At 71.0% G+C, this 55114-nt stretch carries 57 protein-coding genes and 1 pseudogene (2 of these 58 only partly in view); 27 read left to right on the top strand and 31 right to left on the bottom strand.

The genetic code is table 11. The features are described 5' to 3' along the window. The 3 genes in view from GD748_RS07080 to GD748_RS07070 are tightly spaced (at most 59 nt apart) and all read left to right on the top strand, a layout consistent with a single transcriptional unit that may run on beyond the window. Positions 1 to 287, top strand: the 3' end of a protein-coding gene (locus tag GD748_RS07080) for an acetyl-CoA C-acetyltransferase (RefSeq protein ID WP_193312865.1). It extends 1051 nt beyond the left edge of the window; only the last 287 of its 1338 coding nucleotides appear in the window; its start codon lies beyond the left edge, outside the window; its stop codon occupies positions 285 to 287. Continuing rightward, a complete protein-coding gene (locus GD748_RS07075; RefSeq protein ID WP_152194522.1) occupies positions 284 to 1681 on the top strand; it encodes a 3-oxoacyl-ACP reductase in 1398 nt (465 codons plus the stop codon). Before GD748_RS07080 ends, GD748_RS07075 begins: the two co-directional genes overlap by 4 nt. A 59-nt stretch (positions 1682 to 1740) precedes the next feature. Beyond that, complete coding sequence (locus GD748_RS07070) at positions 1741 to 2754, top strand: MaoC/PaaZ C-terminal domain-containing protein (RefSeq protein ID WP_152195026.1); 1014 nt, start codon at positions 1741 to 1743, stop codon at positions 2752 to 2754. A 186-nt stretch (positions 2755 to 2940) separates the two neighbouring features. Here GD748_RS07070 and GD748_RS07065 read toward each other — a convergent pair whose 3' ends face one another. Further along, on the bottom strand, positions 2941 to 3777 hold the full coding sequence (locus GD748_RS07065; protein ID WP_152194521.1) for an SDR family oxidoreductase: 837 nt from the start codon (positions 3775 to 3777) through the stop codon (positions 2941 to 2943). Between the two features lie 327 nt (positions 3778 to 4104). Here GD748_RS07065 and GD748_RS07060 point away from each other — a divergent pair, with 327 nt between their 5' ends. From GD748_RS07060 to ald, 3 genes are all read left to right on the top strand, one after another. Continuing rightward, positions 4105 to 4863, top strand: a complete 759-nt coding sequence (locus GD748_RS07060; protein WP_152194520.1) for a MerR family transcriptional regulator — start codon at positions 4105 to 4107, stop codon at positions 4861 to 4863. Positions 4864 to 5154: 291 nt separating this feature from the next. Then, positions 5155 to 6813: an ABC-F family ATP-binding cassette domain-containing protein gene (locus GD748_RS07055; RefSeq protein WP_152194519.1), complete on the top strand. Its 1659-nt coding sequence runs from the start codon at positions 5155 to 5157 to the stop codon at positions 6811 to 6813. A gap of 334 nt (positions 6814 to 7147) precedes the next feature. Beyond that, positions 7148 to 8263 carry an alanine dehydrogenase gene (gene ald, locus GD748_RS07050; protein WP_152194518.1) on the top strand — a complete coding sequence of 372 codons (1116 nt, stop codon included), beginning with the start codon at positions 7148 to 7150 and terminating at the stop codon, positions 8261 to 8263. A gap of 53 nt (positions 8264 to 8316) precedes the next feature. On the opposite strand, the gene purQ is transcribed toward ald, so the two are convergent. The 6 genes from purQ to GD748_RS07020 all read right to left on the bottom strand — a co-directional run bounded on the left by purQ (position 8317) and on the right by GD748_RS07020 (position 13214). Then, on the bottom strand, positions 8317 to 9027 hold the full coding sequence (purQ, locus tag GD748_RS07045; RefSeq protein WP_152194517.1) for a phosphoribosylformylglycinamidine synthase subunit PurQ: 711 nt from the start codon (positions 9025 to 9027) through the stop codon (positions 8317 to 8319). After that, positions 9027 to 9281 carry a phosphoribosylformylglycinamidine synthase subunit PurS gene (locus tag GD748_RS07040; protein ID WP_152194516.1) on the bottom strand — a complete coding sequence of 85 codons (255 nt, stop codon included), beginning with the start codon at positions 9279 to 9281 and terminating at the stop codon, positions 9027 to 9029. Before GD748_RS07040 ends, purQ begins: the two co-directional genes overlap by 1 nt. A 99-nt stretch (positions 9282 to 9380) precedes the next feature. Next, positions 9381 to 10385, bottom strand: coding sequence for a nucleoside hydrolase (locus GD748_RS07035; RefSeq protein WP_152194515.1), 1005 nt, complete (start codon positions 10383 to 10385; stop codon positions 9381 to 9383). Then, complete coding sequence (locus GD748_RS07030) at positions 10382 to 10945, bottom strand: cysteine hydrolase family protein (RefSeq protein ID WP_152194514.1); 564 nt, start codon at positions 10943 to 10945, stop codon at positions 10382 to 10384. Before GD748_RS07030 ends, GD748_RS07035 begins: the two co-directional genes overlap by 4 nt. Before the next feature lie 82 nt (positions 10946 to 11027). Further along, on the bottom strand, positions 11028 to 12143 hold the full coding sequence (locus GD748_RS07025) for a fatty acid desaturase family protein (RefSeq protein WP_152194513.1): 1116 nt from the start codon (positions 12141 to 12143) through the stop codon (positions 11028 to 11030). Between the two features lie 147 nt (positions 12144 to 12290). After that, positions 12291 to 13214, bottom strand: coding sequence for a phosphoribosylaminoimidazolesuccinocarboxamide synthase (locus GD748_RS07020; protein ID WP_152194512.1), 924 nt, complete (start codon positions 13212 to 13214; stop codon positions 12291 to 12293). 249 nt (positions 13215 to 13463) lie between these two features. On the opposite strand from GD748_RS07020, the gene gndA reads away from it, so the two are divergent. Further along, positions 13464 to 14918: an NADP-dependent phosphogluconate dehydrogenase gene (gene gndA / locus GD748_RS07015; RefSeq protein WP_152194511.1), complete on the top strand. Its 1455-nt coding sequence runs from the start codon at positions 13464 to 13466 to the stop codon at positions 14916 to 14918. A 187-nt stretch (positions 14919 to 15105) separates the two neighbouring features. On the opposite strand, the gene purD is transcribed toward gndA, so the two are convergent. Beyond that, complete coding sequence (gene purD / locus GD748_RS07010) at positions 15106 to 16383, bottom strand: phosphoribosylamine--glycine ligase (RefSeq protein WP_152194510.1); 1278 nt, start codon at positions 16381 to 16383, stop codon at positions 15106 to 15108. Between the two features lie 251 nt (positions 16384 to 16634). Here purD and GD748_RS07005 point away from each other — a divergent pair, with 251 nt between their 5' ends. Further along, on the top strand, positions 16635 to 17753 hold the full coding sequence (locus GD748_RS07005; RefSeq protein WP_152194509.1) for an LppM family (lipo)protein: 1119 nt from the start codon (positions 16635 to 16637) through the stop codon (positions 17751 to 17753). Between the two features lie 168 nt (positions 17754 to 17921). Next, positions 17922 to 18227, top strand: a complete 306-nt coding sequence (locus GD748_RS07000) for a DUF2249 domain-containing protein (protein ID WP_152194508.1) — start codon at positions 17922 to 17924, stop codon at positions 18225 to 18227. Between the two features lie 122 nt (positions 18228 to 18349). On the opposite strand, the gene GD748_RS06995 is transcribed toward GD748_RS07000, so the two are convergent. Then, positions 18350 to 20185, bottom strand: coding sequence for a phosphoenolpyruvate carboxykinase (GTP) (locus GD748_RS06995; RefSeq protein WP_152195025.1), 1836 nt, complete (start codon positions 20183 to 20185; stop codon positions 18350 to 18352). A gap of 129 nt (positions 20186 to 20314) precedes the next feature. Between GD748_RS06995 and GD748_RS06990 the strand changes: the two genes are divergently transcribed. Beyond that, positions 20315 to 21790 carry a helix-turn-helix domain-containing protein gene (locus GD748_RS06990; protein WP_152194507.1) on the top strand — a complete coding sequence of 492 codons (1476 nt, stop codon included), beginning with the start codon at positions 20315 to 20317 and terminating at the stop codon, positions 21788 to 21790. 82 nt (positions 21791 to 21872) lie between these two features. On the opposite strand, the gene GD748_RS06985 is transcribed toward GD748_RS06990, so the two are convergent. Together GD748_RS06985 and GD748_RS06980 are read right to left on the bottom strand one after the other, a co-directional pair. Next, positions 21873 to 22352, bottom strand: coding sequence for an SRPBCC family protein (locus GD748_RS06985; protein WP_152194506.1), 480 nt, complete (start codon positions 22350 to 22352; stop codon positions 21873 to 21875). 109 nt (positions 22353 to 22461) lie between these two features. Continuing rightward, positions 22462 to 23256, bottom strand: a complete 795-nt coding sequence (locus GD748_RS06980; RefSeq protein WP_226920914.1) for a LamG domain-containing protein — start codon at positions 23254 to 23256, stop codon at positions 22462 to 22464. A 168-nt stretch (positions 23257 to 23424) separates the two neighbouring features. Between GD748_RS06980 and GD748_RS06970 the strand changes: the two genes are divergently transcribed. The 5 genes from GD748_RS06970 to GD748_RS06945 all read left to right on the top strand — a co-directional run bounded on the left by GD748_RS06970 (position 23425) and on the right by GD748_RS06945 (position 26287). Beyond that, positions 23425 to 24195 (top strand): hypothetical protein, encoded by a 771-nt coding sequence (locus GD748_RS06970; protein WP_226920912.1) that lies wholly within the window; start codon positions 23425 to 23427, stop codon positions 24193 to 24195. Positions 24196 to 24340: 145 nt separating this feature from the next. Next, the gene (locus tag GD748_RS06965) at positions 24341 to 24760 is read left to right on the top strand and encodes a GNAT family N-acetyltransferase (protein WP_152194505.1); all 420 of its coding nucleotides are present in this window, start codon (positions 24341 to 24343) and stop codon (positions 24758 to 24760) included. 9 nt (positions 24761 to 24769) lie between these two features. Further along, entirely contained in the window at positions 24770 to 24949 is a 180-nt protein-coding gene (locus GD748_RS06960; protein ID WP_152194504.1) for a hypothetical protein, read from the top strand. Then, positions 24946 to 25203, top strand: a complete 258-nt coding sequence (locus GD748_RS06955; protein WP_226920911.1) for a DUF1801 domain-containing protein — start codon at positions 24946 to 24948, stop codon at positions 25201 to 25203. Before GD748_RS06960 ends, GD748_RS06955 begins: the two co-directional genes overlap by 4 nt. Positions 25204 to 25696: 493 nt before the next feature. Next, positions 25697 to 26287 carry a GNAT family N-acetyltransferase gene (locus tag GD748_RS06945; RefSeq protein WP_152194502.1) on the top strand — a complete coding sequence of 197 codons (591 nt, stop codon included), beginning with the start codon at positions 25697 to 25699 and terminating at the stop codon, positions 26285 to 26287. Positions 26288 to 26477: 190 nt separating this feature from the next. Here GD748_RS06945 and GD748_RS06940 read toward each other — a convergent pair whose 3' ends face one another. Both GD748_RS06940 and GD748_RS06935 read right to left on the bottom strand, forming a co-directional pair. Further along, the gene (locus GD748_RS06940; protein ID WP_152194501.1) at positions 26478 to 26711 is read right to left on the bottom strand and encodes a superinfection immunity protein; all 234 of its coding nucleotides are present in this window, start codon (positions 26709 to 26711) and stop codon (positions 26478 to 26480) included. A 93-nt stretch (positions 26712 to 26804) separates the two neighbouring features. Beyond that, positions 26805 to 27608 (bottom strand): alpha/beta fold hydrolase, encoded by an 804-nt coding sequence (locus GD748_RS06935; protein ID WP_226921085.1) that lies wholly within the window; start codon positions 27606 to 27608, stop codon positions 26805 to 26807. Positions 27609 to 27641: 33 nt separating this feature from the next. Between GD748_RS06935 and GD748_RS06930 the strand changes: the two genes are divergently transcribed. Further along, the gene (locus tag GD748_RS06930) at positions 27642 to 28631 is read left to right on the top strand and encodes a helix-turn-helix transcriptional regulator (protein WP_152194500.1); all 990 of its coding nucleotides are present in this window, start codon (positions 27642 to 27644) and stop codon (positions 28629 to 28631) included. A 405-nt stretch (positions 28632 to 29036) separates the two neighbouring features. On the opposite strand, the gene GD748_RS06925 is transcribed toward GD748_RS06930, so the two are convergent. The 4 genes from GD748_RS06925 to GD748_RS06910 form a co-directional block, all read right to left on the bottom strand. Further along, a complete protein-coding gene (locus GD748_RS06925; protein ID WP_152194499.1) occupies positions 29037 to 29864 on the bottom strand; it encodes a GIY-YIG nuclease family protein in 828 nt (275 codons plus the stop codon). A gap of 175 nt (positions 29865 to 30039) precedes the next feature. Next, complete coding sequence (locus GD748_RS06920) at positions 30040 to 30486, bottom strand: AAA family ATPase (protein WP_193312862.1); 447 nt, start codon at positions 30484 to 30486, stop codon at positions 30040 to 30042. Positions 30487 to 30699: 213 nt separating this feature from the next. Further along, entirely contained in the window at positions 30700 to 31587 is an 888-nt protein-coding gene (locus GD748_RS06915) for a CPBP family intramembrane glutamic endopeptidase (protein ID WP_193312861.1), read from the bottom strand. Between the two features lie 203 nt (positions 31588 to 31790). Continuing rightward, positions 31791 to 32168, bottom strand: coding sequence for a YciI family protein (locus GD748_RS06910; protein ID WP_152194497.1), 378 nt, complete (start codon positions 32166 to 32168; stop codon positions 31791 to 31793). A 327-nt stretch (positions 32169 to 32495) separates the two neighbouring features. Here GD748_RS06910 and GD748_RS06905 point away from each other — a divergent pair, with 327 nt between their 5' ends. Further along, a complete protein-coding gene (locus GD748_RS06905; RefSeq protein ID WP_152194496.1) occupies positions 32496 to 32915 on the top strand; it encodes a hypothetical protein in 420 nt (139 codons plus the stop codon). A 187-nt stretch (positions 32916 to 33102) separates the two neighbouring features. Here GD748_RS06905 and GD748_RS06900 read toward each other — a convergent pair. Then, positions 33103 to 33712, bottom strand: a pseudogene (locus tag GD748_RS06900) (recombinase family protein). A gap of 167 nt (positions 33713 to 33879) precedes the next feature. Between GD748_RS06900 and GD748_RS06895 the strand changes: the two are divergent. Further along, entirely contained in the window at positions 33880 to 34113 is a 234-nt protein-coding gene (locus GD748_RS06895) for a ribbon-helix-helix domain-containing protein (protein ID WP_152194495.1), read from the top strand. Next, positions 34110 to 34352, top strand: a complete 243-nt coding sequence (locus tag GD748_RS06890) for a toxin (protein WP_152194494.1) — start codon at positions 34110 to 34112, stop codon at positions 34350 to 34352. The genes GD748_RS06895 and GD748_RS06890 overlap by 4 nt, the downstream gene beginning before the upstream one ends. A gap of 107 nt (positions 34353 to 34459) precedes the next feature. Here the strand turns inward: GD748_RS06890 and GD748_RS06885 are convergent, their stop codons facing one another. From GD748_RS06885 to GD748_RS06875, 3 genes are all read right to left on the bottom strand, one after another. Continuing rightward, entirely contained in the window at positions 34460 to 34855 is a 396-nt protein-coding gene (locus tag GD748_RS06885) for a hypothetical protein (RefSeq protein WP_152194493.1), read from the bottom strand. A 708-nt stretch (positions 34856 to 35563) separates the two neighbouring features. After that, positions 35564 to 36277 carry a hypothetical protein gene (locus GD748_RS06880; RefSeq protein WP_152194492.1) on the bottom strand — a complete coding sequence of 238 codons (714 nt, stop codon included), beginning with the start codon at positions 36275 to 36277 and terminating at the stop codon, positions 35564 to 35566. Positions 36278 to 36531: 254 nt separating this feature from the next. Further along, on the bottom strand, positions 36532 to 37818 hold the full coding sequence (locus tag GD748_RS06875) for an adenylosuccinate synthase (protein WP_152194491.1): 1287 nt from the start codon (positions 37816 to 37818) through the stop codon (positions 36532 to 36534). Positions 37819 to 38014: 196 nt separating this feature from the next. On the opposite strand from GD748_RS06875, the gene GD748_RS06870 reads away from it, so the two are divergent. Next, the gene (locus GD748_RS06870; RefSeq protein ID WP_152194490.1) at positions 38015 to 38359 is read left to right on the top strand and encodes an STAS domain-containing protein; all 345 of its coding nucleotides are present in this window, start codon (positions 38015 to 38017) and stop codon (positions 38357 to 38359) included. A gap of 82 nt (positions 38360 to 38441) precedes the next feature. Here GD748_RS06870 and GD748_RS06865 read toward each other — a convergent pair whose 3' ends face one another. Continuing rightward, on the bottom strand, positions 38442 to 40664 hold the full coding sequence (locus GD748_RS06865) for an ATP-binding SpoIIE family protein phosphatase (protein ID WP_152194489.1): 2223 nt from the start codon (positions 40662 to 40664) through the stop codon (positions 38442 to 38444). 92 nt (positions 40665 to 40756) lie between these two features. Between GD748_RS06865 and GD748_RS19835 the strand changes: the two genes are divergently transcribed. Further along, positions 40757 to 41326, top strand: coding sequence for an STAS domain-containing protein (locus GD748_RS19835; RefSeq protein ID WP_226920909.1), 570 nt, complete (start codon positions 40757 to 40759; stop codon positions 41324 to 41326). A gap of 100 nt (positions 41327 to 41426) precedes the next feature. On the opposite strand, the gene fbaA is transcribed toward GD748_RS19835, so the two are convergent. The 3 genes from fbaA to GD748_RS06845 form a co-directional block, all read right to left on the bottom strand. After that, positions 41427 to 42449, bottom strand: coding sequence for a class II fructose-bisphosphate aldolase (fbaA, locus tag GD748_RS06855; RefSeq protein WP_152194488.1), 1023 nt, complete (start codon positions 42447 to 42449; stop codon positions 41427 to 41429). A gap of 99 nt (positions 42450 to 42548) precedes the next feature. Next, positions 42549 to 43184, bottom strand: a complete 636-nt coding sequence (locus tag GD748_RS06850) for a TrmH family RNA methyltransferase (protein ID WP_152194487.1) — start codon at positions 43182 to 43184, stop codon at positions 42549 to 42551. Between the two features lie 6 nt (positions 43185 to 43190). Beyond that, entirely contained in the window at positions 43191 to 43985 is a 795-nt protein-coding gene (locus GD748_RS06845; RefSeq protein WP_152194486.1) for a hypothetical protein, read from the bottom strand. Between the two features lie 320 nt (positions 43986 to 44305). Between GD748_RS06845 and GD748_RS06840 the strand changes: the two genes are divergently transcribed. After that, positions 44306 to 45079: an HAD-IIA family hydrolase gene (locus GD748_RS06840; protein WP_152194485.1), complete on the top strand. Its 774-nt coding sequence runs from the start codon at positions 44306 to 44308 to the stop codon at positions 45077 to 45079. A gap of 37 nt (positions 45080 to 45116) precedes the next feature. Here the strand turns inward: GD748_RS06840 and GD748_RS06835 are convergent, their stop codons facing one another. The 3 genes from GD748_RS06835 to GD748_RS06825 form a co-directional block, all read right to left on the bottom strand. Continuing rightward, on the bottom strand, positions 45117 to 45857 hold the full coding sequence (locus GD748_RS06835) for a LemA family protein (RefSeq protein ID WP_152194484.1): 741 nt from the start codon (positions 45855 to 45857) through the stop codon (positions 45117 to 45119). 76 nt (positions 45858 to 45933) lie between these two features. Beyond that, positions 45934 to 46509: an orotate phosphoribosyltransferase gene (gene pyrE, locus GD748_RS06830; RefSeq protein WP_193312860.1), complete on the bottom strand. Its 576-nt coding sequence runs from the start codon at positions 46507 to 46509 to the stop codon at positions 45934 to 45936. 36 nt (positions 46510 to 46545) lie between these two features. Further along, positions 46546 to 47319 (bottom strand): SDR family NAD(P)-dependent oxidoreductase, encoded by a 774-nt coding sequence (locus GD748_RS06825; RefSeq protein WP_152194483.1) that lies wholly within the window; start codon positions 47317 to 47319, stop codon positions 46546 to 46548. A 40-nt stretch (positions 47320 to 47359) separates the two neighbouring features. Here GD748_RS06825 and GD748_RS06820 point away from each other — a divergent pair, with 40 nt between their 5' ends. Further along, positions 47360 to 48139, top strand: coding sequence for an exodeoxyribonuclease III (locus tag GD748_RS06820; RefSeq protein ID WP_152194482.1), 780 nt, complete (start codon positions 47360 to 47362; stop codon positions 48137 to 48139). A 34-nt stretch (positions 48140 to 48173) separates the two neighbouring features. Beyond that, complete coding sequence (locus GD748_RS06815) at positions 48174 to 48953, top strand: septum formation family protein (protein WP_152194481.1); 780 nt, start codon at positions 48174 to 48176, stop codon at positions 48951 to 48953. Between the two features lie 35 nt (positions 48954 to 48988). On the opposite strand, the gene GD748_RS06810 is transcribed toward GD748_RS06815, so the two are convergent. The 3 genes from GD748_RS06810 to GD748_RS06800 form a co-directional block, all read right to left on the bottom strand. Then, complete coding sequence (locus GD748_RS06810) at positions 48989 to 49804, bottom strand: serine hydrolase domain-containing protein (RefSeq protein WP_152194480.1); 816 nt, start codon at positions 49802 to 49804, stop codon at positions 48989 to 48991. A 289-nt stretch (positions 49805 to 50093) separates the two neighbouring features. Then, positions 50094 to 52739, bottom strand: a complete 2646-nt coding sequence (gene clpB, locus GD748_RS06805) for an ATP-dependent chaperone ClpB (protein WP_152194479.1) — start codon at positions 52737 to 52739, stop codon at positions 50094 to 50096. A 114-nt stretch (positions 52740 to 52853) separates the two neighbouring features. Beyond that, positions 52854 to 53519 carry a TetR/AcrR family transcriptional regulator gene (locus GD748_RS06800; RefSeq protein ID WP_152194478.1) on the bottom strand — a complete coding sequence of 222 codons (666 nt, stop codon included), beginning with the start codon at positions 53517 to 53519 and terminating at the stop codon, positions 52854 to 52856. Between the two features lie 152 nt (positions 53520 to 53671). Here GD748_RS06800 and GD748_RS06795 point away from each other — a divergent pair, with 152 nt between their 5' ends. The 3 genes from GD748_RS06795 to GD748_RS06785 all read left to right on the top strand — a co-directional run. Then, positions 53672 to 53971 carry a WhiB family transcriptional regulator gene (locus GD748_RS06795; RefSeq protein ID WP_152195018.1) on the top strand — a complete coding sequence of 100 codons (300 nt, stop codon included), beginning with the start codon at positions 53672 to 53674 and terminating at the stop codon, positions 53969 to 53971. 99 nt (positions 53972 to 54070) lie between these two features. Further along, positions 54071 to 54613 carry a PGPGW domain-containing protein gene (locus GD748_RS06790; protein ID WP_152194477.1) on the top strand — a complete coding sequence of 181 codons (543 nt, stop codon included), beginning with the start codon at positions 54071 to 54073 and terminating at the stop codon, positions 54611 to 54613. A 178-nt stretch (positions 54614 to 54791) separates the two neighbouring features. Beyond that, positions 54792 to 55114, top strand: the beginning of a protein-coding gene (locus GD748_RS06785; RefSeq protein WP_152194476.1) for an N-acetylmuramoyl-L-alanine amidase. 1813 nt of this gene lie beyond the right edge of the window; 323 of the gene's 2136 nt are visible here — the first part of the coding sequence; its start codon is at positions 54792 to 54794; the stop codon falls past the right edge of the window.

Here is a 55114-nt window from a genome sequence, read left to right as displayed (position 1 = left end):
TGCTGGCGACCCTGGCAGCGCTCGAGGACGACGACTTCTGCCGGTCGCGCCTCGGGCTCGACGGTGCGCTCGGCCGCGTGGACCGCGCACGGCTGAACGTCACCGGCTCCTCGCTCGCGGCCGGGCACCCCTTCGCCGCCACCGGCGGCCGGATCGTGGGCACGCTGGCCAAGCTGCTCAGCGAGCGCGGCGAGTCCCAGGTCCGGCCCGGCGAGCGCGCCCGGGGCCTGATCTCGGTCTGCGCGGCCGGCGGGCAGGCCGTCACGATGATCCTGGAGGCGGCGTGAGCGACACCTACCTCGAGCTGGTCAACGGCCCGGCGTCCGCCGTCGCCAAGAAGTTGGGCCTCCCCCGGCCGGCGCGGCTGCGGCGCACCGACCCGACGTCGGTGGACGCCCCGCTGACACCCGGCCCGGTGCTGGTGCTCTCCGACGCGCGCGCGACCGCCGACGCGGACACCGTCGCGCAGGACCTGCTCGCCTGGGACCTGGACGTGCGACGGGACACCCACCTCGGCGAGCACGACAGGTGGGGCGCCGTCGTCGTCGTGCTGACCGGCCTGGACCACCCTGCGGCCCTGTCCGGACCGGCGCTCCAGCTCGGCTCGATGCTGAGGCGCCTGGCCACGGGCGGCCGGGTCGTCACGGTCTCGCGCAGCGCCCCGGCGCCGGTCCCCGCCCCGACCGCCGACGACGCGACGGACCCGGCGGTGGCGGCCGGCCGCCTCGCCGTGGACGCGTTCGTCCGCTCGCTCGCCAAGGAGCTGCGCGCCGGCGCCACCGCCAACGGGCTCGTCCTCGCCGACGGCGTGGCGGTCGGCGCGGCGTCCGTCCGCGGGGGCCTGCGCTTCCTGCTGTCGGCCCGCTCGGCGTTCGTCGACGGTCAGCTGCTGGCCGTGGGGACCGACGGCGGGGCCGTGCCCGCCGACTGGGCGCGGCCGCTCGTGGGGACGGTCGCCGTCGTCACCGGCGCCGCACGAGGGATCGGGGCCGAGGTGGTCCGGGTGCTCGCCCGGGACGGCGCCCAGGTGCTCGGCGTCGACGTGCCGGCAGCGGGCGAGAGCCTCACCGCTGTCATGAACGAGGTGTCGGGCACGGCACTGCAGCTCGACATCACGGCCGACGACGCCGCCGAGCGGATCCTCGCCGCCGCGACCTCGCGCTACGGGCACCTCGACATCGTGGTGCACAACGCGGGCATCACGCGGGACAAGCTGCTCGCCAACATGACGGCCGACAGGTTCGAGGACCTCCTGGCCGTCAACGTCGACGCGCCGCTGCGGATGAACCAGACCTTCGCCGTACCCGGCACGCTGGGCACGACCGGGGCGGCGCCGCGCATCATCTCGCTCGCCTCTTTCTCCGGCCTCGCCGGCAACCGTGGCCAGACCAACTACGCCGCCGCCAAGGCCGGGCTCATCGGGATGACCCGTGCGCTGGCCGCGCCGCTGGCCGAGTCGGGCGGCACGATCAACGCCGTCGCGCCCGGCTTCATCGAGACGGACATGACGGCGAAGATGCCGCCCCTGCCGCGGCAGATGGCGCGCTGGACCAGCTCGCTGCAGCAGGGCGGCCTGCCGGTAGACGTGGCGGAGGCCATCGCGTTCCTCGCGTCGCCCCAGGCCGGCGGGATCAACGGTCAGGTGCTGCGGGTGTGCGGCCAGCTGGTGGCCGGACAGTGACCGGCCCGGGCGACCCGGCCGGGCCTCCCGCGGGCTACCGGGAGGAGCGGCTGCGGTCGATGCCCTCGCTCGGGCGGCTCTACGCCCAGGCGCTGGGTCGCATCCGCACGACGGTGCTCGCCCGCCGACCCGCCGCCGGCGCGCTGCCACCGGTGGTCCTGCGGGTGGAGGACGTCCGCGCCGACGTCGAGAAGCTGTCGGAGTACCAGCACCTGCTCGGCGAGGCGGGCACCGACGTCCTGCCGGCCGGCTACGTGCACGTCCTCGCCTTCCCCCTGGCGATGGCGGTCATGGTGCGGGAGGACTTCCCGCTGCAGGTGCTCGGTCTGGTCCACGTGGCGAACCGGGTGGAGCAGCACCGGGCGCTGCGGCTGGACGAGGCGGTGACCGTGCGCGCCTGGGCCCAGAACGCCCGTCCGCACGCGCGGGGGACACAGGTCGACCTGGTCGTGACGGTCATGGACCAGGACGGCGCTGCGGTCTGGCGCGGGGTGTCCACCTATCTGGCGAAGGGCCGCGCCCCGGCCGCCGACGGCGGACCCGCCCAGCAGGCGGGGCACGCCACCGGGGGCACGCCCGCACCTGCCGCGGACGAGGGCGCTGCCGACACCGACGCCGCCGAGGCCGCCGACGCTGCGATCGTGCCCGGCGCGGCCGCGGACGTGGCACCGGCCGAGACGCCGCGCACCCCGACCGCCGTGTGGCGGCTCGGCACCGACGTGGCGAAGCAGTACGCCGAGGTCTCCGGCGACCGCAACCCCATCCATGTCTCGCGGCTCGGGGCGCGGCTCTTCGGTTTCGCCCGTCCGATCGCGCACGGGATGTACACCGCCGCCCGCGCGCTGGCCGCCACCGCGCCCGTCCGCGGGGAGTCCTTCCTGTGGACCGTGGAGTTCGGCAAGCCCGTGCTGCTGCCCGCCACCGTGGCGTTCGCCGTCGTCCCGGCGGCCGGATCAGGCGGCGAGGGGACGGCTGCCAACGGTGCGGGCACCGGCTATGCCGCGTGGGACCCGCGGTCCGGGCGGCAGTACCTCACCGGCTCGGTCGTCCGTCGACCGGGTCGGCCGACCTGATCGACCGGCTCGGCGGGCGCGCGAACCGGCCCGGTCGTCCCCACTGAGCGGGGATGACCGGGCCGACGTTTTCCACGGACTCCATCCACAGGGTTGTGCACATACACACACATTCGCCGATCTGCCTGTGGACCGACTGGACACCTGGCGCTCATCGCCCGTTCACCCGGCCGGCGCGAACCCGGTTCAGTAGACGTAGTCCTCGCCGCTGGCGCGCACCGTGATGTCGGAGATGCTCACGCCCCAGGGCTGGTTGATGGCGTAGACGACGTTCTCGGCGAGCTCCTCGGGGGTGACGGTCCAGTACTTCACGCTGTTGCGGTCGAGCTGCTCGGCGGGCATCTGGTCGCCGTAGTACTTCTCCGCGTTCTCGGCGAACTCGGCCGTGCGGTGCGCGGTGAGCCCGGCGACCGCCTCGTCGTTCACGATCGCGCTGGCCAGGTTGGTGCCGGGGATGCCGGTCGGCTTGACGGTGGTGACCTTGATCTTGCCCTTGGTCTCCGCCCGGAGGGAGTCGGAGATGACCTTCACCGCGGCCTTGGTGGCGCTGTAGACGCCCGACCCCGGGATGCCGTAGTTGCCGTAGATCGAGGAGATGTTGACGACCTGACCCTCGCCCTGGGCGATCATCTGGTCGTACACGGCGGTGATGCCGTTGACGACACCCTTGATGTTGATGTCCACGGACTTGTCCCAGCTCTTCCAGGCAGCCTGGTGGTCCGCGAAGTAGGCCAGCGGCATGATGCCGGCGTTGTTGAGCATGACGTCGATGCGGCCGAACTTCTCCACCGCGAGGGCGGCCACGGCGTCCATCTGCTCCTTGCTGGTGACGTCTGCGACCTGGTACTCGGCCGTCTGCCCCTTGGCGCGGATCCCCTCGACGACCGCCTGCAGGTTGGCCTCGTTGATGTCGGCCCCGACGACCTTCGCGCCGAGCTCGGCGGTCTTCTCCGCCACGATCTTGCCGAAACCGCTGCCGGCGCCCGTGATGACGATGACCTTGCCGTCGATGTAGTTGCTCACCGCTCCTCCTTCTCGCTTTCGATGCATTTGCATCTACCAGGGATAAGGACGGGGTTGCACTGAAAATTCCCCAGGTGTGTCGGTCCGGTCCGGGCTCTCCCCGCACGAGGCGTCCGGGCAGATGACGTCACCAGCCACCGAGCGGCGAGCGTGCGGCAGCGGTGGCCGTGGCCACACGTCCCGCCGGGTCGTGCGCACATGCACGTCCCGCCGGGTCGTGCGCACATGCAGACGGCCCCCGGCCCTAGTTCGGCTAACCCATTGCGCTTGACGTTGCGTCAAGTTGCAGACTGGTGTGCGCACCGACTCGGAAAGGAGGAACCCGCCATGGAGTGGCCGATCAACGAGGTCACGAGGATCACGGGGACAACGAGCCGCACGCTGCGCCACTACGGGCAGATCGGGCTGCTCGAGCCCTCCCGGACCGGGGCTGGGGGGTACCGCTACTACGACGAGGACGCGCTCCTCCGACTGCAGCGGATCCTCCTGCTGCGCGAGCTCGGGCTCGGGCTGCCGGCGATCGCCGAGGTGCTCGCCGGTGGGAAGGAAGTCTCCACCGCGCTCGGGAGGCACCTTGTGCTGCTCGAGCAGGAACGGGACCGCATCGACCGGCAGATCGCGTCGGTGCGACGCACGATCGAGAAGAGGGAAGGAGGTGAACAGCTCATGGCAGAGGAGATGTTCGACGGTTTCGACCACACCCGGTACAAGGAGGAGGTCGAGCAGCGCTGGGGCAAGGAGGCGTACGCCGCGGGTGACCGCTGGTGGAGCAGCCTGGACCCCGAGGAGAAGCGCGCCTGGCAGGAGCGGGCCACGCGCCTCGGCTCCGACTGGACGACCGCGGCCGAGCGTGGCGTCACGCCCGAGAGCGACGAGGCGCAGGACCTCGCTCGGCGCCACTTCGAGTGGCTCCGCGGCATCCCGGGCACACCCGGGGCGGGCTCGGCCGGACCGAGCAAGGAGTACTTCGTCGGGCTCGGTGAGATGTACGTGGCCGACCCGCGCTTCGGCGCCAACTACGGCGGCGAGCAGGGCGCGGTCCTCGTGCGCGACGCGATGAAGGTCTACGCCGAGCGCAACCTGTAGAAGGGGCCAGTGACCGGGGCTGCAGACCCGGTCACCGCCTGGCCCGACTCGGGGCCCTGACCTGCCGCGGACCGGGTGCTCCCCGGTCCGCGGTCCGAGCAGCCGGCGCGGCGTAGCCGGCCGTCCCGGCAGCCGTCCGGTGCCGCCGCCCTGCCCGGCAGCCGTCCGGTGCCGCTCAGCCCGCCCGGCCATCAGCCGCCGTCCGGTGCGGCTCAGCTACCCGTACCCGGGGGCGGCCGGCCCGCTCGAAACAGCGGGCGAGGCGACGTCCGCGGCACGTAACCTCGGTGCGTGCCCGCGACCCTCCACGTCAGCGAGCTCGGCGCCGCCCACGGGGCGCGCCGGCTCTTCACCGACCTGACCGTCACCATCGCACCCGGCGACGTGTGGGGCCTGGTCGGCGCCAACGGTGCGGGCAAGTCCACGCTCCTGACGGCGCTGGCCGGCCTGGATTCCACCGCGGAGATCGACGGCCGGGTGACGCTCGCACCACCGCAGGCCACCATCGGCTACCTCGCCCAGGAACCGGAGCGGCGTCCCGGCGAGGATGTCCTGCAGCTGCTGCGTCGACGCACCGGCGTGAGCGCCGCCACCGCGGCGATGGACAGGGCCGCCGACTCGATGGCCGAGCGCCCGGACGACCCCGTCGCAGCGGACGCCTACGCCGTGGCTCTCGAACGTTGGCTCGCCCTGGGCGGGGCCGACCTGGACGAGCGGGCCGGGGCAGCAGCGGCCGACGTCGGGCTCGGGGTCGACCTCGACGCCGCGACCACCACCCTCTCCGGCGGGGAGGCGGCCCGCGCCGGGCTGGCCGCCCTGCTGCTGGCGCGCTACGACGTCCTGCTGCTCGACGAACCCACCAACGACCTCGACCTCACCGGCCTGGAGCGACTCGAACGATTCGTCCACGACTCCCGCGCGCCGCTGGTGATCGTGAGCCACGACCGCGAGTTCCTCGCCCGCACCGTCACCGGCATCGTCGAGCTCGACCTCGCCCAGCAGCAGGTCAGCGTCTACGAGGGTGGGTACGACGCCTTCCTCGCCGAGCGGGAGGTGGCGCGCCGGCGCGCCCGCGAGGCCTACGAGGAGTACGCCGAGCGGCTCGGCGGTCTGAAGGAGCGGGTCCAGACGCAGAAGAGCTGGGTCGACAAGGGTGTGCGCAACGCCCGCAAGAAGGCGCGGGACAACGACAAGAACCTCATCGCCCGCGCCGTCGCCCGCACCGAGAAGCAGGCGGCCAAGGTCAGCCAGTCCGAGCGCGCCATCGAGCGCCTGGAGAAGGTGGAAGAACCCCGCAAGGAGTGGGAGCTGCGCATGTCCATCGCGCAGGCACCCCGCGGCGGCAGCGTCGTCGCGGTCCTGGACGGCGCCGCCGTGCGCCGCGGGTCGTTCATCTTCGGACCGGTCACCGCGCAGGTCGACCACGGCGACCGGATCGTCATCACCGGGGCGAACGGCTCGGGGAAGTCGACCCTGCTGGCCATGCTGCTCGGCCGGCTGCAGCCCGAGCAGGGCCGCGCCTCCCTCGGGTCCGGCGTCGCCGTCGGTGAGGTGGACCAGGCCCGTGCCATGTTCGACCGGGCCGAGCCGGTGGCGGCGACCTTCTCCCGGCAGGTGCCGGACTGGCCGGAGGCGGACGTGCGGACGCTGCTGGCCAAGTTCGGGCTCGGCGGGGAGAACGCGTTGCGCCCGGCCGCCTCGCTCTCCCCCGGCGAGCGCACCCGTGCGGCGCTGGCCCTGCTGCAGGCCCGCGGCGTCAACCTGCTCGTCCTCGACGAGCCCACGAACCACCTCGACCTGCCGGCCATCGTCCAGCTCGAGCAGGCCGTCGAGTCCTTCCCCGGCACCGTCCTGCTGGTCACGCACGACCGGCGGATGCTGGCCAACGTGCGCGCCACCCGTCGCTGGCTGATGGACGCAGGACAGCTCACCGAGCTCGCCGCGGACTGAGACGCCCCGCTCGTAACGGCGCGGCACTCTCGCGCCGCGGGTGCACGCTCCGACTGAAGGGTTCGTACCGGTATCCGGTACGAACCGTGCGCCACTGTCGACGACGCGCGCCGGCGGAGTGCGGGCGTCCCCGGCGTGCGGGCATCGGTGGGGCATCCGTGCAGGCATCCTGCAGAGATCCTGCTGGCGTCCGTGCTGGCGCGCCACCGCTCCGCCCGCCGGCACCCAGGCGGACCCCGTGGCATGCGCCGGCCCGCCGGAGCAGCGGCCGTAGACTCGCAGCGCCCCCGGACGGTCGCACGCCGTCCCGCCCAGCCACAAGGATGTGTCACGTATGAGGATCTCCGTTCCGCGCGAGGTGAAGGACACCGAGCTGCGGGTCGCCATCACCCCGTCCGGGGTGCACGAGCTGACCCGGCACGGACACCAGGTGTACGTCGAGGCCGGCGCGGGGACCGGCTCGTCCATCACCGACGAGGACTTCACGACCGCTGGGGCGACCGTCGTCGCCGGGGCGGACGACGTGTGGGACGCCGGCGAGCTGGTGCTCAAGGTCAAGGAGCCGGTGCCCGAGGAGTACCACCGACTGCGACCGGGCCAGACGCTGTTCACCTACCTCCACCTCGCGGCCGACCGTGAGCTCACCGACGTGCTGCTCGAGCGCGGGGTCACCGCCGTCGCCTACGAGACGGTCGAGGAGGCCGACCGTTCCCTGCCGCTCCTGGCGCCGATGAGCGAGGTCGCCGGCCGGCTGGCACCGATGGTCGGCGCCCACACGCTCATGAGCGCCCAGGGCGGGCGGGGCGTCCTCATGGGCGGGGTGTCGGGCGTGTACTCCGCGAAGGTCGTGGTGATCGGGGCCGGGGTGACCGGCATGCGGGCCGCCTCGATCGCGCTCGGCATGCAGGCCGAGGTGCGGCTCCTGGACAAGGACATCGCCAAGCTGCGGCACGCGGACGACATCTACCAGGGGCACTGTCAGACGGTCGCGTCCAACGCGTACGAGATCGAGAAGGCGGTCTCGGAGGCCGACCTCGTCATCGGCGCGGTGCTCGTGCCGGGCGCCCGCGCCCCCACCCTCGTCAGCAACGAGCAGGTTGCCCGGATGAAGCCGGGCAGCGTCGTCGTCGACATCGCTATCGACCAGGGCGGCTGCTTCGAGGACTCTCGCCCGACCACGCACACCGATCCCACGTACCGCGTGCACGAGACGGAGTTCTACTGCGTCGCGAACATGCCCGGCGCCGTCCCGCACACCTCGACCTACGCGCTGACGAACGTCACCGTGCCGTACGCCCTCGAGCTCGCCCAGCACGGCTGGCGCGACGCGATGCGCGCGGACCCGGCCCTGGCGAAGGGTCTGAACACCCACGAGGGCGCCCTGGTGTGCGAGCCGGTCGCCGCCGCGCACGCCCTGCTGGCGACGCCGCTGACCGACGTGCTCGGCTGACCGCCGAGGCACAGCTCAGGCGGTCGTGGTAGCGGTCGCCTGCGGGCCGATCCTCAGGCGTTGACGAGGGAGCCGAGGACCGACGTGAACAGGGCGAGGCCGTCGGTGCCGCTGCGCGGTGCGCCGCCCATGTCGGGACCGAATCCGGGCTCGACGGCGTGCTCGGGGTGCGGCATGAGGCCGACGACATTGCCACGCTCGTTGCTCACGCCGGCGATGTCGCGCAGCGAGCCGTTGGGGTTGAGCCCCTCGTAGCGGAAGACGACCTGCCCCTCGCCCTCGATCCGGTCGAGCGTGGCGTCGTCGGCGACGAAGCCACCCTCGCCGTTCTTGAGGGGGATGGTGATGACCTGGTCCGTGCGCAGGTCGGTGGTCCACGCGGTCGAGCTGTTGACGACCCGCAGCTGCTGGTCGCGGCAGATGAAGCGCTGGTGGTCGTTGCGGATGAGCGCACCCGGCAGCAGGTGGGCCTCGCACAGGATCTGGAAGCCGTTGCAGATCCCGAGGACCGGCAGTCCGCCCCGGGCTGCCTCGACGACCTCGGTCATGACCGGCGCGAAGCGGGCGATGGCCCCGCAGCGCAGGTAGTCGCCGTAGGAGAACCCGCCGGGCAGGACGACGGCGTCCACGCCGTGCAGGTCCGCGTCGGCGTGCCACAGCCGCACGGGCTCGGCGCCGGCGAGGCGGACCGCCCGCTGGGCGTCACGGTCGTCCAGGCTGCCGGGGAAGGTGACGACGCCGATGCGCGCGCCGGTGGCAGCCATCAGTTCTCCTCCGCCTCGTGGACGCCGACGACGTCCTCGATGATCGGGTTCGACAGCGCGGTGCCGGCCGCCTGGCGGGCCGCCTCGAGGAGCTCCTCGGTCACCGGCCCGTCGACGCTCAGCTCGAAGCGCTTGCCCTGGCGCACGCCGGTGAACTGGCTCAGCCCCAGCCGCGGGAGCGCTCCGGCGACGGCCTTGCCCTGCGGGTCGAGGATCTCGGGCTTGGGCATGACCTCGACGACGATGCGTCCCATGACTGCGCTCCTGTGGTGTGACGGCTTTCGGCGCCCAGGGTATCCGCTGGCGCCAGCACGTGGCTGGGGCGTCCACGCCGGCGCCCGGTGCCGCGGACGTCAGTCCAACCGCGAGACGGCGCCGATCACGAGGTCCCAGAACCGGTCGACGTCCAGCTCGGTGGCGACGAGGTGGTCGAGGTCACGTCCCTCTCGGCCGAGGAGGTCGGTGACGGTCATCCCGCGGGTGTGCTCCCCGCGCAGCTCGACGTCGACGTGGCCCGGCCGCACGGTCACCACGTCCGGCTCGACGGCGCGCACGAGGGCGCACACGTCGTGCACGGGCGGTGCCGGGAAGCCCTGCTCGGCGCGGTAGGCGGGGCCGAAGAAGTCCAGCATGTCCACCACGAAGTCGCCGGCCCGCGTCCCGAGGGCGCGGAACCGTTCGACCACGTCCTCGGTCGCGCGCGCCTGATGGGTGAGGTCGAGGCCGACCATGGTGACCCGCCACGGTGCGGCGAAGACGACGTGCGCGGCCTCGGGGTCCGTGTAGATGTTGAACTCCGCCGCCGGGGTGATGTTGCCCTTGGTGTAGCCCCCGCCCATGAGGACCACCTCCGCCACGCGGCCGACGACGGCGGGCTCGCGGCGCACGGCGGTGGCGATGTTCGTCAACGGCCCCATGGGCACCAGGGTGATCGTGCCCGGCTCGGCAGCCATGACGGTCTCGATGATGACGTCGACGCCGTGCCGCGGGTCCAGTGCGACCGTCGGCGCAGGCAGCACGGGACCGTCGAGGCCGCTGGCCCCGTGGGTGCGCGGCGCGGTGATCACGGCGTCGGCGACCAGCGGGCGGTCGCAGCCGGCGGCCACGACGGCGTGCTCCAGCCCGGCGACGGTGGCGACCGCGAGGGCGTTGCGGGTGACTTTCTCCAGCGTCTGGTTCCCGCCGACCGTGGTGATCGCGGCGATCTCGACGTCGGGGTGGCCGGCGGCCATGAGCAGCGCGAGCGCGTCGTCGTGGCCGGGGTCGCAGTCCACGACGACGCGTCGCGGCGACGTCGTGCCGCGGTTCTTGCCCGTATCGGCGCCTCTGTCGGTGCCGGTGCCTCCGGTCCCGGTCATGCCAGCAGCTCCGCGCTGGTGGTCACGGTGATCTGCGGGGCGTACAGCGACATCGCGTCCAGGGCACGCCGGTGGTTCGCCTCGTCGGAGCCCGCGCAGGCGTCGGCGACGACCTGCACGTGCGCCCCGCCGTCGGCCGCCGCGAGCGCGGTGGAGAGGACGCAGCAGTCCGTGGCCACCCCCGTCAGCACGAGGTGCGGGGCCGGGCCGACGACGTCGAGCAGCCCCGGCCCCCACTTGCCGAACGTCGGCTCGGTGACCGTCCGGGTCCCGAGGTCCGCGAGCGCGGGCACCACCTCGTAGAGGGGGTCGTCGTCGGGCACGAGCGCGAACGGCCAGTCCCGGTAGTACTCACGCCAGGAGCCGGCGGGCAGGTCGGGGGCGACGAACCGGGTCACGACCACCCGGCCGGCGTGCGTCTCGGCGAGCCGCCGGACCGGTTCGACGATCCGGTCGAAGCCCGGCGCGGCCCACGGGCTGGGCGGCTCGGCGAAGATGCGTTGCGGGTCGATCACGACGAGCCAGGGCGCGGCGGGCTCGGTGCTCGGGTCGTCTGTCACCCGCGCGACGCTACCGGTGGCGGCCGCGGCGTGCTCAGGCGCGCGGCCCCAGGTGTCCTGGCGGTCGCGACCGCCCAGGTGCTCAGACCCGGTACTGCACCGCCAGCGGGCACGCCCACACGTCGAGGCCGTTGCGACCGACGCGATTGATGTAGGTGGTGACGGCCCGGTAGGAATGCGCGATCGACGTCTCGGTGTAGCGCACCCCGAGCTGCTCGCAGTACTCGCGCACCACCGGGGCGACCTTGCGCAGGTTCGGCCGCGCCATCGAGGGGAACAGGTGGTGCTCGACCTGGAAGTTCAGCCCGCCCATGAACGTGTCGACCCAGCGGCCACCGGTGACGTTGCGGCTCATCAGCACCTGGCGGCGCAGGAAGTCGATCTTCACCGTCGGCGGCACGATGGGCATGCCGATGTGGTTCGGCGCGAAGGACAGGCCCATGTAGAGGCCGAACACGGCCAGCTGGATGCCGATGAAGGCCGCTGCCTTGCCGGGAGAGAGCACGAGGAAGACCAGGCCGAAGTAGGTGACCAGCCGGAAGGTGATGAACCCCAGCTCGACCCACCGGCGCTTGACCTCACCGCGCGAGACGACCCGCTTGATGCCCTGGACGTGCAGGTTGACGCCCTCGAGGAGCAGCAGCGGGTAGAAGAAGTAGCCCTGCTTGGTGGTCAGCCAGCGGGTCAGCCGGGTCTTGCGGCCCGCCGCCCCCTCCGGGGTGAAGGCCAGCACGCCGGACTCGATGTCGGGGTCGGCGTCGAGCTTGTTCGGGGCGGCGTGGTGCTTGTTGTGCTTGCGGTTCCACCAGCCGAGGCCCATGCCTGCGAACAGGTTGATCACGATGAGGGAGACCCACTCGTTCCACCTGCCGGAGACGAAGATCTGCCGGTGGGCGGCGTCGTGACCGAGGAACGCGATCTGGGTCATCAGCAGTGCGAGGACGACGGCCGTGCCCATCTGCCACCACGTGTCCCCGATGAGGACGAACGCCGCGGCCAGGGCGAGCCCGGCCAGCGTCAGCCCGATGAGCTTCGACCAGTAGTACCCGTACGCCCGGCGCATGAGTCCGGCCTCCTTCACCATCGCGGTGAGGGCCGTGAAGTCGCTGAGCTGCCGCTCCCGGACGCTGCCGGGCCGGCGCCCGGAGGTCTCGCGGGCCGCGGGAGACTGCGTGCTGGGTGTGAGGGTGTGGCTCATGGGCCGCCGCCTGGTGTTCGAGGGGCACGACCTGGGGCCGCACTGGCGTCATTGGCGCCGCGTCGAGTGTGACACGGAAACGCCTCCGTCTCTACCGGAACCTACGGCTACGTAGGTTCACGCAGGTCAGGGCCGTCGTGCCGGGCCTCAGGCCGTGAAGACCTGCCCTGTGAGCTGCTCGTAGGCCTCGACGTAGCGTGCCCGGGTGCGCGCGACGACGTCCTCTGGCAGCGCCGGGGGCGGCGCGTCCCCGCGGCGGTCCCAGCCGGCCTCGGGCGAGACGAGCCAGTCGCGCACGAACTGCTTGTCATAGCTGCGCTGCGCCTGGCCCGGCGCCCAGTCGGCTGCGCTCCAGAACCGGGAGGAGTCCGGCGTGAGCACCTCGTCGCCGAGCACCACGACCGGCTCCCCCGGCTGCGGCGAGGCGCCGAACTCGAGCTTGGTGTCGGCCAGGATGATGCCGCGGTCCGCGGCGATCTCGGCGGCATGGGCGTAGACGGCGAGGGTCCGGTCGCGCAGGCGGCGGGCCAGCCGCAGCCCGATCCGGTCCGCGGTCTCCTCGAACGAGATGTTCTCGTCGTGCTCGCCGAGGTCGGCCTTCGCGGCCGGGGTGAAGATGGGCTCGGGGAGCCGGTCGCCGTCGCGGAGCCCGGCCGGCAGCGCCAGCCCGGTCACGGCGCCGGAGCTGCGGTACTCCTGGAGTCCCGAGCCGGTGAGGTAGCCGCGCACCACGCACTCGATCGGGTACATCCGCAGCTGACGGCAGATCATCGCCCGGCCGGCCACCGCGGCGGGCACGTCGGTGGACACCACGTGGTTGGGGACGACGTCGGCGAGCTGCTCGAACCACCACAGGCTCATGGCGGTGAGGATCTTGCCCTTGTCCGGGATGGTGGTGGGCAGGACGTGGTCGAAGGCGCTGATCCGGTCGGAGGCGACCACCAGCACGACGTCGCCGCCGGCCCGCGCGGACGCGTCCTGGGGGACGTAGAGGTCACGCACCTTCCCCGAGTAGGTCCGGGTCCAGCCCTCGAGCTCCGGGTAGGAGCCGGCACCGCCGTCGTCGCTCATGGGCCACATCCTGTCAGCAGCGGGCAGGCGTCGTCCCGTCCGGGTCCGGCCCGTCTCACGAGCGGTTCGCGGCCGCGGCGGCGACGGCGACGGCGACGGCGACGGCGACGGCGATGGCGATGGCGAGCCAGGACACCGGCCGCAGGCACCGTCTCGACAACTGATGGCACCTGAGGGCGCCGCGGGACAGGACCGCGTACCGTTCCAGACGAATCCCGAGCACCTCAGCGCAACCTGGAGGAAGTAGACATGGCAAGCGAGCAGCCCGTCGGCACGGCCGACATCGGCGTGACCGGCCTGGCGGTCATGGGCTCCAACCTGGCCCGCAACTTCGCGCGGCACGGTTACACGGTGGCAGTCCACAACCGCTCCTACGGCAAGACCGAGAAGCTCGTGGCCGAGCACGGCGACGACGGCACGTTCGTCCCGTCGGAGTCGGTCGAGGACTTCGTGGCATCGCTGTCCAAGCCGCGTGTGGCCGTGATCATGGTCAAGGCCGGCGCCGGGACCGACGCGGTGATCGACCAGCTCGCCGAGCACATGGAGCCGGGCGACATCATCGTCGACGCCGGCAACGCCCACTTCCCCGACACGATCCGGCGCGAGAACGCCCTGCGTGAGAAGGGCCTGCACTTCGTCGGCTCCGGCGTCTCGGGCGGCGAGGAGGGCGCGCTGAACGGCCCGTCGATCATGCCCGGCGGCACCAGGGAGTCCTACGACCGCCTCGGCCCCATGCTCGAGGACATCTCCGCCAAGGTCGACGGCGTCCCGTGCTGCACCTACATCGGCCCCGACGGCGCCGGCCACTTCGTCAAGATGGTCCACAACGGCATCGAGTACGCCGACATGCAGCTCATCGCCGAGGCCTACGACCTGCTGCGCCACGGCCTGGGCGCGTCCGCCGCCGAGATCGGCGACATCTTCGAGGAGTGGAACGCCGGCGACCTCGAGTCCTTCCTCATCGAGATCTCCGCGGAGGTCCTCAAGCACACCGACCCGCAGACCGGCAAGGCGTTCGTCGACATCATCCTCGACCGGGCAGAGCAGAAGGGCACCGGTCGCTGGACCGTGCAGAACGCCCTCGACCTCGGCGTGCCGGTGACCGGCATCGCCGAGGCCACCTTCGCCCGGGCGCTCTCCGGCTCCGTGCCGCAGCGCGAGGCCGCCCGCGGCACGCTGCCCGCCCACGCCGGCAAGTGGGACGTGACCGACCGGGACGCCTTCATCGAGGACGTGCGCCTGGCGCTCTACGCCTCCAAGGTCGTCGCCTACTCCCAGGGCTTCGACCAGATCACCGCGGCGTCGGAGGAGAACGGCTGGGGCATCGACCGCGGCGCCATGGCCCGCATCTGGCGCGGCGGCTGCATCATCCGCGCCCGGTTCCTCAACCGCATCACCGAGGCGTACGAGCGCACCCCCGAGCTGCCGCTGCTGCTCGCGGACGAGTTCTTCACCGACGTGATGGACAAGGGCGTCACCGCCTGGCGCAGCATCGTGTCCCAGGCGGCGCTCAACGGCGTCCCGACCCCGGTGTTCGCCTCGTCGCTGAGCTACTACGACGGGATCCGCGCCGAGCGTCTCCCGGCGGCGCTGATCCAGGGCCAGCGCGACTTCTTCGGCGCACACACCTACCAGCGCGTCGACGCCGAGGGCACCTTCCACACCCTGTGGTCCGCCGACCGCTCGGAGGAGAAGCAGGCCTGATTCGCGGCACCACGACGACGGCCGGTCACCCGCTCGGGTGACCGGCCGTTCGTGTCGAACCCTCCCGCCTGGACGGTGAGACCTGCATTCTCTGTCTGAAACCTGCACTTGCGTGCGGGACCAGGTTTCGGCGCAAACAGCAGGTATCGGCCGGATCTGCGGATCTCGCGCGGGCAGCCCGCCGGGCTCAGCGGCCGGCGGCGATGTCGGTGCGGTGCTGCGCCCCGGGCAGCTCGATGCGGTCGACCCCGGCGTAGGCAGCCGTCCGAGCCGCAGCAAGGTCCACCCCGGTGCCGACCACGCTGAGGACGCGGCCACCGGCGCTGACCAGTGCTCCGTTCTCGTCGGTGGCCGTGCCGGCGTGCAGGACATGCACGTCGTCGAGCGCGTCGGCGTCCGCGGTCCCGGAGATCACGTCACCCTTGCGAACCGGCCCGGGATAGCCGTGCGCGGCCATCACGACGGTCACGGCCGCGTCCTCGTGCCAGCGCGGCGCCTCGACCTGGCCGAGCCGTCCGGTCGCCGCCGCGTGCAGCAGCTCGGCCAGCGGCGAGGCGAGCCGGGCGAGGACCACCTGGGTCTCGGGGTCGCCGAAGCGGACGTTGAACTCCACCACGCGCAGCCCCCGGGAGGTCAGGGCAAGTCCGCAGTACAGCAGCCCGACGAAGGGGGTGCCGCGGCGGGCCATCTCCCGCACGACCGGCAGGGCGACCCGTTCGACCACCTGCGCGGTGAGGTCCTCGGGCGCCCACGCCAGCGGCGAGTAGGCACCCATCCCCCCGGTGTTCGGGCCGGCGTCGCCGTCGGCCAGCCGCTTGTAGTCCTGCGCCGGCTCGAGCGGGACGACGTCGGTGCCGTCGCTGAGGCAGAACAGAGAGATCTCGGGGCCGTCGAGGAACTCCTCGACGACGACGGCGGGCTCGCCGAGCGTGGCGACGTCCCCGCCCTCCTTGGCGAGGCAGACGCGGGCGTGCGCCAGGGCGTCGTCGCGGTCGTCGCAGACCACGACCCCCTTGCCTGCGGCCAGTCCATCGTCCTTGACGACGAAGGGGGCTCCGAACGCGTCGATCGCCTCCGTGACCTGCTCGACGGTCGTGCACACGTGGGCCAGAGCCGTGGGGACCTCGGCCGCGGCCATGATCTCCTTGGCGAACGCCTTGGAGCCCTCGAGGCGGGCCGCGGCACGGTCCGGCCCGAAGCAGGCGATACCGGCCTCGCGGACGGCGTCGACCACCCCCGCGACGAGCGGCGCTTCCGGGCCGATGACGACGAGATCGGCCGACATCTCCTTCGCTGCGGCTACCACGGCGGCGCCGTCGAGGATGTCGAGCGGGATGTTGGTGGCGATCTCGGCGGTGCCGGGGTTCCCCGGGCCGACCACGAGGGCCGTGGTCGCGGGGTCGAGGGACAGAGCCCGGGCCAGGGCGTGCTCGCGCGCGCCGGACCCGACCAGCAGAATTCTCACGCGTGCAGGGTACTTGCCGGTTGCGGACCGGCCGGCCCGTGACCACGGACCGTCACCGCCCACCGCGGGCTTGTCACCGCTACCGCTGGCTTGTCACCGCCACCGGGGCTGCCTCCGGCGGCCCCCGGTTTGCCATGCCACCGTCCTGACCGTTCCGACCTCCCGCGGACCCAGGCGGCGAACGGGTCTACGTTCGTCATATGACGACCGGACGACCGCGCCCTGCTCGCCCCGACGACGCTCCTCGCGTCATGACGGTGAGGCGGCTCCGCGCCGTCGTGCTGCTACCGCTCCTGCTGCTCCTGGCCGGCTGCTTCCGCATGGAGATGGCCTTCACGATCAATGCCGACGACACGGCGGACATCCACCTGGAGATGCTCGACAAGAGTGGCTCGCTCACCCGGGAGGACCTGGACTGCCAGAGTCTCGCGGCGGAGATGGACACCACGGGGCTCCCGACGAGCGTCGACTACACGGTCGAGAATCTCGAGGAGGACGGGAACCTCGGCTGCTCGTTCGACGTCATCGGGGCACCGTTGTCCGAGATGACGAGCCAGGGTCTGACCATCACCGAGGCAGACGGCGTATACACGTTTGCTCTCGATGGGGACGGCTCCGTCGAGGCGTCCCTCGAACAGATCCCGGACCTGGAGGTGATCCTGGCCGTCACGTTCCCCGGCGCGGTCATCGACGCGGGCGGCGGCGAGGTCGAGGGCAGCACCGTGACCTGGTCCGACCCGGCGATCCTCGCCGACGGCGTCACCGCTACCGGCGAGGCCGTGGGCGACGGCGCGGCGCGTGACGGCGCCGCGGGCGGAGATGCGGCGGACGAAGATACCGCGGGCGCTGATGCCGCCGGGACGAGCTGGTGGTGGTGGGTGCTCGGCGCGATCCTGCTGCTCGCCGTCATCGCCGTGGTGGTCGCCCTGGTCGCTCGCAGCAGCAGGCAGGGCCGCCCGGGCGAGTACGTCGCGTACGAGGACCTGGCGGGCGCCCCCGGCGCCGAGCCGGTCCCGGGCGCCTACGGGGTGCCGGGCGCGCCGGGCATGGCAGCCGGCTACGGTCAGCCCGTCCCGCAGACGGCGCCCGGCGCCTACGGCGTCCCCGGACAGCAGGTGGCGCCAGGGACACCCGGTCAGCCGACCGCTTGGGCGGCACCGGACGGGGCCGGGCAGCCAGGGGCCGCAGACACCGCCGCGCTGCCCGACCACCGGCAGGGGACACCTGCGGGACCTGCGGGCGCCGCCGCACCACCCGAGCACGGGGACCCCTACGCGGCACCGACTGATCCGGACGCAGGTCCCACGACACCGCACCACGGCCCCGCCCCTACGCCCGACGAACCCGCAGCGGGATCGCCGCCGCGCTAGTTCCCGCGCGGGCGCGTCACACCACGTTCTCCGTGAAGCGCCGACAGTACGTCCGGCCACCCGCACACGGCGGATCGCGACCGACCGGCGGATGGCGGCCACCTTTTTCACGGAATTCTCCTGATCTATTCTGGTCGTGGTCCCCCTCATCGAACCGAAGGACAAGTCATGGCCATCGACCACGTCGAGATCCGCTCCACCAAGGACGCCGCGGCCCACGCCGGCGGGTGCAACTGCGAGCACGACGACAACGTCCCCTCCCTCGACGTGCGCGCCGTCCCGCACGCGATCCGCCACGCCACCGTCTTCGGTGCGCTCAGCGCGATCGCACCGGGGTTCGCGATGGATCTCGTCGCTCCGCACAACCCGCTGCCGCTGCTCGCCCAGATCGAGCAGCGTGAGCCGGGCGCCTTCGCCGTCGAGTACCTCCAGGAGGGCCCGGATGCCTGGACGCTGCGACTGACCCGCAGCTGACGAGCCGGCCCCGGGCCGCACGATCTCGGCGGTCGCCTCACCACGGGTGCACGAGCAGGCCCGCCACCCTCTGGGGCGACGGGCCTGCTCGGGACGTTCTGGACGTCTCGCCGAAGGACCGGTTACGCGAGGCGCTCGCGCAGGGCGGCGAGCTGGCGGGTCATCTCCGCGGGCAGGTGCTCACCGAACTGGTCGAAGTACTCCTCCGTGAGGTCGGCCTCGGCGGACCACCCTTCCGGGTCGACGGCGAAGAGCTCACCGAGCTGCTCGGCGGACAGGTCGAGACCGTCGAGGTTGAGGTCCTCGGCCCGCGGCAGGCGCCCGGTGGCGGCGTCCACGGCACCGACCTCGCCGTTGACCCGGCGCAGCGCCCACTCCAGCACCCGGGAGTTCTCCCCGAACCCGGGCCAGAGGTAGGAGCCGTCGGCGCCCTTGCGGAACCAGTTCACCTGGAAGATCCGCGGCGCCTTCTCGCCGAGCTTCTCCCCCATCTCGAGCCAGTGCCCCCAGTAGTCGGCCATGTTGTACCCGCAGAAGGGCAGCATGGCGAAGGGGTCGCGGCGCAGGGACCCGACGGCACCCTCGGCCGCCGCCGTCTGCTCGGAGGAGACGGTGGCGCCGATGAACACCCCGTGCGCCCAGTCGTACGACTCCGACACCAGCGGCACGTTGGAGGCCCGGCGTCCGCCGAAGAGGATGACGTCGATCGGGACGCCGTCCAGGTCCTCCCACTCGGGGGCGATGGACGGCGCCTGGTCGGCCCGGACGGTGAACCGCGAGTTCGGGTGGGCGGCAGGCTCGTCCGACGCCGGCGTCCAGTCGTTGCCGCGCCAGTCGGTCAGGTGCTCCGGGACCTCGTCGGTCAGACCCTCCCACCACACGTCGCCGTCGTCGGTCAGCGCGACGTTGGTGAAGATGACGTCGCGGCCGAGGGCGGCGATCGCCGTCGGGTTGGTCGTCTCGCCGGTGCCGGGCGCGACGCCGAAGAAGCCGGCCTCGGGGTTGATGGCGCGCAGCCGGCCGTCCGGGCCGGGGCGCATCCAGGCGATGTCGTCACCGATGGTCTCGACCTTCCAGCCGGGGATCGTCGGCCGGAGCATCGCGAGGTTCGTCTTCCCGCAGGCCGAGGGGAAGGCGGCGGCGAGGTGGTAGACGCGCTCGTCCGGCCCGGTGATCTTCAGGACGAGCATGTGCTCGGCCATCCAGCCCTCGTCACGCCCGAGGACCGAGGCGATGCGCAGGGCGTAGCACTTCTTGCCGAGCAGCGCGTTGCCGCCGTAGCCCGAGCCGTAGGACCAGATCTCCCGGGTCTCGGGGAAGTGGACGATGTACTTGGTGTCGTTGCACGGCCACGCGACGTCCGGGCGCGCCTCGCCGTCGGCGTCCACGAGCGGGTAGCCGACCGAGTGGACGGCCGGGACCCAGTCGGCGCCGGCGTCGATCTGCTCGAGGGCCGCGGCGCCCATCCGGGTCATGATCCGCATCGAGGCGACGACGTACGGGGAGTCCGTCAGCTCGACGCCGACGCGCGAGATCGGACCACCCACCGGGCCCATCGAGAAGGGGACGACGTACATCGTGCGGCCCTGCATGGACCCGGCGAAGACCCCGCGGAGCTCCTCACGCATGGCGGTTGGCTCGGCCCAGTTGTTCGTGGGTCCGGCGTCGGCCTCCTGCTCCGAGCAGATGAAGGTGCGGGACTCCACACGGGCGACGTCGGACGGCTCGGACCGGGCGAGGTAGCTGCCCGGACGCTTCTCCTCGTTCAGCCGGATGAAGGTGCCGGCCTCGACCAGCTGCTGGGCGATCGCGTCGTACTCCTCCTGGGAGCCGTCGCAGACGTAGATGCGGTCCGGCCGGGCGAGCGCCGCGATCTCCTGGACCCAGGCGAAGAGATCGGCGTCCTTGATCTCGAGCCCGCCGATCTCCACGGTCGTGCCGGCCGCGGCGTCTGTCATCGTCATCCTGTCCTCCGGGGTCTTGTCCGGACGCACTCTCGCGTCCTGTTTCGACTCTGCGCCCATCGTTGGACCTCCTTCAAGCCGGATGCCGTGTAACTTTCGCGAATGTTTCGCTACCGTCAACTCATGGCTGGCGAGACCGTCTCCGACAAGACAACCAGACCCGCGACCGATCCGCTCGTCCTCGGCCGACGCATCCGGCACGCCCGGACGGCGCGCGGGCTGACGCTGCGCCGGCTCGCCGAGGCGGTCGGCTCCACGACGAGCCAGCTGTCCCTGGTGGAGAACGGCCGGCGTGAGCCGCGGCTGTCGTTGCTGACGTCACTGGCCGAGGCACTCGGGACCACCGCCGGCGAGCTGCTCAGCCCCGAGCCGCCGCCCGACCGCAGGGCGGCGCTGGAGATCGCCCTGGAGCAGGCGCAGCGCGGCCCGCTCTTCGCCACCCTCGGCGCCCCGCCGGTCCGGCCCGGCCGCCGGCTGCCGATGGACGCGCTGGAGTCCCTGGTCGCCCTGCACGCCGAGCTCGAGCGCCGGGCACGCGCGACCATCGCCACCCCGGAGGAGGCGCGTCGCCAGAACACCGCGCTACGGCTGAGGATGCAGGAGCGGAACAACTACCTGCCGGAGATCGAGCGGATCGCCGAGGAACGGGTGCGCGCGGTGGGCTACACCGGCGGGGCGCTGACCCACCACCAGGTTGCCCAGATGGCCGAGCACCTCGGCTTCACGATCATCCACGTCGACGACCTGCCGCACTCGACCCGGACGGTGACCGACCTGGCGAACGGCCGCATCTACCTGCCGCCCGCGTCGATCCCGGGCGGGTACGGGCTGCGCTCCCTGGCGCTGCAGGCCATGGCGCACCGCCTCTTCGGCCACGAGCGGCCCGCCAGCTACGGCGACTTCCTGCGCCAGCGCCAGGAGCTGGCCTACTTCACGGCCTGCTGCCTCGTGCCCCGCTTCGCCGCGGTGAGCTTCCTGGAGCAGAAGAAGGCCGCCAAGGACCTGGCGATGGAGGACTTCCGCGACGCCTTCGGCGTCACCCACCACTCGGCCGCGCAACGCTTCACCAACCTGGCCACGGAACACCTCGGCATCCCGGTCCACTTCATCCGGGCCAACGACGACGGCGCCCTGTACCGGGGGTACGCCAACGACGGCGTGCCCCTGCCGGCGGACGCGACCGGCGCCATCGAGGGACAGCCGCTGTGCCGTCGCTGGGCGGCGCGCGCGGCCTTCACCCGCCGCGACCGCACCACCGAGTTCTTCCAGTACACCGACACACCCGCCGGGACCTACTGGTGCAGCACCCAGACCGGCACCGGCCGCGAGTCCGAGTTCTCCATCACCATGGGAGTGCCGTTCGCGCACGCGAAGTGGTTCCGCGGCCGCGAGACACGTCGCCGCGCCGCCTCGACCTGCCCGGAGGAGAGCTGCTGCCGCCGGCCTGACCCCGAGCTCGCGGAGCGCTGGCGGGAGAACTCCTGGCCGACGGCGACCATGCACGCGCACGTGCTCAGCCCGCTGCCCTCGGGAACCTTCCCGGGAGTCGACGACGCCGAGGTGTACGCCTTCCTCGACCGGCACGCCCCAGAGGGCTGATCGGGCACTGCCCCAGCATCCACTGCGCCGACCGCCACCCAGCCACTGCGCCGGCGAGGACCCCTCGACCGGGTGGAGCCGCTCACCCAGGAGCGGAGCCCGGATTCTGCTCGAAGGAGGCCTTGAGCGCGTCAACCGTGATCGTGCGTTCCTTGACGGCGAACCGCCGCAAGATCGGTGTGCCCAGCCGCCACATGCCGTACGACACCAACTTGCCGCGATGACGGACCAGCGTCTCGCCGTCGCCGGCGGGCTGGAGGTGGTAGCTCGGCCAGCCCTCGAACTTGAGCTTTCCCGACTTCGACCTCTCCCACCAGTGGTAGACGATCGTGCGCGGCGCCTCCATCGCGGCGATCTCTCCAGGCATCGGACCCTGGCTCGTCTCGTCGACGAACGTCGTACCGACGGCGGGCTCTCCGGGAGACGTCTGTCGGGTGTGCTTGAGCATGCTTCCGGTGCCCGCCATCCAGTCGTTGTGCCCCTCGATGTCGACGAGCCGCGCGAACACCTGCTCGATCGGTGCCCGGATCGTCCGCTCGAGCTCGAACTCGATGGGCTTCATCCGGCCAGGATCCTCGCCGCGCGGATGCACCACAAGGCTCCCGGCTGCATCGAGACCGATGGTGCAGTCAGACGCGGCCCACTTCTCCTCGAACCGAGCACGACATCCCTCATCGGGAGGGACCTCGGTCTGCCCATCCGCGAAGATGGTGGAAGGTTGCGGTCTTGGGGTAGGAACCGCCGGGCCGCCCGATCTCGAAGAGGTCGAGCATCAAGAACAGCGGGTAGTCGGGGGCTTGCTGGAGACGCCGGACCGTCACCCCTTCGCAGCCGATGGTGGTCTCGCCGTCGCCCCAGACCGCCGTCCAGGTGTGCGGCTGCGATGCGTCGAGGGGGACCTCGACCTCGGCCATGTCGGTGACGAGCCGTGGGTCGCCGTGAGCCTTGAGGCCGCAACGTGCCCTCGTCGTCGTCCCGATGCTTCCGGCGTCGATCTCGAACAGGCAGATCTCACCGGCGTGCTCAGCACTCTCGTGCTCGGTGCCGACGAGCCAGGCGGCGACCATGCATCCCGCGTCTCGAGTGGCACTGACGGTGATGTCGACGCGCCCCGCGGTCGGTGCCCACAGCAGCCGCGTCGGTGTCGGCGTCCGGACGGTGAGTCCGTCCTCGCGGTGGCGATGAGTTCCGCGCGTAGACCCGCGGGCGCCGGAGAAGGTGCCGGTCTGGAGGTTCGACACGCGAAGAGGCGCGTCTTCCTCCCTCCAGTCGGGCTGGTCGGCCTCGATGCGGAGCCGCAGCCCCTCCGGCGTGTTCTCGTAACGCGCGGCCGACCGGTCCGGGGTCGTCCAGTGCGGCAGGTAGTGGTCGACCCACAGACCTGGGCGCGGCGGGCCGGCAAAGTCGTCCTCGACGTCCGGGGCGCGCTCAGGCGGTAGGGGCAGGGCTCCAGATCCGTATGCCACGCTCCTATTGTCGACTGGAATGCCCACCTGGTCACCGATGACGCTGTCGCCGAGATCACCCATCTCGAGGCTGAGGTCGGCGGTTCCGTGGACATCCTCCGTATCGACGAACCGCGCTCAGCTGAGTAGTGCCGAGTCCTGATCGCACAGCCCTGACGCTCCGCTGACATGATCAAGGACATGGACCCCGAAGGCCCGCACGCCCGTCCGGACCCTGCCGCCGGGCCTGCCGAGGGCGACGCCGAGGTGAACCGATCCGCGGCGACAGCGGCGACTTCGACGGCCGAGAACGCAGAGCCCCGCCGTCGCGGGCTGGAGGAGGCCGAGGCGTTGGCCCGGGCACTCGACAAGCCGATGGGTGCGCTGGGGCTGGTCTTCCTCTTCGTCGTGCTCGGGCAGAACGTGGCGAAACCACCGCTGGCCGACTGGTTGGCGGTGGTCGGCTGGGTGCTGTGGGCGGTCTTCGTCGGTGAGCTGGTCCTGCGTGCGTACGTCGCCCAGGACCAGCGGCGCTTCTGGCGTCGCAACTGGTGGCAGGTCGTCTTCCTCGCCGTGCCGTTCCTGCGAGTGGCGCGCGCGGCCAGCCTCCTCCGTTTCGTCCGGTTCGGCGGGGTGCTGTCCAGCGCCGTGCGGGGCACCCGGTCCGCAGGGCGGCTGCTGACCGGGCGGGTGGCCTGGGCCGCCGTCGTCACGGGTGTCGTCGTGCTCGCGTCGAGCCAGCTCCTGCTCATCATGGAGGTCTTCGACTCCTACGCCGACGCCCTGCACGCAGCAGCGCTGGCGACGATGACGGGCGAGCCGTTCGGGGCCGACGACCCGGCGTCACGGCTGATCGAGGTGCTCCTCGCCGCGTACTCGGTGGCCGTCTTCGCCACGCTCGCCGGCGCTCTCGGCGCGTACTTCTTGCAGCGCCCCCAGGAACGGGGCGAGCAGGCCTGAGGTCGCGGCGCCAAGTCGTGGCGCCCGACGCCGTCACCCCACGAACGCCGAGACGCCGGTCAGCGCCCGACCGTGCGCCCGCCCGGGGCAGCAAGATGGACACATGACGGAGATCCGGCCGGCACGGCCAACTGATGCTGAGGACATGGCCGAGGTTCAGAACGCGATCTACCGGGCAGGCCTGCGGGCGAGCCCGGTCGACGTCGCACTGGTTCGCGAGCGTTACCTCGACATGCGTTACAGGGTCGCGTGCACCGTCGCCGAGCAGGAGGGTCGGGTTGTCGGCTTCCAGTCGCTCAAGCGGGCGTGGCCCGGGAACCCGTACGACGTGGCTGAGGGGTGGGGGATCATCGGCACGCACATCCATCCTGCCGCTGGTCGAAGCGGAATAGGTCGCCGCCTCTTCGCCACGTCGCTGGCAGCGGCAAAGGCCGCCGGGCTGAGGCATATCGACGCGAGCATCGGCATCGACAACTCGCCTGCCCTGGCCTACTACTCGGCCATGGGCTTCACGCCGTACCGGGAGGGCAGCGACACCATCCCGCACCGCTTCGACGTCCGATAGCTGGTCGCCGTGGATCTGATGGTCGACGTCGAGGACACCTTCGACAACTTCGGCCCGTTGTGCGACTCGCGAGCGGCCGTCGACATCCCCGGGTGGCAGGCTGGTCCGAACCCCCGGACGACAGAAACGCACGAGGCAGGAGCAACGGCCTTGAAGAGAATGGGTATCGGAAGCGAGCCACAGCCATGACGACGATTGCCGACCACGACGCCTACATTGCCGCGGCGCCCGAGCCCTTCCGGCCCTCGCTGAAACGGTTGCGGGCACTTCTGGCCCACGCCCTGCCAGAAGCGGAGGAGATCGTGGCCTACAACATGCCGGGGTTCAAGATCGACGGCTCGGTCGTGGCGAGCTATGCGGCCGCCTGGAAGGAGATACAGCCCGCACTGCTTGCTGAACGCCATCTCCGAGCATGCCGAAGAAATCGCGGCCGCCGGCCTTAAGGCAACCAAGACTGGCATCACCTTCTCGCCGCGCAAACCGATCCCGGACGATCTGGTCGAACGGCTGGCGCGGGCATCGCGAAAGGAGGCCGGGGCCTGACGGCTCAGCCTGCTCCGCAACCCCGCCAGTTGCATCGGCCGGTCGCTCCTTGTGGTCGGCCGCCTCAGACAACGACACACCCTCGGTTCTGAAGAGCCGGTATGCGCCGACACCTGCCTATACGTCAGGGAGAGTCGAGATCTCTTCGAGTCGACGCGCTCACCTCCACTTTGATGGTCCCTGCGATCTGCAGAGCGGCTTGCGCGGCAGTGAGGTGCGTGGTGTCGATCACCTCGGCCTCGTCGTGCAGCCACGATTGTTTGCGACGCCTGATCAGCTTCGAGGTCCGCTCCGCCCGCCCGCGGACCGAATGCGATCGACGATCGGGACGCATATCTAGGGTGTGGTGGATTCTCCGTGGCGTCAGGGCAACGCGTGCTGGATGCTGCCGGCATGGATCTTCCCTTGCAGATGCCAGGCGAGGCGCCACGTCATGGCGACGTTCAGCTTCGGGCCTTCGCCGAGGACGACGCGCCTATGCTGGTCGACCTGTCCGGCGACCCGTACCTCTCAATGATCGGCACCTTGCCCAGAAACACCGACCGTGACGGAGCGCTGGGCTACATCGAACGCCAGCACAACCGGCTCACCACCGGGGCCGGCTACTCCTTCTGCGTCGCCTTGGCCGCGTCCGACGAAGCCGTCGGTGGAGCAGCGCTCTCGCTTGCGTCCATTGATCAGGGCCGCGCCACGGCGGGCTACTGCATAGCGCCGAGGCACCGCCGCCGCAGGCTGGCCAGTCAAGCGCTGCAAGCTCTCACGGCGTTCGCGTGGACGCTACCGGAGGTACAGCGCATCGAGTTGCACATCGAGCCTTGGAACGTGGCGTCCGAAAGGGTCGCCCAGGTCGCCGGATACCACCGCGAGGGTCTCTTGCGACAACATCAGGTGATCGACGGCACCCCCGTCGACATGCTCCTCTATTCCGCCATTCGACCGAGCGTTCAAGACGGTGGGCCTGGCCTCGGCAGAGTTGCCGGTTGAGAGCCTCACGCTCCCGATAGCCGATCCGCTTCCGTGGGCGCCGGCCCGGGGCGAGGCCCCCAGGACCCAGGACGTTCCGGGCACTATGACCACGACTCGTATTGACGTCTTCGACGTGGGCGCCGACGACCCGTGCGAACTGCCGTTGGTGATTCGCTGAGGCGAAACTGGCACGGTCGCGATGGCGCGATCAGTAGCGACCGATCGTCTTGTGAGAGCTGAACGCCATCACGAGGGCAACGACCCACAGGATCACCGTCCAGCCGCCCAACAGGTTGATCCAGAAGATCGTCCAGTGGTTCGACTTGCCGCGCAGGGCCGCAACCGCCCACGGCAGCATGTAGCCGGCGGTGAGGAGCGCTACGACGACGGCTACAAACGCGCTAACCGGGCGATCGCGCTGATCGGTCAGGTAACGGTTCATGTCTCCAGCGTACGGGCTGGGGACTTTGCGCTCCCACTGGGCGACCCTCGTCCGGTAGATCTCGCGGCATGAGCGTGCGGTGGGCGTGAGCGGTTAGCGACTGACGGAGTCCAGCACCATGGCGAGCTCCGCCGGTCGGCTGATCATCGGCCAGTGCCATGTCGGAAGCTCGACGTAGGTCCAGTCGCCGTCGACCATGTGCGCGAACACTGGTGCGTGCGGTGCCATCTGCTGCAGCTGCTCAAGGCTGAAGCTGCACAGCACGCCCGTCCGTGGCAGCCGCTCCCAGGCGCCGGTGAGCGCGACCGGCTGGGTGGCGGTGAGCCAGGGCTGCGGCTGCGAGCCTTCGACCAGCGCGGCGACGGCGGTGTCATCTACTCCGGCCACATCGGCGGCGAGTACGGACCAGGGCGGCGGCGCGAGCTTCCAGCCCTGGCCCTGTGTCATGACCAGTTCGTCGTTGGCCGCGCGCGCTTCGGGTCCCTCGAAGTCGGCCTGTGCCATGCCGTCCGGCAGGGGCCCCGAGTCGATGTAGACCAGGCGCGCCACCCGCTCAGGCACGCGGTCCGCCGCGCCAGTCGTCACGAGGGCGCCGTAGCTGTGGCCGACGAGTACGACGTCGTGCAGGTTCTGCTGCTCGAGCAAGTGCACGACGTCGTCGATGTGGGTCGTCAGATCGGTCTCGGGGGAGGCGAGATGGGCGCGCTCGCCCATGCCTGAGAGGTCAACGGCGTGCACGACGTGGCCGCGCTCACTCAGCGCGTCTGCGACAGGGCGCCAGACCGAGGCGCCGAGCCAGAAGCCGGGGACGAGAACGTAGTTGGTGGTGTTGTTGGTCATGGAGACAACGCTAGGCTGGCTTGCGGGCAGAATCCGCCCGGTATGCAGAATCTGCATCACAGTTGCTTCCCGCCAACGCCGAGGAGGGCCGTGACCCGCCCGACCGCTCGCGTGCTAGCCATGCTGGAGCTGCTCCAGGCGGGCGGGCAGCGCACGGTCGGCGATCTCGCTGATCGGCTGGGGGTCGACGAGCGCACGGTCCGGCGCTATGCCGAGCACCTCGCCGACCTCGGCATTCCCGTCCAGGCGCAGCGGGGCAGGTACGGCGGCTACCGGCTCTCACCGGGCTACAAGCTGCCGCCGCTGATGCTCACTGACGACGAGGCCGTTGCTGTCGTCCTGGGCCTCAGGGCCGCGGAACGCGAGGGGCTTGCCACCACCGCCCATGCGGCGACGGCGAGCGCGCTGGCCAAGGTGTCGCGTGTACTGCCGCAGGTCCTGGGCCAGCGGCTCGACAGCCTGCTGTCGAGTGCACAGTTCACGAGCCCGGCGCGTGTGACCGCTCCCGTCGGCGCCGACACGCTGCTCCGTCTCGCATCAGCTGCGCAGGCGCGGCGCACCGTCGTGGTCGCGTACACCGCGTGGGACGGGCGGGAGTCGCGGCGTGAGCTCGATGTCTACGGCTTGGTCTTCCACTCCGGCCGGTGGTACGTCACCGGACACGACCACGGCCGTGATGAGGTGCGCACCTTCCGTCTGGACCGCATCGCCTCGGTCGAGCAGGGCGACGGCTCCTACGTCGTGCCTGCTGACTTCGACCCCAGGACGCAGGTCGTGTCGGGCATCGCGAAGGTCATGTGGTCGCACGAGGTCTCCGTCGTGCTGCGCACCACCCTTACGGATGCGGCCGAGCGACTGCCCCCGAGCGTAGGACGCCTGAGCGAGCACGTCGACGGTGTGCTCCTCGAGACGCGCGCCGAGCACCTCGACGGCATGGCCTGCATGCTCGCCGGGCTCGGCTGGGACTTCGAGGTGATCACACCGGACGCCCTGCGCGACGAGGTCCTTGCTCTGTCCGACCGCCTCCGAGTCAGCGCGGCGCGCGGCGCCGGCACCACAGCTATTCCACAGAATCCTTGAGTCGCACCACCCGTCCGCAGCAGGCCATCGTGCGCCGCAAGGAGGCTCCGGCCCTCGACCCCGCGGGCAGGGAGGCGACCTGGACCGCGGCGGTCCTGACACGCTTCCCACCCAGGCAGCCCCCAGCTTGTGAGTGCGAGGACCCATCCGAATCTCGGCAGATCCAGAAGTCCCGCAGGAGGACCGTCTTGTAAGCCTCGCGGGCGGAGCTGACGATCCCCGCGCGTCGACGGTCCGATCACCAGTAGCGGATCCCCTAACGGCCACCTTCGGGGCGGCGGCGGCCACCGCGCCGGGCTCCCCCCGCTCGCCATAACAGTCGCTCGTGGCGGAATGACGCGGCTCACAAGAGTGGCCGATCCATGGACCCGAGTCAGACCTTCGGCATCGCTGCTCGGCAGTCAGTCAGTTCTTGTTGTGCCCCAACGATCGCGCATGGAGCACGTCCTTCCAGTACGACTCGCGCTGCAGGACATGGTGGTCGTCGGTACGCATCGACCAGTACTCGAGGAGCGCAAACCGCATGTTGGTCCGGTAGTACTCATCGCCCTTCTCCTCGAGGAGTGCCTTGAGCCCGACGTTGCCGCCGTGCAGCGTGGCCGCGTATGTGTCCCAGCGTTGCCAGATTCCGGTGTCGCCATACGCGGAGCCGACGTACCGCTGCCCGGTCTCTTTGTCGTGGATGACGTAGACGCCCTTCATGCTCTCCAACGCGATCCGCCAGTCAGCGCGAGCCGCGCTGACGACAGCCTGAAGATCGGCGAGGCTGTGATTGATCCGATCGTGCCCCGGGAACGGGTCACCGGCGAACGGCTCCTCGAGGATCGAGGAGACTGTCATCGCGGGCAGGACCGATTCCATCCTCTGGCGAATGTTCCGACCGGACCTCCTATGGCGCACCCAAAGGCGGCGGATGAACGGGCCCATCAGGTCCTCACGTAGCGACACGGTGTACGAATGTGCCTGCTGTTCAGGCCTGCGCTCCAGGACCTCCCAGATCCCGCCGAAGAGCCAGAGCGTCGCGTCGTGTTTGTCCTGAGCCATCGAGAAGATGAACTCGCGATTGAAGTCGTTGTTCGCACTTCGCCACGAGTTCCACCCCTGCCACTCCTCGTGGTTGTTCGCTAGCACGTCAATCGGATACTTGCTCTGGTTCCAGACGGCGAAGTGGACCTTGTACTGCTTCGGATCGAAGCCCACGGGCAGCAAACTGGTCAGCGGGATAGCGTCCATGACGGGACCTTAGCCGGGCGCACATGGCGATCATCGCCGCTGGCTCGCGGCTGTATTCGCCACTGGCCAGCGTCACTCTGGGCGGACGGCAACAGGCTCTCCTATCGCCCGCATGCGAACGTTCCGTTCGTGGGTCGCTATCCGGACCATGATGGATCCGCTCGGTCGCCGCCAATCAGGGCAGCGAGACGAGGCGCTGCACCGCGTCCGCCAGTGCCGACACCGAACGCCGACCATCCAGCTCGACCGTCGCACGTCGCCGCAGCAACGGCTCGACCGTCTGGAGGTAGTTCGCCACCTCCACCGTTTCCTCTTCCGACTTGCCATAGCGGTTGTTCGTCCGGGTCTTCAGGCGCTGCAGCAGCACCTCGAGCGGCGCGCTGAGCAGGACCACATGTTCGAAGCGGTCATAGAACCGGCCTTGGTTCTCCACGGTGCCGGACACGACGACATCGCGATGATCGGCCAGAAGCTTCGCCATCCGCGGTTCATCCCAGGTGCCGTTCGGGAGCGTCCATCCGTCGTAGTCGGTGTCGACCACGGCGTGGCCGCGCCGCTGTAGCTCATCGAGGACGGTCGACTTCCCGGTACCTGACATGCCGGTCACAAGAACTCGCGTCACGACCGCGACTGTAGTCCGACGCCCTGGCAACTACGCCGGTCGCCGCCCAGTCAGCCGATCACCGACCCGACCCGCTTGCGGTGATCGGGTTCCGTGGGACGCACTACCGTGACGAGGCGCCGGGCGTTCCTCCGTCCGCCGGACGTGCCGGCTCGACGCACGGTCATCCCCGGGTCACTGCCGCCCGCGAGCGCCCCCCTCGCTTGTGCATGCTCATCGTCGGGAACGCCGCACGGCGGCGACATCTGACTTGCTCAAGCGTCGGCTGGTGGCGTGAGCCGCCGGGAGTGCGGTGTCGGGTTCAGGGCGGGTCCAGTTCGGTTGACCCCGCCAAAATGCTCCGGCGATCGTGGCGGCTGTCGCGAAGGCGACCACCGCCGTGGCCACGATGAACGCCCGGTCGTCGCTGAGCGAGACCTCAAGGTACTGGCCCGATAGGAACATCTGCATCACCACCTGGAATGCCAGGTGGAAGCCGACGGCGGACCAGATCGAGCCGGAGATCAGGCGGATGCAACCCGCGACGACCGCCATCCCGAAGAACATCACGAGTCGTTCAAGAAGAACGCCCCACCCGTGTGTGACCACCCACAAGGTGGTGCCGAAAGCGGCGAAGATCAGTGCTTGCGCCAGGATGGCAAGCCACGGGGCCATGGCGGTGGTGAGGTTGCGGTAGATGTACCCGCGAAAGACCAGTTCCTCTGGGAAGGCTTCGTAGACGAAAACTAGGACGATCAACAGCAGCACGACGCCGATGGTCTCGGCGACCGTCGCGTTGATCTCGATCTGCAGCCACCCCGCTCCCAGCGCCACTCCGAGCCCGACGGCGGCCGGCAGCAGCCACGTCAATGCGCCGTAAAGCAGGTCCCGCACCGCCACGAGACCTCGGGTCAGCCCCAGCGTCGCGACGGGGCGGCGATCGAGCAGTTTGCGTGCAACTACGACCAGCAAGCCAGCCAGCACGAAAGCCGAGAGAGCATTCGCGAGGTGCCTCGCCAGCGACATCTCCTCGTCCCACAGCACCGTGCCCAGCGACGCGATCGCGAGCCAGATGACCAACGCACCGGCGCCGACGATGACCAGCCGCAGGATCAAAGGCATACGCGGTCGGGACGACCAGGGGTGAGCGCTCCTCGGATGGGTCATACGAGGACGCTATTCCACCTGCGGTCGGTGACCGTGCTGCCGTGAGGGACGGCCCGCGCGACAGATCAGCGTGCCACTCAGGGAACCGTAGCTGGTCATGAGGTAGTCGACGGTGGACGTCAGGCCGGGCCGGCTCCGTGTCCGTCGTCGCGCTCGAGCTACTCCGCGGGAGCCTCCTGCAGGGCGCGTACCTCGATGCGGGACTGCACTGCGAGCGACGCCCTGGTCGCCCACTCGAGGGCCGTGGCCTCATCTGCCGCTTCAATCACCCAGAAGCCGCCGACGTACGCCGACGCCTCTACGAACGGCTCATCGAGTACCCGCGTCTGGCCCGACGTGGTGTCGACGGTCTTCGCCGTCGAGGGCGGGGTGAGGCCGCCGGCGAACAGGAGCGCCCCGGAGTCGGTCAGGGCAGTGTTGAACTCGTCGACCGCGGTCATCACGGCCTCCAGCTCGGCGGGGTCGGACTCCCGCATCGAGGCCATCGTCGGCTCGGTCGCCGAGTCGTGGGGCATGGTCAGGAAGTACTGGGTCATGAGTTGATCCTCTCGTCGGGGGGAGACGATGACGTCGCCCTTACCAAGGACGTCGAACGGGCGCCCCGTCGATCGACATCGACCGACGATCGCATGAGTGTGTGGTCACGGCCCGGTAGTTTCGAAGGCTGTCGACCTCAATCACCCATGTCTGCACCGGAGCAGAAGGCCCCATCTCGATGAAGAAGAAGTCGGCGAACCGAGACGCCGGCCAGTGCCGGCAAGACCGGCTTGAGGTGTGCCGCACGCGGACAATGCCCACGGTGCCGGCACTTGACCCTCCGCGTCTGCCGCTGGCACTGGATCGGCTTTGCCGACCATAGTGTGATGGACACACGAGAGGTCACCTTCAGCGTGGACGGTTGGCCGCCTGTCAAAGACGAGGCGAAGTCGCTCCTAGATCCCGGCCATACGCATTTTGAACGTGTCATTGATCAACTCGAAGCCGCACGCCGAGCGATTGGAGATCGCCAAGCGGTGCCCTTCGGGTCTCGGCCCATCGGCCTTGATCTGACGGTGATCTCGCCTGCAGAGCCGCCAGCGGACGCCACCAACTTCCTCGGCGGAGTGGGAGACCTGCTAGAGGCCAAGGGTCGACGCAAACTGCTGGATCACCTCGGCGAACTGGAGGCCGTCGGTCTCTACGAGAACGACCGTCACATTCATGAAGTCCACTACAGACGGCAGCAAGCCTCAGAGCTGCGGTACGTCGTCCGGCTTTGGGAACTGGCCTTGCCCCCTTACTGACGTTGAGACGTCTCCCCCTAGAGACGACGCCCATGCCGCGATCCGAGCGTTGGCGGAGCCATATCTTCCCGCCGTCCCGATAGCCGAACCTCCGTCGGGAATCCGCTCTCCGCGGCTGCCTCCGAGGAAGACTTGCTTGATGGCGTCCCGCGACGAGTCGGTTGCGGGACGCCGTCGAGGTGGGCGTTCAGCCTCGTGCCGAAGCATCCGCAAGCTCGGCCTTGGCTGCCAGCCGTTGGCGTTGGATGGCGCGGTAGACGGTGGAGCGGCCGACACCGAACAGTTCGCCGACCTCGAGAGTGCTGTACTCGCCGCTGTGCACCAGCGACACCAGATGCGCTTCCTGCTTACGGCTGATTGGGCTGCTTCCCCTTCAACCGACCTGGCCTTTGCGACCTTCATGCCCTCAACCGTGCGCAAGCGGATCAGGTCGGACTCGAACTCCGCGACCATGGCGAGCACGTTGAACAGAAGACGACCAACTGCGTCGGTCGGGTCGTAGACGGACCCGCCGAGCGAGAGGCTGATCTGTCGGGCGGTCAACTCGTCCGCGATCGCCCGCGCATCGGGCAGGGACCGGCCAGGCGGTCGAGCTTGGTGACCACCAGGGTGTCCCCAGCCCGGCACGCGGCCAGGGCCTCGCGCAGGCCTTGGCGTTCTCGGGTGGTGCCGGTCAGGCCGTGATCGACGTACATGCGTTCGGTCTCGACGCCGAGGCTGAGCAGGGCATCGCGTTGCGATGTGAGGTCTTGCTGATCGGTGGAGCATCGGGCGTACCCGACAAGTAGTGCGCGCATGGCGCACCTCCCCAAGGGATTGGCCCGGCCGCGCCACCGGAATGTGGTCGACTCGGGCGCGGGCGGAGCCCGACCTCACCAGCGACTGCCTTTCCGTCCCGGTAGGCAAGTACCTGTCCCTCGTCGAGTGCTTCCAGAGACGGCCTTTTCGTCATACGATTTTGGTCATGGTGAGCGAGGAGGAGATCCGTCAGTGGGCTCACGAGGCTGAGGACGGGTACGACGTTGAGGAGATGAAGCGCCGCGGCCGTGGCCGTCCTGGGCGCGGTGCTGAGCCGATGCAGGTCGTCGCAGTGCGTCTAACTGCCGAGGAACTCGCCGCGGTCGACGCCATCGCCGAGCGCGAGCACATTTCGCGGTCCGAAGCTATTCGAAGGGCGTTGGCCGGCTTCGCAGCGTGAAGGTCCATGACAGCGCTCTCAAGCACGGAGTGCTTGCAGACGACGCAGTCCAAGCGGCCGACTGGCCAATCTGGGTGGAGCCACTCGATGAGGAGGACTGGCCTCACCGCGAACTGAGGCTCGGCTTCGACACCCACGCTCGCCTGCTTGAGACAGTTGTCCTCATCTTCGAGAGCGGCGAAGAACTGGTCATTCACGCCATGCCAGCCCGCAAGCAGTACTGGGATCTCCTGCCCTGAAAAGAGGCCCACCTCACCACGAGCGGATGGCTCGCCGGGACGGAGCACACCATGAGGGTCGACGATCAGTGTCCCGAAGTAACGCCTGGGCTTTCGGCTTCTCTTCTTTACAGGTTGAGGTGTCGATCGAACTGGAGGTAGACGCGGACGTGGTCGTGCGTGGTGACGCCGGTGCACACGCGACGCCTGTCTAGCAGGCTGCGTGCGCGGCAGACCTCTTCTGGGATGTCGAGGGTGGCAGCAAGTTCTTCGGGCGTCTGGTGCTCTGGCCCATGCAGTGTGAGCTCGCGCCAGCATCCACCGGATCCGCATTGGCGTTCATCACTCGCGATGGTGACGCCAGCTGGCAGGTCCGGGGCGTCACTCGACGGTGGGATCGCCCATCCGTCATCGATCTCGATCATCACCACGGGGCGGAGGAGTGCTACGCCGGCAACGGTCACGAGCAGGGCCAGCAGGACGAGGAGACGCTTCAGAGACACTCTTGGGGCGGGCTGGTTCACAAGCCCAGGATTGCAGGGATCGGTGCGTGGAGGAGGGTGCCCGACGGGACACTGTTTAGGCCAGGATCTGCAGGGCGGTCGGTTTACGGGACGGTCGACGTAGGGAGTTCAGTCCTATGGGAGCGACTGGCCAACGCTCGGCGCGGACGGCGTCCTCCCTCAGCGCAGACTACGGTCCACTCCCGCCGTAACGATTGCGACTCACTCGGCAATCTGCCTGTCCCGCAGTGACCCGGCTCGATAGCGTGGGCTAGTCACCGGGGGACTGCGACCGTCGCTGGAGATGAGTTGGATGCAAACGCCCACAGAGCCCAGTCGGGTGATCGACCACGGTCCTCGACCACCCAGAGCAAAATCAATCTGGCCAGCAATTGCGACTGCTCTTGTTGCAGCCGTTCTTACGCACGTACTCCTCGCCCCGGCCTCGGGAATCGACACTGATCCGCCCGAGTGCTATTCGTACTTCGGCTACGTGGTTCCCTGTAACAATGGATGGTGGATCGTGGTTGCCGTCGTTACGGGAGTCGCGGCTGGCGCTGTCGTGTACGCGATACTTCGACGTCGTAGGTGAGTCCCCGCCCGAGGCCGTCGACAATCCGCACAGTGCGACGGCGCGACGCCACGCTCGGCCCCGAGCCGATAGCCGCATCCCGCAGACCGATCCTTGATGGCGCGCACGCTGTCCGCGGCACGACACAGCGGATCAGCTCACGCGAAGGCTTCCGGGATGCTCAACTCGTTGCCACATGCGGGACAGGTCGACGAGCCGAAGTAGAAGCGAAGGCTCTCGGCCACTGCCGCGCGTCCGTGGGTGTCGGCGAGGCCCCACAGCCTGGCCTCCGCGGTTCCGTGCGTTGGCTCCATGCCCACGACGTCTCGCTTGCCATCGCCTGCGTTCCAGGTCGCAACTTTGGGCGGGCTCTCATCCAACTGAAGAAGCAACTCGGCCCCACACGGATCACAGATGAGCGGCGCCTCGCCATCCGCGAGGTAGCTGAGCGTCCGTTGCCATACACCCAGGTCCTCGAAAGCGGCCAGAGTCTCAAGTGCATAGGTGAACTCGGGGTCGCCTTCTGCCAGCGGCAGAGCGGACTCCGCAATGTCACGCAGTCGAGAAATCGCGGTGGCGAACGTAGCTCGAACTTCTGTCGGGCTTACGGGCCCGTAGATGGAAGCAAGGATCGAGCCAGCCAACTGAAGTCCCGGCATGTAACCGCGCATCGGAAGCCGCGAGCAGATGTCAGCCAGAAGCGGAATCGCCTCGTAGCTCGCGCTGTACACCGTTCCTTGATGGCACAGGTGACTCCATGCGGCGTCCCAAGCCGGTCCTAATTCGACGCCGGATTCCTCCGCCGCAACGAGCATCGCGGGAACCTTCTCGGCCGAGCCGTACGCGTCGCGAAGGTCCGCCCAATTGGTCATACGCCGATCGAACCACGACCAGGCCGGTCGTCGGCATGTCCGGACGTCCCGATAGGCCAACCTCCTGCGGGAAACTGCCAGGTCGGGAGTTGCACGCGGCATCGGGCGTCCCGCAAGACCCATCCGGGAACGTTCCCGGTGATTGAGCGCTGACCGAGGACGTCCTTGCGGCCGTGCCCTAGTGGCTCTAGCGGCTCGCACGACGTCCCTCCGCGCATCAGCCCGGCCGTGCCCCGGTGACCGACCGAACGGCCTCAGTCCAGCAGGTCGTGCCGGACGATCGTGGCCTCACGGTCCGGTCCGACGCCGATGGAGGAGATCCTTGTCCCGCTCATCTCCTCCAGCGCGAGGACGTACCGCTGCGCGTTGACCGGCAGGTCCTCGAAGGTCCGGGCACCGGAGATGTCCTCGGACCAGCCGTCGAGCTCGGCGTAGACAGGGCGGGCGTGGTGGAAGGCGGACTGGTCGATCGGCATCTCGTCGTGCCGGACGCCGTCGACGTCGTACGCGACGCAGACCGGCACCTTCTCCAGGCCGGTGAGGACGTCGAGCTTGGTCAGGACGAGGTCCGTCAGGCCGTTGATCCGGGTGGCGTAGCGGGCGACGACGGCGTCGTACCACCCGGTCCGGCGCGGCCGGCCCGTCGTGGTGCCGTACTCGCCGCCGACCTGGCGCAGGCGCTCGCCCATGTCGTCGTCCAGCTCGGTGGGGAACGGCCCCTCGCCCACCCGCGTCGTGTAGGCCTTGATGACCCCCACGACCCGGTCGATGCGGGTCGGGCCGACGCCCGAGCCGGTGCACGCCCCGGCGGCGGTGGCCGACGAGGAGGTCACGAACGGGTAGGTGCCGTGGTCGACGTCGAGCATGGTCGCCTGGCCGGCCTCGAAGACGACGGTCCGGCCGTCGTCGAGCGCCTGGTTCAGCACCAGTGCGGAGTCGGCGACCATCGGGCGCACGCGCTCCGCGTAGGACAGCAGCTCGTCGGTGATCTCGTCGACGTCGACGGCCCGGCGGTTGAAGACCTTCACCAGCATCTGGTTCTTCTGCGCCAGCGCCCCCTCGACCTTCTGGCGCAGGATCGAGGAGTCGAAGAGGTCCTGGACGCGGATGCCGACGCGGTTCATCTTGTCCGCGTAGGTCGGCCCGATGCCGCGCCCGGTGGTGCCGATCTGACGCTTGCCGAGGAACCGCTCCGTGACCTTGTCCAGCGTGCGGTTGTACGGCGGGATGATGTGCGCGCTCGCCGAGACGAGGAGCCGGGAGGTGTCCACCCCGCGCGCGTTCAGCCCGTCGATCTCCTCGAAGAGGACCTCCAGGTCGACGACGACGCCGTTGCCGATCACCGGGGTGCAGCCCGGGGAGAGGATGCCCGACGGCAGGAGGTGGAGCGCGTACTTCTCGTCCCCGACCACCACGGTGTGCCCGGCGTTGTTGCCGCCGTTGAACTTCACCACGTAGTCGACGCGCGAACCGAGCTGGTCGGTCGCCTTGCCCTTGCCCTCGTCGCCCCACTGCGCACCGACGACCACCACGGCTGGCATCTGACGTCCTCTCGCTGCCCTGCGGGCGCCGGTCGGCGCCCACCCGAGGTTACCGTGCGTCCCTGTACGGCGCCCGGGGCGTCCACCCCCGGCCCGGCCGCCCCGGCGTGCGCTCGGACCACGAGCGCACTACCGTCGACCGGGACCACCGCAAGCGCGCGTCCGAGGGCGCGCTGTCTCCTGGGGGACGCACCGCATGATCGAGATCTCGGCCTCCGCGACATCGGCGAGCGTGACAATCGCAGGAGATCTCGACCTCGCCGAGCGGGACCGGTTCCCGGAGATCACGGCCAAGGTGAGCGGCCTGCGACGCCAGCTCCTCGTGGTCGACATGTGCGAGGTCGCCTTCATGGACTCCACGGGCGCGGCGTTCCTCATGGCACTGGCGGACGCCGCCACCCGGCGCGGTGGTGCGACGGTCCTGCGCGGCACGAGCGACCGCGAGCTGTTCGTCCTGGAGATCTGCGGCGCCCTGGACATGTTCCGGATCGACCGCCAGCACCGCTGCTCCCACGTCGACTCCGACAGTCTGCGCGCCTGAGCCACCGCGAGGCCGCCCACGGGCTGCCCGCATCGCGGCGACCGGGCGGCCGGCGTCCCGGGGATGTCGGCGTCCCGTCCGCTCAGGTGGTCCCGTCCGCCGAGGTGCTCACCGGGACCGGCCCCATGGACTCCTCGCGCAGCCGTGCCCAGACCACCTTGCCGCCGGCGGTGGGACGCCAACCCCAGTCCGCGAGCCGGTCGACGATGTGCATCCCGAAGCCGCCCACCCGAGCGGCGTGGTGCTCCCGGGTGATCGGCGGCGCCGGGTTGCCGTCCTCGACCTCGATGCGCAGCCCGTCGCCGGTCGCCTGCAGGCGCAGGCCGATGCGGCCCCAGCCGTGCATGACGGCGTTGGCCATGAGCTCGGACACCACCAGCTCGGCGGCGGCGACGTTGTCGATGCCCCAGGCCGAGCAGGCGCGGCGGACCGCGTGCCGGGCTCGGCCGATCGACGCGGCGTCCGCGGGCAGCTGCCACCGTCGGCGTCGGGGGCTCGCGGCGTCGTCCTCGGTCGTGGGTCCGCCCGGCACCCTGATGACCACGACGGCGACGTCGTCCTCGGGTGCATCGGCGAGCTGAAGCAGCTCCTCCCCCACGCCGGCGGCGTCGGGGGCCAGCACGCTCGTGCACAGCTCGACGAGCGCGTCGAGGCCCTCCCGCATGCCGCGGTCGCGGCGCTCGACGAGACCGTCGGTGTAGAGCACGAGGACGTCGCCGGGCAGCACCTCCACCCGGGAGGTCGTCCGGTCGCCGGTGCCGAAGCCGATCAGCGGCCCGCCCGCCTCGTCCAGAGTCGTGGCCACGCCGTCGCGCACGAGGATCGCGGGCAGGTGCCCGGCCCGGGAGTACGCCAGGTCCCAGCCGTCGTCGTCCCGGCGGCTCAGCGTGGCGTACACCAGGGACGCCGTGCGGGGGATCCGCATCCCGGTCACCAGGGTGTCGACGCGGCCGAGCACCGTGGCGGGGTCGACGAGCTCCTGGGCATAGGCGCGCACCACCGAGCGGAGCTGCCCCATCGCGGCGGCGGCCTCGACGTCGTGCCCGACGACGTCACCGATGACGACGGCGACCGTCTCGTCGTCGAGGTTCACCACGTCGTACCAGTCCCCGCCGACCTGGGCGTGCTCGATGTTGGGGGAGTAGTAGGTCCACACGTCCATGCCGCGCACGTCCGCCTGCTCGGGCAGCATCGCGCGCTGGAGCGTCTCGGCCAGGAGGTGCTCGCGGGCGTAGAGCTGGGCGTTGTCCATCGCCATGCCGACCCGTCGGGCGACGAGCTCGAGCACGGTGCCGACCTCGTCCGGCAGCACCTCGACGGCACCGGCGACTGGCTCGTCGGTGAGGGCGTCGGAGATCGTGGCCTCGGCGGGACCGCCGTGGGGCAGCGCGACGAGCAGCCCGAGGGTCCGCTGCCTGCCGAGGACCGGCAGCACGAGGATCCCGCCGTCACCACCCGGGTGCGCGTCCAGCTGGGGACGCAGGAGCCCGACGAGGTCGGCCGTGATCGTGCCCGGGGCGGGCGGGGCGTCCCTCTCGATCCGCACGGTGCGCATCTCGTTGCTCTCGAGCAGGTCGAGGACGGGGTCGGCGTCCGCGTCCACGTGTGCCGGCCGGGGGCTGATGAACGGGGGCCGCTGGGCGATCCCCTCGACCTGCTGGAGGCCCCGCTCGAGAACGAAGAAGCCGCTCCAGGCCACCACCTGGCGGGTGATCATCTCGGCGATCGCGCGGAGCACGTCGGCGGCGTCGGCCTCCTGGAGAAGGTCCGACACGCGGGCGACGATGCTCAGGCCGAGGCGGGCGCGTCGCTCGATCTCGAGCCGCACCCGCTCCAGCTGGGCGCTCTCCACCTGCTCGGAGACATCGCGGACGACGGCGACCCACACGCGTTCCCGCAGGTCGTCCCCGCTGAGCGGCACCAGCTCGATAGCCGCCCAGTACGGTCTGCCGTCGCGGGTCATCCGGGTGGTGAGCGTGGCCGGCTCGCCGGTGGCGAGGGCGTTCGAGAGCACCTCGCGGCTGTCGGAGCCGATCCCGGACTCGCGCAGCAGGTCCGGCCCGCCGTGCAGCAGCCGGGCGCGGGAGATGCCGGTCATCTCCACGGCCGCGTCGTTGACCGCCACCACCTTCCAGCTGCCGTCGGGGCGTGCTCCGACGACGACGACGGCGTCGGGCAGCTGGCGCAGCACCGAGACCGCCCAGTGCTCGCTCGCACGCGCCGCGTGGGACCCGCTCCCCTCGGGCGCTGTCGGGCCGAATGCGGCGGTGGTACCAGCGGCGCCAAGGGCAGGGGTATTCCCCATCGAGCTCTCCGATCGTCTACGGTTCCTACGATGCCTTGAGTTCGGGCCCGGCGCACGCGGTTGCCACGCCGCGGCCGGCAAATGGAGGTGCGGTGCACGACGTGACGCAGGACCCGGCAGAGCCGGCAGCTACCCCGATTCATGAGGGCGAGGTCTCGCACGACGGCGCACCCGCCGCCGGTACGCCGTCGCCGGACGGGGTGTCGGCGCCCCGGACGGCGTCGCCGGACGGGATGACGGCGCCCCGGACGCCGTCGCCGCAGAGCGCCCCGACGCCCGACGACGACGCGGACGACGCAGGTCCCGCAGCGCCCGAAGGTGGCTCGGTCCACGTGATGGCTGCCGGGCCGCGCACCCGGCTGGTGCTCTCCGGGGACATCGACGCCGCACTGTCGACCGAGCTCGCCGACGCCGTCGAGGAGGCGACGAGTGCCGGGCTGCCGGTCCAGATCGACGCCCGCCACATCACCTTCATGGACTCCTCGGGCGTCGCGATGCTGGCGCGCCTGGCGCACCGCACTCCCGGCCGGGTCACGATGATCCAGCCGCCCGACGTCGTGCGCTTCCTGCTCGAGGTCACGCGTATCGGCGAGGTGATCGCCGTCCTCGACACCGACCCCGGGTTCGGCGACGACGACGACCTGCCGGACGGCGCCGCCTGACCCGAGGCGTCGTGCCACCAGGCGCCGCGCGGGCTCTGCCGAGACCGGAGGCCCGGCACCCCCCGCTGGGGTGCCGGGCCTCCGGCGGTGCTGAGCTCGGTCAGGCCATCTTGGTGCCGGCAGACCGCAGCCGCTGGCAGGCCTCGGCGATGCGCTCGGCCATACCGGCCTCGGCGGCCTTGCCCCAGGCGCGCGGGTCGTAGGCCTTCTTGTTGCCGACCTCGCCGTCGATCTTGAGGACGCCGTCGTAGTTCTTGAACATGTGCTCCACCACGGGGCGGGTGAAGGCGTACTGGGTGTCGGTGTCGACGTTCATCTTGATGACGCCGTTGTCGACGGCGGTCGCGATCTCCTCGGCGGTGGAGCCGGAGCCGCCGTGGAAGACGAGGTCGAACGGCTTGTCCTTGCCGACCTCCTTGCCGACGGCCTCCTGGATCTGGCCGAGGAGCTCGGGGCGCAGCCGCACGGCACCGGGCTTGTACACGCCGTGGACGTTGCCGAAGGTCAGGGCCGTGAGGTACCGGCCCTTCTCGCCGGTGCCGAGCGCGCGCACCGTGGCCAGGCCGTCCTCGACGGTGGTGTAGAGCTTCTCGTTGATCTCGGCCTCGTGGCCGTCCTCCTCGCCGCCGACGACGCCGATCTCGATCTCGAGCATCGTGCGGGCCTTCTGGGAGAGCGCGAGGAGCTCCTCGGCGATGACGAGGTTCTCCTCCAGCGGCACGGTGGAGCCGTCGAACATGTGCGACTGGAAGGTGGGCAGCTTGCTGGCGGCGACCTCCTCGGCCTCGAGCGCGAGCAGCGGCTTCACCCAGGAGTCGAGGTTCTCCTTGGTGCAGTGGTCGGTGTGCAGGGCCACGGTGACGCCGTAGTTCTTCGCGACCTCGGTGGCGTAGCGGGCAAGGGCGACGGTGCCGGTGACGCGGTCCTTGATGGTCGAGCCGGAGGCGTACTCACCGCCGCCGACCGACACCTGCAGGATGCCGTCACTCTCGGCCTCGGCGAAGCCGCGCAGCGCGGCGGTCACGGTCTGCGACGAGGTCACGTTGATGGCCGGGTAGGCGAAGCTGCCTGCCTTGGCCCGGTCGATCATCTCGGCGTAGGCCTCGGGGGTTGCGATGGGCACGTCGTATCTCCTGTGCTCGATGACTCGGTACGGGGCGATTGTCCCACCTCGCGCACCTCCAGACATAGGACGGTCGGCCCGGGGTGAGCGCCCTCACATCTAGGCGGCAGGACCGGCGTGCTGGACCATCCAGGCGTGCATGGCCACGGCCGCGGCGGCGCCGGCGTTGATCGACCTGGTCGACCCGTACTGGCGGATGTGCAGCACCTCCGTGCAGCCGGCGAGGGCCTCGGCGCTGAGCCCGGCCGATTCCTGCCCGAAGACCATGACCGCCGCGCGCGGCAGGGCCCGGCCCTCGATCGGCACGGAGCCGGGCACGTTGTCGATCCCGAGGACCGGCAGCTCCGCCTCGTGGGCCCACGCGAGCAGTCCGGCGACGTCCGCGTGGTGGCGCAGGTGCTGGTAGCGGTCGGTGACCATGGCGCCGCGCCGGTTCCACCGCCGCCGGCCGACGATGTGCACCTCGGCCACCGCGAAGGCGTTGGCGGTGCGGACGACCGACCCGATGTTCATGTCGTGGGCGAAGTTCTCGATGGCCACGTGGAGCGGGTGGCGGTGGCTGTCGACGTCGGCGACGATCGCCTCGACGGTCCAGTAGCGGTAGCGGTCGAGGACGTTGCGCCGGTCCCCGTCGGCGAGCAGCTGCGGGTCGTACCGGGGGTCGTCCGGCCACGCCGCCGGCCCGCCGGGCCAGGGCCCGACCCCGACCGTGGCGTCGTCGGCCGCTGCGACCACTGCCGCTCAGCCCATCGCGGCGAAGGCGGCCGCGACCACGACGACGACCGCGAGGATCACCAGCAGGCCGAGCAGCACGGGGTGGCGCTCGCCCCAGCTGGTCGAGCCGGGGAATGCCGCCTCGAGCTCCTTGGGCGAGAGCGGCTGGTCCGCCGTCGTGGGTGTGACGCCGAGGCCGCCCGCGAGGGCGAGGATGGCCTGCGGGTTCCACATGTCCGACCGGATCTTCAGGAACTTCTCCCCCGCCCGTCCGCGCACGAGGAGGGTCAGGTGCACGCGCGAGTCCAGCGAGCTCGCCCGGTAGGGGAAGAGGAGCACCTGCCCGATGTCGGCGAGGCTGTGCCACGTGAGGTCCCCGAACGCGGCTTGTCCCACCTGGGTGCGGGTGACGACCACCTTGGCGCGCCTGATGTAGAGCATGGTCCCGCCGAGCGCGACCGCCGCGGCGACCAGCGCGAGGACCAGCCCCGGGATCCCCTGCCGCACGACCATGAACACGGCGAAGATGATCAGGAAGATCGGCGTCGCGGTGAGGAACTTCTTGTACTGCTGGCTGTCCGGCCGCAGGACCGCGGTGCCGTCCGGTCCCCACGGCAGCGGAGGAAAGGTCGGCTGACCGTAGCCCTGCTGCCCGAGCTGCGGCGCGGGCTGCCCGTACCCCGGTTCGCCGTACGGCTGCTGCTCGGACTGGCCGTAGCCGGGCTGAACGTATCCGGCCTGACCGTAACCGGGCTGGCCGTGACCGGGCTGACCGTGGTCCTGCTGCCCGTGCCCGCCGCCCGGGATTTGCTCGTTGCTCATCGTCTCTCCCCCGTGGTGTCCGGCCTGAACCTAACGTGCGGCCCGTCCTGACCACCAGTACGTCCGGCGTCCCGGAACCACCGAAGACGCCCGGCACCGTCGACGCCGCCCCGCACCATCGTCGACGCCGCCCAGCACCATCGTCGACGCCGCCCAGCACCATCGTCGACGCCGCCCGGCACCACCGCCGACGCCGCCCAGCACCGTCGACGCCACCCGGCACCAACGTCGGCGCCGCCGCGAGCCGGCCGCTGTCGGTAGGGTCGGACCGGTTGGGTACGGCTTCCTGGCAGTACCCCGACGAGCACGCAGGAGCGGTGATGACGGACCGGATCGAGAACTGGCTGACGGACATGGACGGCGTGCTCGTCCACGAGGGCAGCGCCCTGCCCGGCGCGCCGGAGTTCATCGCCCGGCTCACCGAGCTCGAGCGGCCCTACCTCGTGCTGACGAACAACTCGATCTTCACGCCACGGGACCTCGCGGCACGGCTGGCCGCCTCCGGGATCAGCGTCCCGGAGGAGCGGATCTGGACCTCGGCGCTCGCGACGGCAACCTTCGTCAGCCAGCAGATGCCGGGCGGCAGCGCGTACGTGATCGGCGAGGCCGGCCTGACGACGGCGCTGCACGAGGCGGGCTACATCCTCACCGACACCCGCCCGGACTACGTGATCCTCGGCGAGACGCGCACCTACTCCTTCTCGGCGATCACCAAGGCCATCCGGCTCATCGCCGCCGGCGCCCGGTTCATCGCGACGAACCCGGACTCCACCGGCCCCTCGCAGGAGGGGCCGCTGCCGGCCACCGGCGCGGTCGCCGCGATGGTCACCAAGGCGACCGGACGCACGCCGTACTTCGTCGGCAAGCCGAACCCGGTGATGATCCGTGCGGCGCTCAACCGCATCGACGCCCACTCCGAGAACACCGCGATGGTCGGCGACCGGATGGACACCGACGTCCTCGCCGGCATGGAGGCGGGCCTGCGCACCTACCTGGTGCTCACCGGCTCCACCCGCGTCGAGGACGTCGAGAAGTACCCGTACCGGCCCAGCGAGGTCGGGGACTCCATCGCCGACCTGATCGACCTGATCTGACGACGTCGCGACCTCATCTGAGGACGTCGCGGCGCGATCAGCGCTGGGCGCCCTGCTCGTCCGGCGGGACGACGCCCTCGGTGGGCCGTCCGCCGTCGCGCGCCGGGTCGTAGCCGCCGCGCTGGCCGCCGAAGGACGGGCTCGCGTCCGCCCGGGCCGGCGCGGTGCGCTCCGTGCCGCGGTAGATGCCCACGTCCCCCTCACGGTCGGCGAAGCTGACGGCCGGGGCGGTACGCACGGCGGGGTCGTTCGCCTCGAAGTACTCCGCCCGACGGAAGCTGAAGAGCGAGGCGACGATGTTGGGCGGGAACGTCTCGACCTTCGTGTTGAGCTGGCGCACGTTGGCGTTGTAGAACCGGCGCCCGGCCGCGATGCGGTCCTCGGTGTTCGTCAGCTCGGCCTGCAGCCGGGTGAAGGCCTCCGCGGCCCGCAGCTCCGGGTAGGCCTCGGCGACGGCGAACAGCCGTCCCAGCGCCGCGGTCAGCTGGTTCTCCTGCTGGGCCTGCTGCGCCGGGGTGGTCCCTGGGGTGGCCGCCGCCGCCCGCGCCTCGGTGACCTCGTCGAAGACGGCGCGCTCGTGCGCCGCGTAGCCCTTGACCGTCTCGATCAGGTTGGGGATGAGGTCGTAGCGCCGGTGCAGCTCGACGTCGATCTGGCGCCAGGCCTCCTGGACGAGGTTGCGCAGCCGCACGAGACCGTTGTACGTCGCGATCGCCCAGATGAGCACGATCACCACGACCACGCCGATGATGATCAGTACGACGCCCAGCGCATCCATGCGTGCCGGTCTCCCCGCTCGTTGTTGGTGTGCCTCGCGATTCAATCACAGTGACCTGGGGCACAAGGCCCGCTCGTCACCCCTCGAGCCCGAGATCTCCCAGCCCGAGGGCCGCCAGGTACGGCACGCCGGTGGCCTCGATCGCCTCACGGGCGCCGGTGTCCCGGTCCACGACGACGGCGACGGCGACCACCTCGGCGCCGGCCTCGCGCAGCGCCTCGATGGCCTGCAGCGGGCTCCCGCCGGTGGTGGAGGTGTCCTCGAGCACGACGACGCGGCGCCCGCCCACCTCGGGCCCCTCGACGCGCCGGCGCATCCCGTGCCCCTTGGCCTCCTTGCGGACCACGAAGGCGTCGAGGTTCAGACCGCGGGAGGCGGCGGCGTGCAGGAGCGCGGTGGCGACGGGGTCGGCGCCCATGGTGAGCCCGCCGACGGCGTCGATCTCGTCCGGGCCGTAGCCCTCCTCCTCGAGCATGTCGAGCATCACGTGCCCGATGAGCGGGGCGGCGGCGTGGTGCAGGGTCGCCCGACGCATGTCGACGTAGAAGTCGGAGGTCAGGCCGGAGGCCAGGGTGACCTCGCCGCGCACGACGGCGAGGTCACGGACGAGGGCGGCCAGCCGGCCGCGCAGGGTGTCGTTGGGGTTGCTCACGCGGGCCAGCGTAGCGACGGCCGCGGCGGCCCCGCCTCAGCGCATCGCGCGGCTGCTGACCCGCGGGCCGGCGACCGCCCGCACCAGCCGGCGCGGCGCGAGCCGCAGCCCGGCGGCGAGCGCCGTGTAGCGCAGGGACGGCGTGACGACGACCTGCCCGCGACGGACCGCGGCCAGCCCGGCGGCGGCGACGCGCTCGACGTCGATCCAGCCGGCGTCTGGCCAGGCGTCGGCGTCGACCCCGGAGCGCTGGTGGAACTCGGTGCGGACGAGGCCGGGGCACAGCGCGGTGGCTGTGACCCCGGTGCCCGACAGCTCCCCGGCGAGGGCCTCCGTGAAGGTCAGCACCCACGCCTTGTGCGCCGCGTAGGTGCCCATCGCGGTGAAGGCGGACATGGAGGAGACGTTGAGGATCGCGCCGCGCCCACGAGCCACCATCGCCTCGGCGGCGGCCTTGGAGAGCACGAGCACGGCGCGGACCATCACCTCGAGCGCCTCCTCCTCGCGGGCGAGCTCACCGTCGAGCAGGTGCTGCCCGAGGCCGAACCCGGCGTTGTTGACGAGCAGCCCGACCGGCCGGTGGGCCTGGCGGATCCGGTCGACGACGGCGTCCCGGCCGGCCCGGGTCGACAGGTCGGCGGGGAGGACCTCGACCTTGACGGCGGCCGCCGAGCGGATCTGGTGGGCCACCTTCTCGAGCCGGTCGGCCGAGCGGGCCACGAGCACGAGGCGGTGCCGAGACGTCGCCAGCTGCCAGGCCAGCTCCAGCCCGATGCCGGAGGTGGCGCCCGTGACGAGTGCGGTTCCCATGGACGTCAGCGTAAGGGGGGTGCCGGGTAGCGTTCACGGCATGCGACTGGCGACCTGGAACGTGAACTCCATCCGTACGCGCCTGGATCGGGTGCTGGCGTTCCTCGACCGGTCGGGCACCGACGTCCTCGCGATGCAGGAGACGAAGTGCCGCGACGACCAGTTCCCTCTCCTGGCCTTCGAGGCGGCAGGCTACGAGGTCGTCACCCACGGTCTGAGCCAGTGGAACGGCGTGGCCGTGGCCTCCCGGGTGGGCGTCAGCGACGTCGAGATCGGGTTTCCGGGCATGCCGACCTGGGGCGACCCGGCAGCCGAGGAGGCCCGCGCCCTGGGGGTGACCTGCGACGGTGTGCGCGTGTGGAGCCTGTACGTGCCCAACGGCCGCACCGTCTCCGACCCGCACTACACCTACAAGCTGCAGTGGCTCGAGGCCCTGCGGCACGCGGCGGGCGACTGGGTGGTGAAGGACCCGGACGCGCAGATCGCCCTCGTCGGCGACTGGAACATCGCCCCGCGGGACGAGGACGTGTGGGACATGTCCAAGTTCGACGGCGCCACCCACGTCTCCGCGCCGGAGCGCGAGGCCTTCCGGGCGTTCGAGGACGTCGGCTTCACCGAGGTCACCCGCGCCCACGTCACCCAGTTCACCTACTGGGACTACCAGAAGCTGCGGTTCCCGCGGAACGAGGGCATGCGCATCGACCTGGTGCAGGCTTCCCCCGAGCTCGCCGCGCACGTCGTCGGCGCGCAGATCGACCGCGACGAGCGCAAGGGCAGGGGTGCGAGCGACCACGTGCCCGTGATCGTCGATCTCGCCTGAGGGCGGACCTGGGCCCGCCGGTAAGGTGCGCCTCATGAGCCGTCCGCCCCGTCCGCCGTCGCCCGGCCTGCCCGGCGACCCGGCCGGGCCGTACCCGGCGTACGGCCAGGCTCACCAGGGCGCGGTCGGCACGGCGCCCCGCCCGTACGGGCAGTCGTTCGGCTCGGGGCAGCCCTTCAACTCGATGCCCTACCAGCGCCCCTCGACGGCCGCGGGCCGCACGCTCGGCGTCGTCGCGATCCCGGTCGCGGTGCCGCTCGGCCCGCTCGGCGTCGTCCTCGGCGCGATCTCCTACACCAAGGCCAGGCGGGGCAACGGTCCCACCGGTCCAGGCATCGCGGCCATGATCGTCGGTGCGCTCTCGACCCTCGCGCTGACGCTGTTCATCCTCACCGCGATGGCCGCCGCGCTGTCCGCGATCGACCCCGACGCGGACGGCGGCCGGACCGGCCAGGTGCCGATCGGCGCCATGGCCGTCGGCGACTGCGCGCTGGACCTCGACGGCGGCCAGGGCGTCGTGGAGCTCGTGGACTGCGCGCAGTGGCACCAGGCCGAGACGTTCGCCGAGGTCGGTCTCGACGGGGACTACCCGGGCCAGGACGAGGTGCTCGCCGTCGCCGAGGACCTGTGCCTCGGCACCGCGAACGAGATGCTCCCGCCGGCCGTGGACGCCTCCGGCATCGGCGTCGCCACGATCGCCCCGGACGCCACGGCGTGGGACCAGGGCGTGACGTTCGCACGGTGCGTCATCGTCGACACCACCGGCCGCGACCTGATGGGGAGTCTCGCCGAGGGCACGCTCCAGACCCGCTGAGCCGCGCCGTCCTCCGCGGGCCGACGTCCGCCAGCTCAGCCCAGCGGCGCGTGCTGGGCGAGGATCGCGTCGGTCAGCGGTGGCCACGCCTCGACGGCCCAGTCACCGAAGGGCTCGGAGCCGAGGAACGCGGTGGACAGGTGGACCTCCGGGTCGACCCACAGGAAGCTGCCGGACTGGCCGAAGTGGCCGAACGTGCGCGGGGAGGAGTTCTGACCGGTCCAGTGCGGGGACTTGTGGTCGCGGATCTCGAAGCCGAGCCCCCAGTCGTTGTGCTCCTGACGCCCGTAGCCGGGCAGCACGCCCGACAGCCCAGGGAAGACCACCGACGTGGCCTCCTCGTAGAGCTCGCGGCCGAGCAGCGTCGGGTTCAGCAGCTCGCGGCCGAGCACGGCGAGGTCCTCGGCGGAGCCGGTCGCCCCGTGGGCCGGCGACCCCTCGATCAGCACGGTGGACATCCCGAGCGGGTCGACGACGGTCTCCTCGACCCAGCCGGTGAAGTCCGTGCCGACGGCGTCGGCCACGTGCTCGGCGAGCAGCTCGATCCCGAGGTTGGAGTACACGCGCCGCCGCCCCGGCTCGGACAGGGTCGCGCCGGAGTCGAAGGGGACGCCGGAGGCGTGCGCGAGGAGGTGGCGCACGGTGGCGCCGTCCGGGCCAGCGGCCTCGTCGAGGCGCACCATCCCGCGCTCGACGGCGACCAGGGTGGCGGTCGCCGACAGCAGCTTGGTCACCGACGCCCACCGGTAGGGGGTGGTGGTGTCGCCGTAGTGGGCGACGGCGTCGACCGAGTCGGTGACGACCACGCCGACGGGAAAGTCCAGCTCGCGCAGCGATTCGAAGGGATCCACGCCCTCAGCCTGCCACGAGCTCGGGGTGAGGAGCCGCTCGGCGACGACCCGGGACCGAGTGCGGCGGACGTGTCCGAGAGACGGTATTCGGCGGCAGATGGCTCGCGGTCACCGAAAGGTGCTGCGACAGTGCGGCGGCGGCAGACCCTCGCCGGCCGCCGCGGAGGTGGAAAGAACGTCAGGACTGTCCGGACGTTCTTTCCACCTCCGGCCCGGCTCGGCGGCTGTGGCCCGGGCTCGGGGGGCCCGGGTCCGCTGCAAGCGTGCGCGGCCCGCGCCCGGGTCGCGCTCAGAGTGCCGGCGCCTCCTGGCGCACACTCAGCACGAGGCCGGACTCCCCGGGTGCGGTCCCGGCGAGCACGGCCGCCGGGTCGAGCTCGGCGCGGTCCACCACCACGGTGTCGCCGTCGGTGACCTCGCCGCCGAGCAGCATCTTCGCGAGCCGGTCGCCGATCTCGCGCTGGACGAGGCGGCGCAGCGGCCGGGCGCCGTACGCCGGGTCGAAGCCCTCGAGCGCGAGCCACTCGCGGGCGCCGTCGGTGACGTCGAGGCGCAGCCGGCGGTCGGCCAGGCGGGCACCGAGCCGGTCTACCTGCAGGTCAACGATCGAGCCGAGCTCGTCGACGCTCAGCGCGTCGAAGATCACGACGTCGTCCAGCCGGTTGAGGAACTCCGGCTTGAAGGCCGCCCGGACGGCCGCCATCACGCCCTCGCGCTTCGCGGCGTCGTCCAGGCTCTGGTCCACGAGGAACTGCGAGCCGAGGTTCGACGTCAGCACGAGGATCGTGTTGCGGAAGTCGACGGTGCGGCCCTGCCCGTCGGTGAGCCGTCCGTCGTCGAGCACCTGCAGCAGGATGTCGAAGACCTCCGGGTGGGCCTTCTCCACCTCGTCCAGCAGCACCACCGAGTAGGGGCGACGCCGCACGGACTCGGTCAGCTGGCCGCCCTCCTCGTACCCGACGTACCCGGGCGGGGCGCCGACGAGCCGGGCCACCGAGTGCTTCTCGGAGTACTCGGACATGTCGATGCGGATCATGGCCCGCTCGTCGTCGAAGAGGAAGTCGGCGAGCGACTTGGCCAGCTCGGTCTTGCCGACGCCGGTGGGCCCGAGGAAGAGGAAGGAGCCGGTGGGCCGGTCGGGGTCGGCGACGCCGGCCCGGGTGCGCCGCACCGCGTCGGAGACGGCGCGGACGGCGTCGCGCTGACCGATCAGGCGCTGGCCGATGACGTCCTCCATGTGCAGGAGCTTCTCGGTCTCGCCCTGCAGGAGGCGTCCGACCGGGATGCCGGTCCAGGAGGCCACGACCTCGGCGACCTCGTCGGCCGAGACCTTGTCCGCGATCATGGGCGCCCGCGCAGAGGCTTCGTCGCGGTCGGACTCCGCGGCCTCGGCGGCGGCGATCTCGCGCTCGACGGCGGGGATCTCGCCGTTCTGCAGGCGTCCGGCGTCCTCGTAGCGGCCCTCGCGCACGGCCCGGTCGAGCTGGGTGCGCAGGTCGTCGAGCTGGACGCGCAGGTCACCGACCCGGTTGTGGCCGGCCTTCTCCTGCTCCCAGCGCGAGGTGAGGGCGGCGAGCTCCTCGGTGCGGTCGGCGAGGTCGGCGCGTAGCTTCTCCAGCCGCTCCACCGACGCCTCGTCGTCGTTGTCGACGAGGTAGGCCTCCTCCATCTTGAGGCGGTCCACCGCGCGGCGCAGGACATCGATCTCCTCCGGCGAGGAGTCGAGCTCCATGCGCAGGCGCGACGCCGCCTCGTCGACGAGGTCGATCGCCTTGTCCGGGAGCTGGCGGCCGGTGATGTAGCGGTCCGAGAGCGTCGCGGCGGCCACCAGGGCGCCGTCGGAGATCGTGACCTTGTGGTGCGCCTCGTACTTCGGGGCGATGCCGCGCAGGATCGCCACCGTGTCCTCCACGGAGGGCTCGCCGACGAAGACCTGCTGGAAACGTCGCTCGAGCGCGGGGTCCTTCTCGATGCGTTCGCGGTACTCGTCGAGCGTGGTCGCACCGACGAGGCGCAGCTCGCCGCGCGCGAGCATGGGCTTGAGCATGTTGCCCGCGTCCATGGAGCCCTCGGAGGCGCCGGCGCCGACGACGGTGTGCAGCTCGTCGATGAAGGTCACGACCTCGCCCGCGGAGGCCTTGATCTCCTCGAGCACGGCCTTCAGCCGCTCCTCGAACTCGCCGCGGTACTTCGCGCCGGCGACCATCGCGGCCAGGTCGAGCGCGATGAGCCGCTTGTTGCGCAGGGACTCGGGGACGTCGCCGTCGACGATGCGCTGGGCGAGGCCCTCGACGACGGCGGTCTTCCCGACGCCGGGGTCGCCGATGAGGACGGGGTTGTTCTTGGTCCGGCGGGAGAGCACCTGCACCACGCGCCGGATCTCCGCGTCGCGCCCGATCACCGGGTCGAGCTTGCCGTCGCGGGCGGCGGCCGTCATGTCCTGCCCGTACTTCTCCAGCGCCTTGAAGGTGCCCTCCGGGTCGGGGGAGGTCACCTTGGCGCTGCCGCGCACGTTCGGCAGGGCGGCGAGCAGGCCCTCGCGGTCCGCTCCCGCGCCGCGCAGGATCTCGCCGGCGGGACTGGTGGAGGAGGCCAGGGCGATCAGCAGGTGCTCGGTGGAGACGTACTCGTCGCCCAGCGTCCGGGCCTCGTTGCCCGCGTCGGTGATCATCGTCATCGCGGCGCGCGAGGTCTGCGGCTGCGCCACCGAGGAGCCGGAGGCGCCGGGCAGGGTGGTGAGTGCGGCGCTGACGCGCTGGGCGATGGCCGCACGGTCGGCGCCGACGGCGTCGAGGAGGGCGACGGCCACGCCGCCGTCCTGCTCGAGCAGCGCGGCGAGGACGTGGACCGGTTCGAGCTGCGGGTTGCCCGCGGCCGACGCGGCCTGGATCGCCGAGGCGATCGCCTCCTGCGACTTCGTGGTGAGCTTGTCCATGGGACCTCCGGTCAGGTGGAACGGTTCTGCTCGGATCAACCGCGGCGAAGTTGAGTCTATTCCGCTCAACCTTTGGGTGCCAGGTCTCGGCTCACCCGTCGGTGACGGGGCCGGTCAGCCGTCGGGCGAGCCGTCACTGTCGCTCGCTGCACGTTCGGCGAGGATGCCCTCGATCGCGCAGTCGACGACGTACTCAGCGACCTGCTCGACGACGCCGGCCGGTTGGCCCTGGAGCGGCCCCCGGGTCGCGAGCTCGGACAGGCCGTGGACCGCGGACCAGCACGCCCACTCGGCATTGGTGCGCCGGTCGGCCGGCAGCACCCCGGCGACGACGAGGTCGTCGAGGGCGGCGAGGAGCGTCCGGTAGGGCGGCGCGTCCGCGTGCCCGGTGGCGCCGTCCGCGTCGGTGGACCGGTCCGGGGTGAAGAAGGCGAGCCGGAACCAGCCCGGCTCGTCGATGGCGAAGGAGATGTAGGCCAGCCCGACGGCGCGCAGTCGCCGGCGGGCGCGCAACCCTGGATCCGGCTCGGAGTCGGCGTCGGCCATCCGGGTCGCCATGGCCGAGGCGAGCTCCTGCTGGGCGCGCGCGGCGACGGCGAGCACGAGGGCGTGCCGGTCGGCGAAGTGGCGGTAGGCGGCGTTGGGCGTCACACCCACGACCCGGGTGACCTCCCGGAGGCCGATCGCCTCACCCCCGCCCGAGCGGGCCAGCTCCAGCCCGGCCGCGACCAGGGCTGCGGGAAGGTCTCCGTGGTGGTAGCGGCGGCCGCCGTCTTTCACCCTTGCCTCCCTTCGGCAGCGGTGTCTACAGTGTGAACACCCCCGATGTGGACACCGTCCACACTAGTCGAGGAGAGGCTCTCGGGGGCACGACCTGCACATCCATGATGGTTCCGTGGTGGCAGCCACGGGACGTGACCCCGAGGCACGTCATGTACTCACTGACCGCCCACCCCGCCCCGAGCGGCGTCGCCGTGCGTGGCGATGCGGAGACCGTCGCGCTCACGCCGTGCCAGGAACGGGACCGGGGCGACCTGTGGTTCTCGGAGCACACGGTCCACGTCGAGCGCGCGAAATCCCTGTGCGGGAGCTGCCCCCTGCGGGCGGAGTGCCTCGCCGGCGCCGTCGAGCGGGCCGAGCCCTGGGGTGTCTGGGGCGGTCAGGTCTTCGTCGACGGCGTGATCGTGGCCCGCAAGCGCGGCCGGGGCCGGCCCCGCAAGGTCGACGCCTGAGCGGGTCGGTAGCCGCCGACCGGACCCGGTGCTCCACACCGTGAAGCGGCCGCCCAGACGGCGGATGGCGACCGGCAGCCTGGCTTAGCATTGTCTGTCGTGACCACTGCCGCCGGGGCCGCGAAACGCCTGGCCCTGGAGATCCTCGGTTGGACGCTGCTGCTCGCCGGGGTCCTCGCGCTGTTCCTGCCCGGGCCGGGCCTGCTGCTGACCTTCGCCGGCCTGGCGGTCCTGTCGACCCAGTACGCCCTGGCCAGGCGGCTCGTCGCGCCGGTGCGGGTCAGGGCCTGGCGCGCCGCGGCCGAGGGCGTGGAGACCGTCCCGCGCATGATGATGTCGATCCTCGGTGCGCTGCTCGTCGCCGCGTTCGGTGCGTTGTGGCTGTGGTCGCCGCCGACGCCGCCGTGGTGGCCGCTGCGCCCCGAGTGGTGGCTGTTCGGCGGCCCCGCGGTGGGGGTCACCCTCGTCGTCTCCAGCGTCATCGCGCTCGGGCTGCTCGGCTACGCAGCACACCGCTTCCGCGGCAAGCCGGACGCCGTCGCGCAGGTCGCCCTGATGGAGCAGCGGCACCGGGTCCGGGTGGCAGCGCGCCGGGAGGCCCGCCGCCGCCTGCAGCGGTTGCGCGACAAGCACGGCGCGTGACGCGGCGCCCGCCGGGCGGTCATCGGCACGGACGCAGCGCCCTGGGGGCGCGGGCACCCGACCGATCCAGAATTCAGCACCGCCAGTCTCACTAACCTCATCTGTCACACGGCCGATAGGACAGGACGGGCGGGACGTCTGACCCCGACCAACGCTGCACCTCTCGGGGGAACGACCTATGCGTGCTCTTCGCGCGACCATCAGCCTGACCGTCCTGACCGTGCTCGCGGCCGCGACGGCCGCGCCCGCCGCGGCAGCCACCGCCGGCGATCCCCTGCCCGCACCGGCCGAGGTCATCGTCGACCCCCTGCCCGCACCGGCCGAGGTCACCGTCTTCGCGCTGACCGGCGCCGACGGCACCCGCACCGACGTCGCGGTCGACGGCCTGGACGATTACGCGGACGCCCCCGCCCGCACGGTGGTCGAGCCGACCGGCGTCGGCGGCGCGGGGGGCACGCCCACGATGCGCATGTTCAGCACCTCCACCATCACCGTCGACGA

Origin of the sequence: Georgenia subflava, assembly GCF_009193155.1 — a bacterium.
In the GTDB taxonomy this organism is placed as follows: domain Bacteria; phylum Actinomycetota; class Actinomycetes; order Actinomycetales; family Actinomycetaceae; genus Georgenia; species Georgenia subflava.
Note: the sequence above shows the minus strand (reverse complement) of the source record. Positions and strands in the feature narration are given on the sequence as shown.

What these genes read in the sequence shown, in the direction of transcription:
- GD748_RS06945 (WP_152194502.1), top strand. Translation starts at nt 25,697, where the DNA reads ATGGATCTTCCCTTGCAGATGCCAGGCGAGGCGCCACGTCATGGCGAC.
- GD748_RS07000 (WP_152194508.1), top strand. Translation starts at nt 17,922, where the DNA reads ATGGCCATCGACCACGTCGAGATCCGCTCCACCAAGGACGCCGCGGCC.
- GD748_RS06995 (WP_152195025.1), bottom strand. Translation starts at nt 20,185, where the DNA reads ATGACAGACGCCGCGGCCGGCACGACCGTGGAGATCGGCGGGCTCGAG.
- gndA (WP_152194511.1), top strand. Translation starts at nt 13,464, where the DNA reads ATGGCAAGCGAGCAGCCCGTCGGCACGGCCGACATCGGCGTGACCGGC.
- GD748_RS07005 (WP_152194509.1), top strand. Translation starts at nt 16,635, where the DNA reads ATGACGGTGAGGCGGCTCCGCGCCGTCGTGCTGCTACCGCTCCTGCTG.
- GD748_RS06840 (WP_152194485.1), top strand. Translation starts at nt 44,306, where the DNA reads ATGACGGACCGGATCGAGAACTGGCTGACGGACATGGACGGCGTGCTC.
- GD748_RS06955 (WP_226920911.1), top strand. Translation starts at nt 24,946, where the DNA reads ATGACGACGATTGCCGACCACGACGCCTACATTGCCGCGGCGCCCGAG.
- GD748_RS06935 (WP_226921085.1), bottom strand. Translation starts at nt 27,608, where the DNA reads ATGCAGATTCTGCATACCGGGCGGATTCTGCCCGCAAGCCAGCCTAGC.
- GD748_RS06870 (WP_152194490.1), top strand. Translation starts at nt 38,015, where the DNA reads ATGATCGAGATCTCGGCCTCCGCGACATCGGCGAGCGTGACAATCGCA.
- GD748_RS07040 (WP_152194516.1), bottom strand. Translation starts at nt 9,281, where the DNA reads ATGGGACGCATCGTCGTCGAGGTCATGCCCAAGCCCGAGATCCTCGAC.
- GD748_RS06910 (WP_152194497.1), bottom strand. Translation starts at nt 32,168, where the DNA reads ATGACCCAGTACTTCCTGACCATGCCCCACGACTCGGCGACCGAGCCG.
- GD748_RS06820 (WP_152194482.1), top strand. Translation starts at nt 47,360, where the DNA reads ATGCGACTGGCGACCTGGAACGTGAACTCCATCCGTACGCGCCTGGAT.
- GD748_RS06815 (WP_152194481.1), top strand. Translation starts at nt 48,174, where the DNA reads ATGAGCCGTCCGCCCCGTCCGCCGTCGCCCGGCCTGCCCGGCGACCCG.
- GD748_RS07070 (WP_152195026.1), top strand. Translation starts at nt 1,741, where the DNA reads ATGCCCTCGCTCGGGCGGCTCTACGCCCAGGCGCTGGGTCGCATCCGC.
- GD748_RS06895 (WP_152194495.1), top strand. Translation starts at nt 33,880, where the DNA reads ATGGTGAGCGAGGAGGAGATCCGTCAGTGGGCTCACGAGGCTGAGGAC.
- GD748_RS06965 (WP_152194505.1), top strand. Translation starts at nt 24,341, where the DNA reads ATGGCCGAGGTTCAGAACGCGATCTACCGGGCAGGCCTGCGGGCGAGC.
- GD748_RS07025 (WP_152194513.1), bottom strand. Translation starts at nt 12,143, where the DNA reads ATGAGCCACACCCTCACACCCAGCACGCAGTCTCCCGCGGCCCGCGAG.
- GD748_RS06825 (WP_152194483.1), bottom strand. Translation starts at nt 47,319, where the DNA reads ATGGGAACCGCACTCGTCACGGGCGCCACCTCCGGCATCGGGCTGGAG.
- GD748_RS06970 (WP_226920912.1), top strand. Translation starts at nt 23,425, where the DNA reads ATGATCAAGGACATGGACCCCGAAGGCCCGCACGCCCGTCCGGACCCT.
- GD748_RS06915 (WP_193312861.1), bottom strand. Translation starts at nt 31,587, where the DNA reads ATGCCTTTGATCCTGCGGCTGGTCATCGTCGGCGCCGGTGCGTTGGTC.
- GD748_RS07060 (WP_152194520.1), top strand. Translation starts at nt 4,105, where the DNA reads ATGGAGTGGCCGATCAACGAGGTCACGAGGATCACGGGGACAACGAGC.
- ald (WP_152194518.1), top strand. Translation starts at nt 7,148, where the DNA reads ATGAGGATCTCCGTTCCGCGCGAGGTGAAGGACACCGAGCTGCGGGTC.
- GD748_RS06880 (WP_152194492.1), bottom strand. Translation starts at nt 36,277, where the DNA reads ATGACCAATTGGGCGGACCTTCGCGACGCGTACGGCTCGGCCGAGAAG.
- GD748_RS07035 (WP_152194515.1), bottom strand. Translation starts at nt 10,385, where the DNA reads ATGACCGGGACCGGAGGCACCGGCACCGACAGAGGCGCCGATACGGGC.
- clpB (WP_152194479.1), bottom strand. Translation starts at nt 52,739, where the DNA reads ATGGACAAGCTCACCACGAAGTCGCAGGAGGCGATCGCCTCGGCGATC.
- GD748_RS06990 (WP_152194507.1), top strand. Translation starts at nt 20,315, where the DNA reads ATGGCTGGCGAGACCGTCTCCGACAAGACAACCAGACCCGCGACCGAT.
- GD748_RS06835 (WP_152194484.1), bottom strand. Translation starts at nt 45,857, where the DNA reads ATGGATGCGCTGGGCGTCGTACTGATCATCATCGGCGTGGTCGTGGTG.
- GD748_RS06985 (WP_152194506.1), bottom strand. Translation starts at nt 22,352, where the DNA reads ATGAAGCCCATCGAGTTCGAGCTCGAGCGGACGATCCGGGCACCGATC.
- GD748_RS06845 (WP_152194486.1), bottom strand. Translation starts at nt 43,985, where the DNA reads ATGAGCAACGAGCAAATCCCGGGCGGCGGGCACGGGCAGCAGGACCAC.
- GD748_RS06875 (WP_152194491.1), bottom strand. Translation starts at nt 37,818, where the DNA reads ATGCCAGCCGTGGTGGTCGTCGGTGCGCAGTGGGGCGACGAGGGCAAG.
- GD748_RS06865 (WP_152194489.1), bottom strand. Translation starts at nt 40,664, where the DNA reads ATGGGGAATACCCCTGCCCTTGGCGCCGCTGGTACCACCGCCGCATTC.
- GD748_RS06795 (WP_152195018.1), top strand. Translation starts at nt 53,672, where the DNA reads ATGTACTCACTGACCGCCCACCCCGCCCCGAGCGGCGTCGCCGTGCGT.
- GD748_RS06905 (WP_152194496.1), top strand. Translation starts at nt 32,496, where the DNA reads ATGGACACACGAGAGGTCACCTTCAGCGTGGACGGTTGGCCGCCTGTC.
- GD748_RS07020 (WP_152194512.1), bottom strand. Translation starts at nt 13,214, where the DNA reads ATGAGCGACGACGGCGGTGCCGGCTCCTACCCGGAGCTCGAGGGCTGG.
- purQ (WP_152194517.1), bottom strand. Translation starts at nt 9,027, where the DNA reads ATGGCTGCCACCGGCGCGCGCATCGGCGTCGTCACCTTCCCCGGCAGC.
- GD748_RS06925 (WP_152194499.1), bottom strand. Translation starts at nt 29,864, where the DNA reads ATGGACGCTATCCCGCTGACCAGTTTGCTGCCCGTGGGCTTCGATCCG.
- GD748_RS06940 (WP_152194501.1), bottom strand. Translation starts at nt 26,711, where the DNA reads ATGAACCGTTACCTGACCGATCAGCGCGATCGCCCGGTTAGCGCGTTT.